The 57,671-nt window shown below is 46.1% G+C and carries 60 protein-coding genes and 2 tRNA genes (2 of these 62 cut by a window edge); 8 read left to right on the plus strand and 54 right to left on the minus strand.

The window, feature by feature from the left end:
* The 3 genes in view from lpdA to C2756_RS06025 are tightly spaced (at most 39 nt apart) and all read right to left on the minus strand, a layout consistent with a single transcriptional unit that may run on beyond the window.
* Positions 1-1,158 carry the 5' portion of a dihydrolipoyl dehydrogenase gene (lpdA, locus tag C2756_RS06015; RefSeq protein WP_215318000.1) on the minus strand. It extends 279 nt beyond the left edge of the window, so the window shows 1,158 of its 1,437 coding nt (coding positions 1-1,158); the start codon lies at positions 1,156-1,158; the stop codon falls past the left edge of the window.
* A 12-nt stretch (positions 1,159-1,170) separates the two neighbouring features.
* A complete protein-coding gene (odhB, locus tag C2756_RS06020; protein ID WP_215318001.1) occupies positions 1,171-2,367 on the minus strand; it encodes a 2-oxoglutarate dehydrogenase complex dihydrolipoyllysine-residue succinyltransferase in 1,197 nt (398 codons plus the stop codon).
* Between the two features lie 39 nt (positions 2,368-2,406).
* Positions 2,407-5,262, minus strand: a complete 2,856-nt coding sequence (locus C2756_RS06025) for a 2-oxoglutarate dehydrogenase E1 component (RefSeq protein ID WP_215318002.1) — start codon at positions 5,260-5,262, stop codon at positions 2,407-2,409.
* A 299-nt stretch (positions 5,263-5,561) separates the two neighbouring features.
* Between C2756_RS06025 and C2756_RS06030 the strand changes: the two genes are divergently transcribed.
* Complete coding sequence (locus C2756_RS06030) at positions 5,562-6,260, plus strand: excisionase family DNA-binding protein (RefSeq protein WP_215318003.1); 699 nt, start codon at positions 5,562-5,564, stop codon at positions 6,258-6,260.
* A 76-nt stretch (positions 6,261-6,336) separates the two neighbouring features.
* Here C2756_RS06030 and C2756_RS06035 read toward each other — a convergent pair whose 3' ends face one another.
* The 16 genes from C2756_RS06035 to C2756_RS06110 all read right to left on the minus strand — a co-directional run bounded on the left by C2756_RS06035 (position 6,337) and on the right by C2756_RS06110 (position 20,408).
* Entirely contained in the window at positions 6,337-6,621 is a 285-nt protein-coding gene (locus tag C2756_RS06035) for an H-NS family nucleoid-associated regulatory protein (protein WP_215294726.1), read from the minus strand.
* A gap of 200 nt (positions 6,622-6,821) precedes the next feature.
* The gene (locus tag C2756_RS06040) at positions 6,822-7,241 is read right to left on the minus strand and encodes a PaaI family thioesterase (protein WP_251371998.1); all 420 of its coding nucleotides are present in this window, start codon (positions 7,239-7,241) and stop codon (positions 6,822-6,824) included.
* A 32-nt stretch (positions 7,242-7,273) separates the two neighbouring features.
* A tRNA-Pro gene (locus C2756_RS06045) sits at positions 7,274-7,350 on the minus strand.
* A gap of 25 nt (positions 7,351-7,375) precedes the next feature.
* A complete protein-coding gene (locus C2756_RS06050) occupies positions 7,376-7,726 on the minus strand; it encodes a MerR family transcriptional regulator (protein ID WP_215294728.1) in 351 nt (116 codons plus the stop codon).
* Positions 7,704-8,027, minus strand: a complete 324-nt coding sequence (locus C2756_RS06055; protein ID WP_215294729.1) for an integration host factor subunit alpha — start codon at positions 8,025-8,027, stop codon at positions 7,704-7,706. The genes C2756_RS06050 and C2756_RS06055 overlap by 23 nt, the downstream gene beginning before the upstream one ends.
* Positions 8,028-8,087: 60 nt before the next feature.
* A complete protein-coding gene (gene pheT, locus C2756_RS06060) occupies positions 8,088-10,544 on the minus strand; it encodes a phenylalanine--tRNA ligase subunit beta (protein WP_215318008.1) in 2,457 nt (818 codons plus the stop codon).
* A gap of 24 nt (positions 10,545-10,568) precedes the next feature.
* A complete protein-coding gene (gene pheS, locus C2756_RS06065; RefSeq protein ID WP_215318013.1) occupies positions 10,569-11,615 on the minus strand; it encodes a phenylalanine--tRNA ligase subunit alpha in 1,047 nt (348 codons plus the stop codon).
* 27 nt (positions 11,616-11,642) lie between these two features.
* Entirely contained in the window at positions 11,643-12,008 is a 366-nt protein-coding gene (rplT, locus tag C2756_RS06070) for a 50S ribosomal protein L20 (RefSeq protein ID WP_215318014.1), read from the minus strand.
* A gap of 25 nt (positions 12,009-12,033) precedes the next feature.
* On the minus strand, positions 12,034-12,231 hold the full coding sequence (rpmI, locus tag C2756_RS06075) for a 50S ribosomal protein L35 (RefSeq protein WP_011902674.1): 198 nt from the start codon (positions 12,229-12,231) through the stop codon (positions 12,034-12,036).
* 138 nt (positions 12,232-12,369) lie between these two features.
* Positions 12,370-12,894, minus strand: a complete 525-nt coding sequence (gene infC, locus C2756_RS06080) for a translation initiation factor IF-3 (RefSeq protein ID WP_191904683.1) — start codon at positions 12,892-12,894, stop codon at positions 12,370-12,372.
* 43 nt (positions 12,895-12,937) lie between these two features.
* A complete protein-coding gene (thrS, locus tag C2756_RS06085; RefSeq protein WP_215318020.1) occupies positions 12,938-14,860 on the minus strand; it encodes a threonine--tRNA ligase in 1,923 nt (640 codons plus the stop codon).
* Positions 14,861-14,960: 100 nt separating this feature from the next.
* Positions 14,961-15,037: transfer RNA gene (locus C2756_RS06090), tRNA-Val, on the minus strand.
* An 18-nt stretch (positions 15,038-15,055) separates the two neighbouring features.
* Positions 15,056-17,092, minus strand: a complete 2,037-nt coding sequence (locus C2756_RS06095; RefSeq protein ID WP_215318026.1) for a bifunctional (p)ppGpp synthetase/guanosine-3',5'-bis(diphosphate) 3'-pyrophosphohydrolase — start codon at positions 17,090-17,092, stop codon at positions 15,056-15,058.
* A 25-nt stretch (positions 17,093-17,117) separates the two neighbouring features.
* Complete coding sequence (locus tag C2756_RS11200; protein WP_215318028.1) at positions 17,118-18,980, minus strand: alpha/beta fold hydrolase; 1,863 nt, start codon at positions 18,978-18,980, stop codon at positions 17,118-17,120.
* Between the two features lie 35 nt (positions 18,981-19,015).
* Positions 19,016-19,666: a CoA transferase subunit B gene (locus C2756_RS06105; RefSeq protein WP_215294741.1), complete on the minus strand. Its 651-nt coding sequence runs from the start codon at positions 19,664-19,666 to the stop codon at positions 19,016-19,018.
* 40 nt (positions 19,667-19,706) lie between these two features.
* On the minus strand, positions 19,707-20,408 hold the full coding sequence (locus C2756_RS06110; protein ID WP_215294743.1) for a CoA transferase subunit A: 702 nt from the start codon (positions 20,406-20,408) through the stop codon (positions 19,707-19,709).
* Positions 20,409-20,565: 157 nt separating this feature from the next.
* Between C2756_RS06110 and C2756_RS06115 the strand changes: the two genes are divergently transcribed.
* The 4 genes from C2756_RS06115 to C2756_RS06130 are packed head-to-tail and all read left to right on the plus strand — an operon-like array spanning position 20,566 to position 24,070.
* Entirely contained in the window at positions 20,566-22,236 is a 1,671-nt protein-coding gene (locus tag C2756_RS06115) for an electron transfer flavoprotein-ubiquinone oxidoreductase (RefSeq protein ID WP_215318030.1), read from the plus strand.
* A gap of 3 nt (positions 22,237-22,239) precedes the next feature.
* Positions 22,240-22,626, plus strand: a complete 387-nt coding sequence (gene gloA / locus C2756_RS06120) for a lactoylglutathione lyase (RefSeq protein WP_215318031.1) — start codon at positions 22,240-22,242, stop codon at positions 22,624-22,626.
* A 2-nt stretch (positions 22,627-22,628) separates the two neighbouring features.
* Positions 22,629-23,801: a GNAT family N-acetyltransferase gene (locus C2756_RS06125; RefSeq protein ID WP_215318032.1), complete on the plus strand. Its 1,173-nt coding sequence runs from the start codon at positions 22,629-22,631 to the stop codon at positions 23,799-23,801.
* Positions 23,798-24,070 carry a DUF1289 domain-containing protein gene (locus tag C2756_RS06130; protein ID WP_215294750.1) on the plus strand — a complete coding sequence of 91 codons (273 nt, stop codon included), beginning with the start codon at positions 23,798-23,800 and terminating at the stop codon, positions 24,068-24,070. The genes C2756_RS06125 and C2756_RS06130 overlap by 4 nt, the downstream gene beginning before the upstream one ends.
* 48 nt (positions 24,071-24,118) lie before the next feature.
* Here the strand turns inward: C2756_RS06130 and C2756_RS06135 are convergent, their stop codons facing one another.
* A complete protein-coding gene (locus C2756_RS06135; protein WP_215318033.1) occupies positions 24,119-25,726 on the minus strand; it encodes an ABC-F family ATPase in 1,608 nt (535 codons plus the stop codon).
* A gap of 110 nt (positions 25,727-25,836) precedes the next feature.
* Positions 25,837-26,547 carry a queuosine precursor transporter gene (locus tag C2756_RS06140; protein ID WP_215294754.1) on the minus strand — a complete coding sequence of 237 codons (711 nt, stop codon included), beginning with the start codon at positions 26,545-26,547 and terminating at the stop codon, positions 25,837-25,839.
* A 95-nt stretch (positions 26,548-26,642) separates the two neighbouring features.
* Here C2756_RS06140 and C2756_RS06145 point away from each other — a divergent pair, with 95 nt between their 5' ends.
* Complete coding sequence (locus C2756_RS06145; RefSeq protein ID WP_215294756.1) at positions 26,643-27,821, plus strand: acyl-CoA dehydrogenase; 1,179 nt, start codon at positions 26,643-26,645, stop codon at positions 27,819-27,821.
* Here C2756_RS06145 and mnmH read toward each other — a convergent pair.
* From mnmH to C2756_RS06230, 17 genes are all read right to left on the minus strand, one after another.
* Positions 27,818-28,894, minus strand: a complete 1,077-nt coding sequence (mnmH, locus tag C2756_RS06150; protein ID WP_215318035.1) for a tRNA 2-selenouridine(34) synthase MnmH — start codon at positions 28,892-28,894, stop codon at positions 27,818-27,820. The genes C2756_RS06145 and mnmH overlap by 4 nt on opposite strands.
* A 9-nt stretch (positions 28,895-28,903) precedes the next feature.
* Positions 28,904-29,323 (minus strand): thioesterase family protein, encoded by a 420-nt coding sequence (locus tag C2756_RS06155; protein ID WP_215318037.1) that lies wholly within the window; start codon positions 29,321-29,323, stop codon positions 28,904-28,906.
* Between the two features lie 20 nt (positions 29,324-29,343).
* A complete protein-coding gene (locus C2756_RS06160; protein WP_215318038.1) occupies positions 29,344-29,688 on the minus strand; it encodes a TIGR01244 family sulfur transferase in 345 nt (114 codons plus the stop codon).
* Between the two features lie 60 nt (positions 29,689-29,748).
* On the minus strand, positions 29,749-30,186 hold the full coding sequence (locus C2756_RS06165; RefSeq protein ID WP_251371999.1) for a DUF6691 family protein: 438 nt from the start codon (positions 30,184-30,186) through the stop codon (positions 29,749-29,751).
* Position 30,187: 1 nt separating this feature from the next.
* Positions 30,188-30,625 carry a YeeE/YedE family protein gene (locus C2756_RS06170; RefSeq protein WP_215318043.1) on the minus strand — a complete coding sequence of 146 codons (438 nt, stop codon included), beginning with the start codon at positions 30,623-30,625 and terminating at the stop codon, positions 30,188-30,190.
* Positions 30,626-30,643: 18 nt separating this feature from the next.
* Complete coding sequence (locus C2756_RS06175; RefSeq protein WP_215318045.1) at positions 30,644-31,765, minus strand: YeeE/YedE family protein; 1,122 nt, start codon at positions 31,763-31,765, stop codon at positions 30,644-30,646.
* Positions 31,766-31,782: 17 nt separating this feature from the next.
* Complete coding sequence (locus tag C2756_RS06180) at positions 31,783-32,100, minus strand: hypothetical protein (RefSeq protein WP_215294770.1); 318 nt, start codon at positions 32,098-32,100, stop codon at positions 31,783-31,785.
* Between the two features lie 58 nt (positions 32,101-32,158).
* A complete protein-coding gene (locus tag C2756_RS06185; protein ID WP_215318046.1) occupies positions 32,159-33,136 on the minus strand; it encodes an MBL fold metallo-hydrolase in 978 nt (325 codons plus the stop codon).
* Positions 33,137-33,141: 5 nt separating this feature from the next.
* Positions 33,142-33,579, minus strand: coding sequence for a DsrE family protein (locus C2756_RS06190; RefSeq protein WP_215318048.1), 438 nt, complete (start codon positions 33,577-33,579; stop codon positions 33,142-33,144).
* A 23-nt stretch (positions 33,580-33,602) separates the two neighbouring features.
* Positions 33,603-35,333, minus strand: coding sequence for a thiosulfohydrolase SoxB (gene soxB / locus C2756_RS06195; protein WP_215318050.1), 1,731 nt, complete (start codon positions 35,331-35,333; stop codon positions 33,603-33,605).
* Positions 35,334-35,389: 56 nt separating this feature from the next.
* A complete protein-coding gene (gene soxX / locus C2756_RS06200; RefSeq protein ID WP_215318052.1) occupies positions 35,390-36,028 on the minus strand; it encodes a sulfur oxidation c-type cytochrome SoxX in 639 nt (212 codons plus the stop codon).
* A 19-nt stretch (positions 36,029-36,047) separates the two neighbouring features.
* Positions 36,048-36,860, minus strand: coding sequence for a sulfur oxidation c-type cytochrome SoxA (gene soxA, locus C2756_RS06205; protein WP_215294779.1), 813 nt, complete (start codon positions 36,858-36,860; stop codon positions 36,048-36,050).
* 44 nt (positions 36,861-36,904) lie between these two features.
* Positions 36,905-37,213 (minus strand): thiosulfate oxidation carrier complex protein SoxZ, encoded by a 309-nt coding sequence (soxZ, locus tag C2756_RS06210; RefSeq protein WP_087909856.1) that lies wholly within the window; start codon positions 37,211-37,213, stop codon positions 36,905-36,907.
* Between the two features lie 68 nt (positions 37,214-37,281).
* A complete protein-coding gene (soxY, locus tag C2756_RS06215; RefSeq protein WP_215294781.1) occupies positions 37,282-37,734 on the minus strand; it encodes a thiosulfate oxidation carrier protein SoxY in 453 nt (150 codons plus the stop codon).
* 67 nt (positions 37,735-37,801) lie between these two features.
* Positions 37,802-38,890 carry a c-type cytochrome gene (locus tag C2756_RS06220; RefSeq protein ID WP_215318054.1) on the minus strand — a complete coding sequence of 363 codons (1,089 nt, stop codon included), beginning with the start codon at positions 38,888-38,890 and terminating at the stop codon, positions 37,802-37,804.
* Entirely contained in the window at positions 38,874-40,229 is a 1,356-nt protein-coding gene (soxC, locus tag C2756_RS06225; protein WP_371817098.1) for a sulfite dehydrogenase, read from the minus strand. The genes C2756_RS06220 and soxC overlap by 17 nt, the downstream gene beginning before the upstream one ends.
* A 62-nt stretch (positions 40,230-40,291) precedes the next feature.
* Positions 40,292-40,627 carry a metalloregulator ArsR/SmtB family transcription factor gene (locus C2756_RS06230; protein ID WP_215318057.1) on the minus strand — a complete coding sequence of 112 codons (336 nt, stop codon included), beginning with the start codon at positions 40,625-40,627 and terminating at the stop codon, positions 40,292-40,294.
* 113 nt (positions 40,628-40,740) lie between these two features.
* Here C2756_RS06230 and modB point away from each other — a divergent pair, with 113 nt between their 5' ends.
* Together modB and C2756_RS06240 are read left to right on the plus strand one after the other, a co-directional pair.
* Positions 40,741-41,388 carry a molybdate ABC transporter permease subunit gene (modB, locus tag C2756_RS06235; RefSeq protein ID WP_371817082.1) on the plus strand — a complete coding sequence of 216 codons (648 nt, stop codon included), beginning with the start codon at positions 40,741-40,743 and terminating at the stop codon, positions 41,386-41,388.
* Positions 41,388-42,494, plus strand: a complete 1,107-nt coding sequence (locus C2756_RS06240; protein ID WP_215318065.1) for an ABC transporter ATP-binding protein — start codon at positions 41,388-41,390, stop codon at positions 42,492-42,494. Before modB ends, C2756_RS06240 begins: the two co-directional genes overlap by 1 nt.
* A 6-nt stretch (positions 42,495-42,500) precedes the next feature.
* Here the strand turns inward: C2756_RS06240 and C2756_RS06245 are convergent, their stop codons facing one another.
* The 16 genes in view from C2756_RS06245 to C2756_RS06320 are tightly spaced (at most 59 nt apart) and all read right to left on the minus strand, a layout consistent with a single transcriptional unit that may run on beyond the window.
* Positions 42,501-43,124 carry a bifunctional 2-polyprenyl-6-hydroxyphenol methylase/3-demethylubiquinol 3-O-methyltransferase UbiG gene (locus tag C2756_RS06245; protein WP_215294793.1) on the minus strand — a complete coding sequence of 208 codons (624 nt, stop codon included), beginning with the start codon at positions 43,122-43,124 and terminating at the stop codon, positions 42,501-42,503.
* 14 nt (positions 43,125-43,138) lie between these two features.
* The gene (locus tag C2756_RS06250; protein ID WP_215318067.1) at positions 43,139-44,347 is read right to left on the minus strand and encodes an O-succinylhomoserine sulfhydrylase; all 1,209 of its coding nucleotides are present in this window, start codon (positions 44,345-44,347) and stop codon (positions 43,139-43,141) included.
* A gap of 59 nt (positions 44,348-44,406) precedes the next feature.
* Entirely contained in the window at positions 44,407-45,945 is a 1,539-nt protein-coding gene (purF, locus tag C2756_RS06255) for an amidophosphoribosyltransferase (RefSeq protein WP_215318072.1), read from the minus strand.
* Between the two features lie 4 nt (positions 45,946-45,949).
* Complete coding sequence (locus C2756_RS06260; protein WP_215318074.1) at positions 45,950-46,516, minus strand: CvpA family protein; 567 nt, start codon at positions 46,514-46,516, stop codon at positions 45,950-45,952.
* Positions 46,516-47,352: an SPOR domain-containing protein gene (locus C2756_RS06265; protein ID WP_215318078.1), complete on the minus strand. Its 837-nt coding sequence runs from the start codon at positions 47,350-47,352 to the stop codon at positions 46,516-46,518. Before C2756_RS06265 ends, C2756_RS06260 begins: the two co-directional genes overlap by 1 nt.
* A gap of 3 nt (positions 47,353-47,355) precedes the next feature.
* Positions 47,356-48,681, minus strand: a complete 1,326-nt coding sequence (gene folC / locus C2756_RS06270) for a bifunctional tetrahydrofolate synthase/dihydrofolate synthase (RefSeq protein ID WP_215318079.1) — start codon at positions 48,679-48,681, stop codon at positions 47,356-47,358.
* A 4-nt stretch (positions 48,682-48,685) separates the two neighbouring features.
* Positions 48,686-49,573: an acetyl-CoA carboxylase, carboxyltransferase subunit beta gene (gene accD, locus C2756_RS06275; RefSeq protein WP_215318081.1), complete on the minus strand. Its 888-nt coding sequence runs from the start codon at positions 49,571-49,573 to the stop codon at positions 48,686-48,688.
* A complete protein-coding gene (gene trpA / locus C2756_RS06280) occupies positions 49,573-50,376 on the minus strand; it encodes a tryptophan synthase subunit alpha (RefSeq protein ID WP_215294805.1) in 804 nt (267 codons plus the stop codon). Before trpA ends, accD begins: the two co-directional genes overlap by 1 nt.
* Before the next feature lie 12 nt (positions 50,377-50,388).
* On the minus strand, positions 50,389-51,582 hold the full coding sequence (trpB, locus tag C2756_RS06285) for a tryptophan synthase subunit beta (protein ID WP_071465577.1): 1,194 nt from the start codon (positions 51,580-51,582) through the stop codon (positions 50,389-50,391).
* Positions 51,583-51,612: 30 nt separating this feature from the next.
* Entirely contained in the window at positions 51,613-52,290 is a 678-nt protein-coding gene (locus C2756_RS06290; protein WP_215318082.1) for a phosphoribosylanthranilate isomerase, read from the minus strand.
* A 26-nt stretch (positions 52,291-52,316) separates the two neighbouring features.
* Positions 52,317-53,144, minus strand: a complete 828-nt coding sequence (truA, locus tag C2756_RS06295) for a tRNA pseudouridine(38-40) synthase TruA (RefSeq protein ID WP_215318090.1) — start codon at positions 53,142-53,144, stop codon at positions 52,317-52,319.
* 9 nt (positions 53,145-53,153) lie between these two features.
* Entirely contained in the window at positions 53,154-54,485 is a 1,332-nt protein-coding gene (locus tag C2756_RS06300; protein ID WP_251372001.1) for a FimV/HubP family polar landmark protein, read from the minus strand.
* Positions 54,486-54,541: 56 nt separating this feature from the next.
* Positions 54,542-55,699 (minus strand): aspartate-semialdehyde dehydrogenase, encoded by a 1,158-nt coding sequence (gene asd, locus C2756_RS06305; protein ID WP_215318092.1) that lies wholly within the window; start codon positions 55,697-55,699, stop codon positions 54,542-54,544.
* Between the two features lie 32 nt (positions 55,700-55,731).
* Positions 55,732-56,805: a 3-isopropylmalate dehydrogenase gene (gene leuB, locus C2756_RS06310; RefSeq protein WP_215318094.1), complete on the minus strand. Its 1,074-nt coding sequence runs from the start codon at positions 56,803-56,805 to the stop codon at positions 55,732-55,734.
* Between the two features lie 22 nt (positions 56,806-56,827).
* On the minus strand, positions 56,828-57,475 hold the full coding sequence (leuD, locus tag C2756_RS06315) for a 3-isopropylmalate dehydratase small subunit (RefSeq protein ID WP_215294819.1): 648 nt from the start codon (positions 57,473-57,475) through the stop codon (positions 56,828-56,830).
* Positions 57,476-57,502: 27 nt separating this feature from the next.
* Positions 57,503-57,671, minus strand: the 3' portion of a protein-coding gene (locus C2756_RS06320; protein WP_215318096.1) for a hypothetical protein. 41 nt of this gene lie beyond the right edge of the window; the window shows 169 of its 210 coding nt (coding positions 42-210); its start codon lies off the right edge, out of view — the gene reads right to left on this strand; its stop codon occupies positions 57,503-57,505.

Genomic DNA, 57,671 nt, shown 5'->3' on the forward strand with positions numbered 1-57,671 from the left:
ATAAGCAATGCCAGCCTCTTTGAGAGCCTGCTCTGTTTTACCAACCCAAGCAATTTCAGGATCTGTGTAAATTACCCACGGAATACAGTTGTAATCAATGTGTGGTTTTTGACCAGCAATGATTTCAGCAGCCAGGACACCTTCGTCTTCTGCTTTATGGGCCAACATGGGGCCACGAACAACATCACCCACAGCGTAAACGCCAGGCACTGCTGTAGCGCAGGTGTGGTCATCAATTGGAATAAAACCGCGCTCGTCTACTTTGAGGCCAATCTTGTCCAAACCTAATTTATCGGTATTCGGTATGCGACCAACAGAAACAATCAAGCGATCGCATTCCAATTTTGCAGCTTTACCAGCGCTATCAGTGTAGTTAACAACAACACCCTTTTTATCGACCTTCACATCACCGATCTTCACACCCATATTGATGTTCAGACCCTGCTTCACAAACAGTTTTTGCGCTTCTTTAGCAATACCGGTATCGCAAGCAGCTAAGAATGAAGGCAATGCTTCTAGCACAGTGACTTCGGAGCCCAACCGGCGCCATACAGAGCCCAGTTCCAAACCAATCACACCGGCACCAATCACACCTAATTTCTTAGGCACAGAATCAAACTTCAATGCACCTTCGTTATCGCAGATCAATACATTGTCTACAGGCAAACCAGGCAGATGACGTGCTTTAGATCCAGTAGCAATGATCACGTTCTTGGCAGAAACCGTTTCTTTATCCTTGCCATCAATTTTCACTTGATAACCGTCGGCACCCTTACCCTCAAAAGAAGCATGGCCCTTGAGCAAGGTGATCTTGTTCTTGCGGAATAAATACTGAATACCGCCAGTCATCTTAGTAACAATCTCATCTTTACGAGAAATCATCTTTTTAGAATCAATACTGACAGAGCCCACTTTGATGCCATGATCAGCAGCATGGTGACTGATCTTCTCAAACTCTTCAGAAGACGCCAGCAAGGCTTTGGAAGGAATACAGCCGACATTCAAACAAGTTCCGCCTAAACGGGGCTCACCCTTAGGATCATCAAAGGCATTTGACTCAGCACAGGCTACTTTAAAACCCAGTTGCGCTGCACGAATTGCGGCGATATAGCCACCCGGGCCACCACCGATTACAAGGACATCAAAAGCTTGGCTCATGATCTTCCCTTCTTATAAATCAAGGAGAAGGTGTGAGGGATCTTCTAAAGCATCCTTCATGGCAACCAAACCAAGCACCGCCTCGCGACCATCAATGATGCGATGGTCATAAGACAGAGCTAAATAGTTAATGGGGCGAACCACCACTTGACCATTCTCAACTACAGCACGATCTTTAGTCGCATGAATACCCAAAATGGCAGATTGGGGAGGGTTGATGATTGGGGTGGAAAGCATAGAACCGAACACGCCACCGTTAGAGATGGAGAAGGTGCCACCAGTCAACTCTTCAATCGACAACTTGCCTTCGCGAGCCTTGGTACCGAACTCTGCAATTTTCTTCTCAATGTCGGCCAGATTCATTTGGTCAACGTCGCGCAAAATAGGCACTACCAAGCCGCGGGGCGAACTCACTGCGATACCAATATCAAAGTAACCGTGGTAAACAATATCGTTGCCATCAACAGAAGCATTTAGCAATGGGAATTTCTTCAAAGCATGCGTAGCTGCCTTTACAAAGAAAGACATAAAGCCTAACTTCACGCCATGAACTTTCTCAAACTGGTCTTTATATTTATTGCGCATGGCAATCACGGGGGCCATATTGACTTCGTTGAAGGTGGTCAAGATGGCATTGTTGGCCTGTGACTCCAGTAAACGCTCAGCAATACGAGCACGCAAGCGACTCATCGGTACGCGCTCTTCTGGACGATCGCCAGTTGGAATAGATACATTCGGCAAGGCAGCAGACTTTGTTCCGCCTACAGTGGCATTCAAAGCATCGCCCTTGGTAATACGACCATCACGACCAGAGCCAGCTACTTGCGCAGCGCTGACATTTTTTTCAGCGAGGATCTTTGCCGCTGAAGGAGCAGCTGCTGCGCCAGCAGATTTAGCAGGTGCAGCAGCTTTCGCAGGAGCGGCGGCAGGTGTAGCTGGAGTTGCAGCAGCAGGAGCAGAGGCCACAGCAGTGCTATCAATCTTTGCAATCAATTGTTCAGCAACAACAGTGCCGCCATCGGCAACAATGATTTCTGTCAAAACACCTGCAGATGGTGATGGCACTTCAAGTACGACTTTATCGGTTTCAATTTCAATCAAGATTTCGTCTTGACCCACTGCGTCGCCGACTTTCTTTTTCCACTGCAATAAAGTTGCTTCAGCAACTGACTCGGAGAGTTGGGGAACTTTAACTTCAAAAATAGCCATGATTAATCCTGTTTATAAGTATATGAGTAATGAAGACGATTATTTCGTAATCACGTAACCTTTTAATTTGGCAAATGCCGTATTGAGAAGAGACTTCTGTTGCTCTTGATGCAGATGAGCATATCCACAAGCCGGCGAAGCAGATGCAGGACGGCCCGCATACGCTAACTTCATACCATCAGACATGTTCTCTAAGATGTTGTGTTGTACGAAGAACCAGGCGCCCTGGTTTTGTGGTTCATCTTGACACCAGACTACCTCTTCCAATTTTGGATATTTCTTCAACTCAGCAGTTAGTGCTTTATGCGGGAATGGATACAACTGCTCCAAGCGAATGATCGCTGCATCAGCAATCTTTCTCTCAGCCCGCTGCTTCACTAAGTCGTAGTAGACCTTACCAGAGCACATAATTAAACGAGTTACTTGTTTAGCGTCAATCGCGTCATCACGCTCACCCAAAACTGTTTGAAATCCACCCTTTGTAAATTCAGATAAAGGTGATGCAGCCTCTTTATTGCGCAGCAATGATTTAGGCGTCATCAAGATCAGCGGTTTGCGGAACTGACGAATCATTTGGCGACGCAATACATGGAAAATCTGTGATGCTGTGGTTGGCTGAATGACCTGCATATTGGTATCAGCACATAACTGCATAAAACGTTCAAGACGCGCAGAAGAATGCTCTGGACCTTGGCCCTCATAACCATGCGGCAACATCATGACCAAGCCATTGGCACGACCCCACTTCACTTCGCCAGAGGCGATGAACTGATCGATCACCACTTGAGCGCCATTAGCAAAGTCACCAAACTGTGCTTCCCAAATCGTCAGCGTATTCGGTTCAGCGGAAGCATACCCATATTCAAATCCAAGCACAGCCTCTTCAGACAGAATGGAATCAATCACGAGAAATGGTGCTTGGTCTTTTGCAATATGGCGCAAGGGAATATAAACACCGGTATCCCACTTCTCACGATTTTGATTATGTAAAACTGCATGGCGATGCGTAAAGGTGCCACGACCACTATCCTCACCAGATAAACGCACTGGATAACCGCTGGCAACAAGGGATGCGAAGGCCATATGCTCACCCATACCCCAGTCGACATTCGTTTCACCGCGACCCATTGCAGCGCGATCATTTAATACCTTTTCAACCAAGGGATGCACTTTAAAACCTTCGCGGGCAGTTGAAACACGTTCTGCCAAGCGCTTCCACTCCGTTAGCGGTATCGCTGTGTCAGCTTCATCGGTCCATTTCTTATTCAAAAATGGTGACCAATCCACTGAGAACTTGCCTTTGTAATTACTCAGGACTGGGTCAGAGGTCTGTTTACCAGCATCCATCGCAGCTCGGTAATCCTTGACCATCTGATCTCCCGTGCCAACAGGTAGCGTTCCTTCTGCCTCTAGCTTATCGCCGTATAGCTTGCGTGTACCAGGATGCGCAGCAATAATTTTATACATCAAGGGCTGAGTCATCGAGGGAGTGTCTTGCTCGTTATGGCCCAGTTTTCTGAAGCAAACAATATCGATTGCCACATCTTTATGAAATTGTGTACGGAATTCGATAGCCAACTGAGTTGCTAATACGACTGCCTCAGGATCATCGCCATTCACATGCAATACCGGCGCATCAATAATTTTCATGATGTCCGTACAGTACAAACTAGAGCGCAAATCTCGCGGATCTGAAGTCGTGAAACCAATTTGGTTATTAATCACAATGTGAACTGTGCCGCCAGTCGAGTAGCCACGCACTTCAGCCATCGCTAAAGTTTCTTGCATCACGCCCTGACCAGCAATGGCAGCATCACCATGCACTAGGACAGGAAGTACTTGCTGCCCTAATACGTCCCCGCGACGATCCATGCGAGCACGAGCTGAACCCTCCACTACAGGATTCACAATCTCTAAGTGAGAGGGATTAAAAGACAAAGAAACGTGCACTGGACCGGTTGGTGTCGAGATGTCACTTGAAAAACCTTGGTGATACTTCACATCACCAGCTGGTAAGGTTTCAGGACCTTTATGCTCAAACTCAGCAAACAAGTCTTTAGGCATTTTTCCTAAAGTATTAATCAAAACATTCAGACGACCGCGATGAGCCATGCCGATCACAATCTCTTGAACACCTTTGGCACCAGCCTCATGAATCAACTCATCCATACAGGCAATAAAACTTTCACCCCCCTCAAGAGAGAAGCGTTTTTGACCAACATACTTCGCCTGAAGATAACGTTCCAAGCCCTCAGCAGCAGTAATGCGATCTAAAATCTGACGCTTTTTATCAACATTAAATGAGGGCTTTGAGCGAATCGATTCCAGCTTCTCTTGCCACCACTTTTTAATCTTTTGATCAGTGATGAACATATATTCAGCGCCAATCGTGCCGCAATAGGTCTCACGCAATGCTTGCAGTAAATCACGCAAGCTCATTTCAGCTCTTCCGAAGAATGTATTGCTGGTATTGAAGACGATATCCATATCGCCATCAGTAAAGCCATAGAAAGCTGGATCAAGTTCAGGAATATCCTGGCGCTCTGTCCGCTTTAAGGGATCAGTGTTGGCCCAGCGGTTACCGACGTTACGATACGCCGCAATTAACTGTTGGACTGCAACCCGTTTACGACCCATTTCTGAGTCAGCTGAATCAGATATTGTTCTGATAGGACCTTGTTTAGCCCGTTCAGCAAATGACGCAACAATCGGTCCGTGCGCAATGTCGGTTCGAGATGAACCATCCACAGCAGGGACTTGTTTCACGTTATCAAAATAATCTCGCCAATGATCAGCAACAGAAGCTGGATCGTGCAAGTAGGATTCGTAGAGTTCTTCTACATAGGGGGCGTTTCCGCCGAAGAGATAGGAATTATCCCTTTGGTCCTGCATCATGATGCTCACCTTTCATCGGGTTTCCCGATTAAAAACTGTGGTTATAACCTTCCGTTACGCGGCTCTACCGTTTCACGAATTGCTCTGTGCATATACAGACACTACAGCAGTAATTTAACACGATTGCCCATTGCTGGATAAAGGACTTTCCCTGATGAAGAGGATTTCGGGGTTTCCCCCCATAAATCAGAAATGAATAAGAACTTTCCTACTCAGCTTTCAATAACTACGGACAGATAGAATTCGAATTGATTTTTATTCTCTAAATCTTCAAGTGAATTAATGAAATTAAGGGGAATATGAAAGCAATTACGCCAGAAATGGAATATCTCAGTACTAGGCAAAGCGCCAAAGTCCTACAGGTCTCTTTAGGAACTGTTCAAAAAATGGTGGAATTAGGCGAATTAATCGCCTGGAAGACCCGTGGCGGCCATCGCCGCATTCTCGCTAGCTCACTTGAGCAGCAACTTCAGAGAAGAAAACGGGCTATGCGGCAGAAAACTACCCAAAACTGCATCGCTATGGGTATTTTTAGGAGAACTGAGAATAGTGAGGAGTTATTGCAATCCATTCAAGATTGGCACCTCAAAGTCCATATGGAGGTGGCGGTAGATAGTTTAGAAGGCTTAATGAAGGCGGTTTCCATAGCACCGGATTTAATCTTCCTGGACGCGCTAATCCCGCCAGTTGAGCAAGTTCATTTAATCCATTATCTTAGTAAAAACAAGGACACACAGCGCATTCCTATACTAGTAGATGAAGGTTTTATTAAGCTTCACCCTGGCGTAGTTGCCTTAGCGGACGAAAACCACGGAAACAGGTCACCACTCTCAGAATCCATTAAAGAAGAGCTTGAAAATGGCTTGATAGACCTAAACCCCCTGATTATTGGCTACCCAGCCACAAATCCTGACCTAGAAGCCTCATTAGCCCAGAGCAGTCGCCATGAGCTGTTGGAACCGCTCTTTCTGGAGGCTTTAGCTAGGAAATGTGCCTAGTAATACAAAAATACAAAAGGCCGCTGAAGCGGCCTTTTTTTAATCATTTCAGTAGCTTACTGACTTACCAAGCCACTTAAATGAGGTAATTACTGCGATCTCTACCCTCAATCCACTTGGGAGCCTTACCGCGTCCTGTCCAAGTTTCACCGGTCGATGGGTTGCGATACTTAGGTGCTACCTTGCCACCAGCACTTTTACCGCCTGATTTGCGACTAAATAAGTCTGAGGCAGTTAGGTGATATTGCTCAATAATGAGCTTCGCTTTTGCAATTCCGTCGGCTTTTTCACGGTTAATTGCTTCTTTAATTTGCTTATCTAATTGCTCGCGTTGAGCTAAAAGTTCTTTATAAGAAGACATCTATTGATTACTCCAATAATAGGTTATTAGAAATATCTTATTGATAATGTATTTCGTGTCCTTATTATATAGATAAACTTCTTAATGGAGAAATATAAATGGATTATGAATATAGACCCATATTTATCAAGGGTTTATAGTAATAATAGTTATTAATTAAACACAATCATTATAAATACTATTATTAATTATGGTGAATATTACCTTCTCAACATAAAAGTCCCGCTAGCCTTCGCGGTGATCTCTCCAGCCTCATTCAGAGCAACAGCCTCACAGTAGTTAATAGACTTGCCGGCTTTCAAAAGGCTGCCTTCAACGATGATTTTTCCTAAGCTAGGCCTTAAGAAACTGGTAGTCATGTCAATGGTAATTGCACCTAACTCATGATTTGAAGCGGTTCGCGCGGCAGCCCCCATCGCAAAATCCAAAAGAGTCATGATGAGGCCGCCTTGAGCAACATGAAAGCTATTGGTATGTTCTGGCTTCACGGTATAGCTAATTCGTACTTTGCCTGCTTCTGCATATTCAGGCACTACACCCAAATGATCCAAAAAGGGTATGTCCAAGCCAAAGTAAATTGTTCTATTGTGATTTTGCGAGCTGGGGTTTGATGGATTCATATTGGAATACATTAAAAGACTAAAAAAATAAATGGTCGGGGCGAGAGGATTTGAACCTCCGACCACATGCACCCCATGCATGTACGCTACCAGGCTGCGCTACGCCCCGACGAAAGACAAAATTGTATCAGTATCTATTTAGACAGAATTTGCAGAACGGCTTGCAATTCATCACGCAAACGGAGTTCTCCGCGCGCTTCTTCAAGGCGATTTCGAGCGCCGCTGATAGTAAAGCCCTCTTCGTACAACAAGGCACGAATTTTACGAATTAATACCACTTCATGGTGCTGATAGTAGCGACGATTACCACGACGCTTCTGCGGGCTCAGCTGAGAGAATTCTTGCTCCCAGTAACGGAGAACATGTGAACGCACGCCGCAGAGGTCAGCTACCTCACCAATAGTAAAGTAGCGCTTGGCTGGAATGGGGGGAAGTTGAGAGCTCGGGAGTGCCGAGCTAGCATCAAACTCGGTTTTCTCGAGCATGCGACTCCACTACATCTTTAAGCTTTTGACTTGCGTGAAAGGTAACTACACGTCTAGCAGCAATTGGAATCATTTGACCTGTCTTTGGATTTCGGCCAGGACGAGCCGATTTATTACGCAACTGAAAATTACCGAAGCCAGAAATCTTTACTTCAGTACCAGCCTCAAGTGATTTACCAATACGATCAAAGAACGCGTCGATCATATCTTTTGCTTCACGTTTGTTTAAGCCCACTTGATCGAAGAGCGCTTCTGAAAGTTCGTTTTTGGTAACGGTATCGCTGGCAAGTAATTCGTTCATTGATAGTCTCTTATGTAACTTTGTATCTTGATATTTCTCTTGATAACTGTAATAGTAAACCTAGCGCAGACGAGCTGTGCATTTTTTTTCTACTGCACCCAATAATGCAGCCATAACAGCATCAATTTGAGGGTCTTGTAATGTTTCCTGGGGGTTGAGTAAAGTCACTCGAAATCCCAAACTCTTTTCATCATCCGCCATACTGCTTGAGCCTGCTTTAGGCTTAAATTCATCAAAGAGTTCAATAGAGCGCACAAAATTCTGTTTTGTTGAAGTCATTGCATCTAGTAAGGACTGAGCAGAAACGCTTTGCTTCACTACTAGCGCTAAATCTCGTTGCACTGCGGGAAATTTACTCAACTCCTCTGGTGCAGGCAACCCAAGTTCACGTATAGACTCTAAATCTAGTTCAAATAACACAGGTGCTTGAGGAAGTTCATACGCCTGCTGTAAACCTGGATGTAACTCACCAATCCAGCCAACCTCAATCGTGTTTTTGCCGATATTAATCAATACTTTTGCACTGCGCCCCGGATGTAAAGCAGGATGTTGGGCTGATTCAGTTACAAAATGTAATGGGTCTAAAACACGCTCTAGGTCGCCCTTGACATCAAAAAAATCAACTGCTCTCGTCATGCTCGCCCACTGCTCTGGAACGGATGACCCATAAGCTAAACCACCAATCTTTTGGGGCTGATGAAAGCCTGCTACTTCGCCAGAGGCTTCTTGAACCTTGAAATCTCGCTTAAATACACGACCCGTCTCGAACAGGCGCACTCGCCCTGCTCCCCGATTTAAATTAGATTTGAGGTTAGCCAGTAAACCACCCCAAAGATTGCTCCGCATCACGCCATACTGATTGGCAATAGGATTGAGAACCTGAATCACATCTTGCTCTTGCGCGCCAGCTAGGCGCTGCTCGCTTTCGAGATCAGTAAAACCAAAATTGACTGCTTCTTGATAACCTTGCAACGCTAAGCGCTGACGTAATAAATGAATGCCACGCTTTGCTTCAGCTTTAGCGCTCATCGTGAGTGAAGCTATCGGTGGCTGATCAGGGATATTTTCAAAGCCGTACATCCGAGCAACTTCTTCAATCAAATCTTCTTCAATTTCAATATCAAAGCGATAGCTAGGAGGCGTAACTTCAAATACATCCCCTTCTTGCTTAAATTCAAAACCAAGCCGCTGGAATACATCTGCAACTACTTCTTTAGTGAGGGGGATGCCAATCACTTTTTCTGCTCGTGCCAAACGCATTTTGACTGGCTTACGTTCTGGTACATTCAGCACTTGATCATCTACAGGGCCAACTTGGCCGCCACAGACTTCCAGAATTAAGGAAGAGAGGTATTCAAGACAATTGACCGTATTTTGCGGGTCTACGCCACGTTCAAAACGATGGGCAGCATCAGTGCTGAAATTGAAGCGACGGGCACGCCCTTGAATGGCTGAAGGCAACCAATATGCTGCCTCTACATAAATGTTTTTGGTTTCATCGCTCACAGCGCAATGATTACCACCCATGATTCCAGCTAAGGCTACTGGACCTTTTTGATCGGCAACCACACCTGCTTCTTGCAGCTTACCTGCAGAGTCGGGGCCAACGAGGGTTACTGTTTGACCGTTGAGGAGTTCAAGTGTTTCGCCAGCTTTAGCCCAGCGCACAGTAATATCACCTTCTAACTTATCGATATCAAATACGTGTGTAGGTTGACCCATCTCTAACATCACGTAGTTAGAGAGATCAACCAATGCAGAAATACTTCTTTGGCCGGCACGTGATAAACGCTGCACAATCCAATCAGGTGTTTTAGCCTGAGGATTGACGCCACGAATCACGCGACCAGCAAAACGTCCGCAGAGCTCTTTGCTCTCTACAGTAACCTTACGCTTGTCACCAATTGATACTACTGGCGCATTCCATTTAGGCGCACAAAGGGGGGCTCCAGTAATCGCAGAGACCTCTCTTGCCATACCCATTAAGGAGAGGCAATCCGCTTTATTTGGGGTTAACTTAATGACGAAGACTTGATCGTCTAAGTCAAGATACTTGCGAATATCTTCACCAATTGGTGCATCCGCTAGCAACTCCAAAATACCTTCGTGATCATCGCCAAGACCAAGCTCACGACCTGAGCACAGCATGCCTTGACTCTCTACCCCACGCAACTTGCCGACTTTAATCATAAAAGGCTTACCACCTGCTTCTGCTGGAGGTAATTCAGCGCCAACTAAAGCGCATGGAATTTTGATGCCAGCGCGCGCATTCGGCGCCCCACAAACAATTTGTAACTCTTGACCCGTACCAGCATCTACCTTACAAACACCTAAACGATCAGCATCGGGATGTTGCTCGGCAGACAAAATCTGGGCAACCACAATCTTCGTAAATGCAGGCGCTACTGAATGCTGTTCTTCAACCTCTAAACCTGCCATGGTCATAGCATGACCCAAAGCATCGCTATCAAGCGCTGGATTCACATACTGTCGGAGCCAAGATTCAGAAAATTGCATATGTTTTTATAAGGATTATTTTTCTTATGCAGGAAATTGCGCTAAAAAACGTAAATCGTTTTCAAAGAAGAGGCGTAAGTCATCTATACCGTAACGCAACATAGTTAAACGCTCTAAACCAGAACCAAAGGCAAAGCCGGTGTAACGCTCTGGATCAATGCCCATATTGCGCAACACATTCGGATGAACCTGCCCTGCACCAGAAATCTCTAACCAACGGCCGGCAAGCTTGCCACTGCCAAAGGCCATATCAATTTCTGCAGAAGGCTCCGTGAATGGGAAATACGAAGGGCGAAAGCGCACTTGTAATTCGTTTGTTTCAAAGAAGGTTCTCAAGAAATCGGTATAGACGCCCTTAAGATCTGCAAATGAAACACTTTCAGCAATCCATAAACCTTCAACCTGATGAAACATAGGTGAGTGGGTTGCATCACTATCCACTCGATAGGTTCTACCAGGGGCAATCACTTTAATCGGTGGCATCACATCAGCGTTGGCATATTTCTTGACATGCTCACTTGCATAGCGCACTTGAATTGGACTGGTATGAGTACGCAATAGCAAAGGCTTCTCATGAGCATCTTTGCCGTCGATATAAAAGGTATCCTGCATTGAACGCGCAGGATGATTTTCTGGGCTGTTGAGTGCTGTGAAATTAAACCAATCAGTTTCAATTTCAGGGCCATCAGCCACATCAAAACCAATGGAGCGAAAGATCTCCTCAACACGCTCCCAAGTCCGCATAACGGGATGTAAGCTACCTACCGCCTGACCGCGCCCTGGTAAGGAGACGTCAATCGATTCAGCGGCTAAACGTTGGAGCAATACGGCATCTGCTAAAGCTTGACGGCGCTCTTGTAATGCAGCCTCTACTTGGGTTTTGATTTGATTAATTTGGGCGCCAGCACTCTTGCGCTCTTCAGGCGACATTCCACCAAGCGCTTTGAGACGCTCGGTGAGAACACCTGATTTACCGAGATACTTGGCTTTCGCGTCCTCAAGAGCCGCCGAATCGGCAGCTCTTGAGAAATCACGTTTAGCATCCTCGACAATTTGGTCGAGAGAAACCATTGCAGCTTAGTTTTTAGAAACTAAGAATTAAGCTGTAGCGCTTACTACGGATTTGATCCGAGTAACCAAAGCAGCGAAAGCCGCTTTGTCAGCAATGGCCATATCAGAAAGCACCTTGCGGTCGAGTTCGATCGCAGCCTTCTTCATACCATTCATGAATACGCTATAGGTCATGTCATGCTCACGAACTGCCGCGTTGATACGAGCAATCCACAAAGCGCGGAATACACGTTTCTTGTTACGACGGTCACGATAAGCATATTGACCAGCACGCATAACCGCTTGCTTAGCAATCCGGAATACGTTTTTACGACGACCGCGGTAACCTGTTGCGGCATCAGTAATTTTCTTATGACGGGCTCTTGCTGTAACCCCACGTTTGACTCTTGGCATTGAATTCTCCTAATCTAGTCAGAGGTTAAGCGTAAGGAAGCATAGAGCGAATTGACTTAACGTCAGCTTTCGCAACTTCTGTGGAACCACGCAAATGACGCTTGTTCTTAGTGGTCTTCTTGGTGAGGATGTGGCGTTTGAAAGCCTGACCTCGTTTGATCGTTCCGCCTGCGCGAACCGTGAAGCGCTTCTTCGCGCTACTCTTGCTCTTCATCTTGGGCATAAAGCACCCCTTCTTCTACTTGTGCAACATAGGTGGTAACCGACGGTTACTCTTCCTGTACCCAGAAGCACTTCTCACTACCAGCACCTTCAGTAATAACTAAGGGTGCCTCGCTACATCAGAACCAGGTAAACCTGGTTACTTAGCCTTACGAATGGGGGCTAATACCATCACCATCTGGCGACCCTCCATTTTTGGAAACTGCTCAACTTGACCAAACTCTTGTAGGTCCAACTTCAAACGTTCCAACATTCTTGCTCCGATTTCTTGATGGGCCATTTCACGACCCCGAAAGCGCAGCGTAATCTTTGTTTTATCGCCATCTTCCAAAAAGCGGATTAAATTGCGTAGCTTCACACCGTAGTCACCATCATCAGTGCCGGGACGGAATTTAACTTCCTTCACCTGAATCACTTTTTGCTTCAGCTTAGCTTCGTGCATCCGCTTCGCTTCTTGGTACTTGAATTTGCCAAAGTCCATAATCCGGACTACAGGTGGTACAGCTGTTGGAGCAATTTCAACCAAATCGGTCTCTTTCTCTTCTGCTGCTGCCAAGGCTTCACTCAACTTAACTACACCGATGGGCTCTCCATCAATTCCAATCAAACGCACTTCAGGAGCAGTAATTTCCCGATTAATGCGCTGCAATTTTTCAGTAGCGATCTTCTTAATTCCTTTAAAAAAACAATAAAAAACCGCTCTACCCCTAGCTAGGCTCGGGTCCGACTTTTTGGGATATATCCTGCTGGAGTCGGGCAACGAAGGCATCAATAGGCATTACACCCAAATCCACTCCGCCACGGGCACGAACGGCCACCGTATTACTTTCAGACTCTTTATCACCAACAACCAGCAAAAATGGGATCTTCTGTAATGCGTGCTCGCGTATTTTATACGTAATCTTCTCGTTCCGCAAATCCGATTCCACTCTAAACCCTTGTTTTTTCAGCAATTGCTGCACTTGTTGTGCATATGCAGCAGAATTTCCGGAGATATTGAGGACTACAGCCTGGGTCGGAGCAAGCCAAACCGGCATGTTTCCAGCGTGGTTTTCGATCAAAATACCGATAAAACGCTCTAAAGAACCCACAATTGCCCTATGGAGCATCACTGGGGTCTTACGGCTATTATCTTCGGCCACATATTCAGCCCCAAGACGGGCTGGCATTGAAAAATCCACCTGAATCGTGCCGCATTGCCAAGTTCGGCCAATTGAGTCTTTGAGGTGATATTCGATCTTTGGACCATAAAAAGCACCCTCGCCTGGCAATTCTTCCCATTCTTGACCTGAAGCCTTCAAGGCGCCACGCAAAGCTTCTTCCGCTTTATCCCAGATCGCATCTTCACCAACTCGCTTGGCAGGACGCAAAGCCAACTTCACCGCTACTTCGGTAAAGCCGAAATCTTGGTACACAACACGCACTGCCTTATCAAAATTAGCCACTTCAGACTGAATCTGATCTTCGGTACAGAAAATATGACCGTCATCTTGCGTAAAACCCCGCACCCGCATCAAACCATGCAAGGCACCAGATGGTTCATTACGATGACATTGCCCAAACTCACCAAAACGTAATGGCAACTCACGATAGCTATGCAAGCCAGAGTTATAAATTTGAACGTGGCCCGGACAGTTCATCGGCTTTAAGGCATAAGCGCGATTCTCTGACTCCGTTGTGAACATATTCTCTTTGTAGTTTTCCCAGTGACCGGATTTTTCCCAAAGGGTGCGGTCTAAGATTTGCGGGGCTTTGACTTCTTGATAGCCCTCGTTCTGATACACGCGACGCATGTATTGCTCAACCTCTTGCCAAATGGACCAGCCTTTTGGGTGCCAGAAAATTAAACCGGGAGCTTCTTCTTGGAAATGGAATAAATCCAGTTGTTTACCGAGGCGACGATGATCACGCTTCTCAGACTCTTCCAACATATGTAAATAGGCATCTTGATCTTCTTTGCGCAACCAAGCAGTACCATAAATACGCTGCAACATCTCATTCTTACTATCGCCACGCCAATAAGCACCAGCAAGCTTCATCAGCTTAAATACCTTCAACTTACCAGTGGATGGTACGTGTGGTCCACGACATAAATCAGTGAACTTGCCCTCAGCATAGAGAGATACATCTTCATTTTGCGGAATGCTGGCAATAATTTCAGCTTTGTAATGCTCGCCTTGATCTTTGAAGAATTTCACCGCTTCATCGCGCGGCAGAACGCTGCGTACTACTGGCTCATCTTTTTTAGCAAGCTCAGTCATTTTCTTTTCAAGTGCCACCAAGTCATCTGGCGTAAATGGACGGTGATAAGAGAAATCGTAATAGAAGCCGCTATCAACTACTGGACCAATCGTCACTTGCGCTTCAGGAAAGAGTTCTTTAACAGCATAGGCCAACAAATGAGCTGTAGAGTGACGAACAATTTCTAATGCCTCTGGACTTTTATCCGTGATGATGGCGAGCTGACTATCTTGATTGATCATAAAGCTGGTATCAACCATCTTGCCATCGACGATGCCACCCAGAGCAGCTTTGGCAAGGCCACTACCAATGCTTTGGGCAACATCCGCTACACGAACGGGAGCATCAAACTCACGTTTTGATCCATCGGGCAGAGTAACTACTGGCATGACAACTCCATCTTATTAACTGAACTTCAGCTTCACTACATCATCTTAAAAAGAAAGCGCGGTAGCTTATGGGCAACCGCGCCTCTGGGTCATTATTCGTTGGTAGGCTCGATTGGACTCGAACCAACGACCCCCACCATGTCAAGGTGGTGCTCTAACCAGCTGAGCTACGAGCCTATACAGCCTGAGAGTTTATCACCGGCGACGCACTTGGGTGACCCCTTTGACCTCTTCTAAGCTATTTTGAACTGCTCTCAAGACTTCAGAATCCTTGACTTCAACGGTTAAAAGGATCTGTGCCAAGCCCTTTTTGGCTGATTTGCGTAAATCAATCACATGAACACCTTGGCGAGTCAGAATCTCAAACAACTCTCTCATGAGCTCAGGTCGATCCAAGCCGCTCACTACTAAATCTGCTGGGAAGACGCGCTTTTGCTCAGAATTCACCACAGGGTCGGCAGCTGATGCAGTCCAAGCCGTCTGAATCACTCTCTCAGACGCTCGATCTAAAAGCCCTCGAAACGTTTTGCAGGAACGTCGATGAATCGACACCCCTCTTCCTTGGGTCACAAATCCTGCAATCAAGTCTGGTGGTACGGGCCTACAGCAACGCGCTAATTGCGTTAATAAAGAATCAACCCCCACCACTAAAACATCACCACTCTGCCCTGTTTTACGACTACTGCTCCGCAGAATAATTTCTGGAGCAGCAGATTTCGGATCAATGGCGATATCAGACTTACTATCGGGAGCTTTTACAATCTGACCGGCCTCTTCATCATCGAGTGCATTAAACCAAGCGCGTACGCGTTGACGCGCTCTTTGAGACCGTATGTAGTGTTTATCTGGACTAATCCAATCGCGCGATGGGCCACCATGCTTGACTGCAATGATTTCAACAGTCTGTCCGTTTTGTAATGCAGTTTCCAGGGGAACCATGGCACCATCAACACGTGCTCCGCGACAACGATGACCTAAATTGGTATGAACCGCGTAAGCAAAATCAATAGGGGTTGAGCCCTTCTCTAAAGAAATAACTTTACCTAAGGGCGTGAGTACATAAATATGATCATCAATCTCGTGATGCTTGAGCTGATCCCAAGCATCTTCTTTCCAAGAGATCAGCTGCCTAGCCCAGGCAATCTGTCTTTCATAGGCTACCTCTGCACTATGGGTACCCAGCTGATGATGGATGCTCGGTTTGTTAGGCTTCGGAAGATTGGGTGGTGTAGCCATACCAACATAAGCGCCCTCTTTGTAACGCCAGTGAGCAGCTAGGCCATACTCTGCCTGCTGATGCATCTCATGGGTGCGCACCTGAATTTCAAATGCAGTGCCGTCTTCATTCATCACTACGGTATGCAGCGATTGATAGCCGTTAGGCTTAGGTCTTGCAATGTAGTCATCAAACTCGCGTGGCACAGGTTGCCAGACGTTATGCACGATGCCTAAAACGGCATAACAGGTTTTGACATCATCTACTAAAACTCTAAATGCCCTGACGTCATACAGATTAGCAAAGTCAAGAGACTTGCCTTGCATCTTTTTCCAAATACTGTAGATGTGTTTTGGCCTGCCCAAGACTTCGCCCTGTATATGGGCAGCCTTTAACTCTTCCCTAATTTCACGCACAATGCGTTCAATAAAGGCCTGTCGTTCTATGCGTTTTGCATCCAGCATCTTGGCAATATCGCGGTAGACCAACGGCGATAGAACGCGGAAGGCCAGATCTTCCATCTCCCACTTCATTTGCCAAATACCCAAACGATTTGCCAAAGATGCATCAATACTGAGAATCTCTTGGGCCCAAGCGCCTGGCATTTCCAGTTGTTCTTGTGTAACCCAACGGAGAGTTTGCAAACGCGAGGCGAGATAAATCAGTACTACACGTAAGTCATCACCAAATGCTAAGAGCATCTTGCGTAACATTTCTTCTTGACCAGAGACACTCAGACCGCCATCTTCGCGAACCAGTTTTGCTTGTGCATGTCGCAAACCGCGATAGCCAATCAGGAGTTTGGCCGACTCCTCACCAATCAGTTTGATGAGGGCCTCTTTACCATGAGTGCGAGCAATATTATTTGCTGCAATTAAAGTGGCTTCGTCTAAATTCAGGGACTGCAGAATTTGTGAAACACCATCTGCATGCGACTCTGCAGGTTCACCAAACCAGGCATCCTGAAATAGAGCCACTTTTTCGGTTTTAGCTAGAGAGGCAGGAGGATTTGCCATAGGCAAAAAAATGAACTAAAAAAGATTAACTGAAAAATTCTTTTGCTAAAGCAATCTGCTCTGGCTTCACAAATGCGGGTGCATGACCAACATTGGGAATTTCAATACTACGTGCATGTGGATTAACTTTACACATTTCGGCAACCGTTGCTGCAGATAGCAAATCAGAATCGCCACCCCGCACAATCAGCATCGGAATATGAATTTGCTTAAAGGCATGCCACATCGCCATCTCGCCAGCCTTCGCCATGATGGGGTTTACAGCAGCAAACGGCACCGAGATATTCGGGTCATAGTGCATGATCCACACGCCATCGCGCTGAATCAACATGGGTCCGTTATAAATCTCCCACTCTTCAGGGCTATGAACGCCAAAAGAAGCGCAGATCTGATTCAAACGAGTCAGCGCATCAGCACGATTAGCAAAAGCAAATGGCTGACCGACATAAGAGCCTAGACGCTTGATTGCTTCAGGCTCAATTTTGGGTCCGACATCATTAATCAACATTCTCCGAATAGGAGACTTCGGCATCGCGGCATAGACCATACCGATCAAGCCGCCCATTGAAGTACCAAACCAATCGACCTGCGATACACCTAATGTTTTAACAAGCTCAGTAATATCAGCAACATATTGTGGAATGGCGTACAGCATCGGATTACTTAATCGATCTGAATCGCCGCGACCAACGACGTCAGGACAAACTACGTAATAGTCTTTGCACATCGCTTGCGCAAGGGTTTTAAAGTCGCTCCCGCGCCGAGTTAGGCCATGAACACAAAGCAATACCTTAGAGTTATTGGGGTCGCCCCATGTGTGATATGCCATACGATGCTGCGCATCACCACTAGAGCACTGCACAAAGAAAGTATCGCCATCATGCAAGACGTTTGTACTCTGGGGTGATTGATGGGATTCAGAAGCATCGTCATGATCATGTAAGTCACCCACCTCTTCTGGTTGCAAGGTGACATGATCGATCCCATGCTTATCTAAGAGCATGGTGTTAATTCTGACCATAATCTCTGGCCACTCGCGAATATTTGCTATCTCAATATGGCCTATCAGCGCAGGAAAGCTAGGTGTCATTTCCCATACGTGTAAATCATGTACAGCCAATACACCAGGAACATTCTTTAAATCTTTACCTACTTCTAAATAATCAATATGCAGTGGCACACCTTCCATTAAGAAGTGATAGGACTCATGCAGAATCGAGATCGTTGACTTGAGGATGAGTAATGAGACCAAGATAGAGAGAATCGCATCAATGGGCATCCAACCGGTGAGCTGAATCACAACACCAGCAATCAGTGCTGCGACGGAACCCAATAAGTCACCCATGACATGGACTAATGCTGCACGCGTGTTCACACTCTTCTTATCGCGTGAGAGGACCCAAGCCACTACGATATTCATGACAAGGCCAATGCCAGCCACAACGGTAACCGTTAGTCCATCCACCTTATGGGGATCATAGAAGCGACTAATGGCTTCAAACACAATCCAAGCCACTAAGGCCAGCATCACAATGCTGTTCACAAATGCTGCTAAAGCTTCTGCTCTACCGAAACCAAAGGAATGTTTTGGGGAGGGCGGCCTGCGAGAAATAATTTGCGCCAAGAGTGCCAAGCCTAAGGCAGCTGCATCGGTCACCATATGACCCGCATCTGAGATCAATGCTAAGGAATTTGCAAAGTAAGCCGCTGCACCTTCAACCCCAGAAAAACCTAAGGTCAGAATTAAGGCAATGAAGAGGAGATTTTGATTGGAGACTTCTTTGCTATGAGAATGCTTAGCATCCCCTTTTTTATGCGCATGCAGAGAAGTGTCTGCCCCAGATAAATTCTGCGGTTTTGAGTGGCTGGAATGATGGGAACCCGACATGGTGAACCCATTATTCCATTAAATGATGACGGTAGTTAGAAACCCGTTGTATCAACAGGGGCACCTGTTTTGGCGATCACTTCCTCTTTTGTAACGCCAGGAGCCAATTCGATTAACTTCAAACCCTGAGGGGTGATGTCAAGAACACAAAGATCTGTGATGATCTGACTAATGACGCCTACACCTGTCAAAGGCAAGGTGCACTTTGGCAAAATTTTAAGCTCTTCAGTGCCATCTTTTTTCTTGGCTACATGCTCCATGAGTACTACGACATGTTTCACGCCAGCAACCAAATCCATGGCACCGCCCATACCCTTCACCATTTTTCCTGGAATCATCCAATTCGCAATATCGCCATGCTCACTCACTTGCATGGCACCTAAAAAAGCGATATTGATTTTGCCGCCACGAATCATGCCAAAGGCATCAGCTGATGAAAAAATCGATGAGCCCGGTAAGGTCGTAATAGTCTGCTTACCCGCATTAATTAAATCAGCATCAATCTGATCTTCTGTTGGAAACGGTCCAATACCTAACAAACCATTTTCAGACTGTAGCCAAACTTCCATACCCTCTGGCACATGGTTAGCCACTAGAGTGGGAATACCAATTCCCAAGTTCACGTAAAAACCATCTTTTAATTGTTTAGCGGCTCTTGCCGCCATCTCATCTCTATTCCAAGGCATATTGATCTTCCTAAATTCTTTTGATTATTCTTTTAGATAACTAGCGAGTCGCTGAAAGTGTGCGCTGTTCTATACGCTTTTCAGGGGTGCTATTGATAACCAAGCGATGCACATAGATGCTTGGAGTATGAATCTCAGCAGGATCCAAGACACCGTTCTCAACAATCTCTTCTACCTCTGCAACCGTGATCTTTCCTGCCATCGCAACTACTGGATTGAAATTACGAGCGGTATGGCGATAGACCAAATTTCCTGAACGGTCCGCTTTCCAAGCCTTCACCAAGGAAATATCAGAAACGATAGAGCGCTCCATAATGTATTTTTCGCCATCAAATTCTTTTACCTCTTTGCCTTCAGCAACTAAGGTGCCAACACCCGTCTTGGTGTAGAAGGCAGGAATGCCGCATCCACCAGCGCGCAATTTTTCGGCCAAAGTTCCTTGTGGCGTGAACTCCAGTTCTAACTCACCAGCTAGAAATTGACGTTCAAATTCTTTGTTTTCACCAACGTAGGATGCAACCATCTTTTTTACTTGACGTGAATTCAGCAGTATTCCAAGACCAAAACCATCCACCCCTGCATTATTCGATACGGCAGTCAAATTTTGGGCCCCGAGATCTTTCACCGCCTGGATCAGAGCCTCCGGGATTCCGCAAAGACCAAAACCACCAACCGCTAGCTTTTGTCCATCCTTCAAGATATCCCGCAGGGCATCTACCGCCGATGGGTAAGTTTTATTCATAACTTTTGTCCTAATATTGCCAAAAAGGGTAAAAAAGTAATCATAACGCCTCGGGCTTTAAGCATTGATAGTCCTGGCACTAAATTGGTTTTTAGCACTTAGAACTAAACTATCTGGGCTGAAATACCCTATTTTTAAGAAATCTCGGAGAAATTGCATGAACCAGGTGGAGCTACTAGAACAATTCGGGGCCAGAGAATCCATGGATTACGACCTGGTTATTGTTGGAGGTGGTCCAGCCGGTCTTTCAGCAGCAATTAAAGCCAAGCAGCTTGCGAATGCTTCTGGCAATGACATCAGCGTTTGTGTTTTAGAAAAAGGCTCTGAAATCGGTGCTCATATTTTGTCTGGCGCTGTCATGGACCCTAAAGCGTTAAACGAACTTTTTCCCAATTGGAAAGAATTAGGGGCGCCACTCACTACGGAAGTCACGCAAGATCAATTTCTATTTTTAAGTGCAGATCACTCATATCAAGTTCCCAACTGGATCTTGCCCGAATGCTTTAAAAATGAGGGTAACTATATTGTGAGCTTGGCTAACGTAACCCGTTGGCTAGGTGAACAAGCTGAGGCACTTGGTGTAGAAATTTTCCCAGGCTTTCCAGCAGCAGATATCTTGTACAACGAACAAGGTGCAGTCAGCGGCGTGATCACTGGCTCGATGGGTTTAGATAAAGAAGGTAAGCCTACCGATCAATTTCAGCTAGGTATGGAATTGCGTGGCAAATACACCCTATTCGCTGAAGGTGCTCGGGGCCACCTTGGTAAACAGTTAATTGCTAAGTTCGCCTTAGATAAAGATTCTGATCCTCAAAGTTATGGCATCGGCATTAAAGAACTCTGGGAGGTTGAGCCTTCCAAGAGCAAGCCTGGATTGGTAGTGCATACCGCTGGTTGGCCATTAGAAAGTGACACCTATGGTGGCTCCTTTCTCTATCACTTAGTTGATAACAAGGTTGCAGTTGGTTTGGTAGTTGGCCTCTCCTATAAGAACCCTTACCTCTCACCCTTTGAAGAATTCCAACGCTATAAATTACATCCGAAGATTCGTGACACGTTTGAAGGTGGTAAACGAATTGCTTATGGTGCACGAGCGCTGACTGCCGGCGGCTTGAATAGTCTTCCTAAAACCGTATTTCCGGGTGGCGCACTGATTGGTTGCGATGCTGGCTTCTTAAATGCCTCACGCATTAAAGGTAGCCACGCTGCAATTAAGACAGGCATGCTGGCTGCAGAAGCTGCAGTTGCAGCACTTCATGACAATCGTTCTGCCGATATTTTGGCAGGCTATCCAGCTGCTTTCCAAAACAGCTGGTTACATACTGAGCTCAATCAAGCGCGCAACTTCAAAGCTTGGATGTCGAAAGGACTCTACCTAGGAACGCTGATGGTTGGTCTTGAGCAAAAAGTGCTGGGTGGCAATATGCCTTGGACTGTGCATCTCAAACATGCTGATCATGAGTGCTTAGAGCCAGCAGCGCAGCACAAGCCAATAGATTATCCAAAACCCGATGGCAAAATCAGCTTTGATCGTCTCTCCTCAGTATTTATTTCTAATACGAACCATGCTGAGAATCAACCGATTCACCTCACCTTAAAAGATGCGACGATTCCAGTCAGCCTCAATCTCAAAACCTATGCGGGTCCAGAGCAACGCTACTGCCCTGCTGGCGTTTATGAATACATTGAAGCAGATGGTCAACCACGCTTACAGATTAATTCACAAAACTGCGTCCACTGCAAAACCTGCGATATTAAAGACCCAAGTCAGAACATTGTTTGGATTACCCCCGAAGGTGGTGGCGGCCCTAACTACGGAGCGATGTAAATCATGATGATGCTACACACGATGTTACGCGTTGGCGACCTCCAGCGCTCAATTGATTTTTACACCAAAGTACTCGGCATGAATTTATTGCGCACTACCGAGCGTCCAGAGCAAAAGTACTCCTTGGCATTTGTGGGCTTTGGTAAAGGCAATGCCGATGGGCAGGCTGAGATTGAGTTGACCTTCAACCATGGGGTTCATTCTTATGACTTGGGTACAGCCTATGGTCATATTGCCATCGGTGTTCCTGACGCCTACGCTACTTGCGACAAGATTAAAGCGGCAGGTGGTAACGTCACCCGTGAAGCTGGACCCGTTGCGGGCGGAGATACCATCATTGCTTTTGTGACAGATCCTGATGGTTACAAAATTGAATTCATTCAACGCTAACAGTGTCAGGCTCTGAACAATACTCTTTAGAAATACTAGATCATCTATCTGATGTATCTGCCGCAGATTGGAATGCCCTCCTCGGTGTCGATGCTGGCCCTTTTCTGAGATATGAATTCTTAAGCGCCCTCGAAGAGACCGGTTGCGTTGGTGACAATACGGGATGGCAAGTAGTCCATCTAGTTTTAATACAAGCTAACAGATTAGTTGGTGCAATGCCGCTCTACTTAAAGCGGCATTCCTATGGTGAGTTTGTCTTCGATTGGTCATGGGCGCAGGCTTACGAGCAACAGGGCCTGAACTATTATCCAAAGGTGCTTTGCGCCATTCCCTTCACCCCTGTACAGGGCTCACGTATCTTATGTAGATCTGACTCAAGTGCTACCGAAATTCAGAAGGTATTGATTGCTGGTCTCAAATCTTTGTTGACAGACAATGATCTTTCATCGGCGCATATTCTATTTCCAATGCCTGATGAGGCAGATCATCTAAAAGAGCAAGGCTTCTTATTACGAGATTCGGTACAGTTTCACTGGCATAACCAAGACTTTCAGAACTTTGAGCAATTTCTATCTGTGCTCACCATGAAACGCCGTAAAAATATTCGTCGTGAACGTGAGCAAGTCGCAAAAGAGGCTATTACGTTTAGGCATGTACCTGGAAAAGATTCAAGCGATCTAGATTGGGAATTCTTTTTTGAGTGCTATCAAAATACCTATTTAGAACACCACTCGAGCCCCTACTTAAGCGAATCATTCTTCAAGCTCTGGGTAAAGCAGATGCCAGAGAACTTGCACCTCATACTGGCTGAGCGCAATGGAATTGCGATAGCTGCGTCATTGCTAGTGGTTGATCAACAATCTTCCAAAGCTTATGGCAGATATTGGGGTGCACTAGAACGCATCCCTTGTTTGCACTTTGAGACTGCTTATTACCAGGCAATTGAATACTGCATTAAAGAAGGGATTCAGATATTTGAGGGGGGTGCACAAGGGGAGCATAAAATGGCACGCGGATTTTTACCCACCACCCTGCAATCTGCCCACTTTATTAAAGACCCAAGATTTGCAAAGGCTATTGGACATTTCCTAGATCGTGAGCACCAAGGCATTGGTGCCTATGTCGATGAGCTTGCCGAGCATAGTCCGCTGAAATCGACTAAAGTAGTTCCATGAATTCTGGAAGCAACGAACCTAAATCTCCCCAAGTGCAAGATGGATCGCACTCCTTATCAACTGGAGATGATGAATCAGATTCACCTTGTATTGGTGTCTGTACGACTCTCTACGATGAGATTTGCCAAGGCTGCGGTCGTACCTTGCATGAGGTGAGTAATTGGGTCTTTTTCTCTGATGCAGAAAAAGCCTCTGTGTGGAAGCGCATCCGCGAGGATGGTACTGCTACCCGCTTTCAGCGACAGGCCAAAGAAAATAAGCCTGCGTAATCTTCGCAGGCTTATTATTTTTTAAATATACATTACTAAGGCGATCACTTAGCCAGTTAACTCCTGGCTACGTAAATATTCTTCATAAGTGCCCGAGTAATCGACGACCGTACCGTCCATCTTCACTTCCAAAATACGGTTAGCCAAAGCAGAAACAAATTCACGGTCGTGAGAAACAAAGATTAAAGTGCCATCAAATTTTTCAAGCGCAATTTGCAAACTTTCAATCGATTCCATATCCATGTGATTGGTTGGTTCATCCATTGCTAGCACGTTATATTTTTGGAGCATGAGTTTGCCCCAAATCATCCTGCCCTTTTCACCACCGGAAAGGACTTTTACTGACTTACCAATATCGTCACCGGAAAATAAGAGGCGTCCCAAAGTGCCACGAATGACTTGATCATCGTCACCAGTGTTGCGCCACTCATTCATCCAATCCATGAGCAGCTCATCTTTAGCAAACATATCCGTATTGTCTTGCGGCATTACGCCGACGTTCGCATTCTCTGCCCACTTCACATCTCCACTATCCGCGCTGATACCATCGAAGCGCTTGCTGAGAATAGTTTTTAGAAGTGTTGTCTTACCTGCTCCGTTTTGACCAATGATGGCAATTTTTTCGCCAGCACGCACACCTAACTTAAAGTTCTTGAAGATCACGCGGTCATAGGCCTTAGTGAGTGCATTGCACTCGACGGCCATGTTATGCAGCTTTTTCTCAGTATCAAAACGAATGAATGGGTTTTGACGTGAGGATGGCTTTACTTCAACAACTTCAATCTTCTCCAACTGACGTTGGCGTGAAGTTGCCTGACGTGCTTTAGAAGCATTTGCTGAGAAGCGGGCTACGAAAGCTGCTAATTCGGCAATTTTTTCTTTAGCTTTCAAGTTATTGCTTAACTGTTGTGTTCGTGCCTGAACCGATGCCAGCATGTAGGAGTCGTAGTTTCCTGGATAGACCTTCAAGGTTCCATAGTCCATATCGGCCATATGCGTACAAACTTCATTAAGGAAGTGGCGATCATGGGAAATGATGATGATCGTGCTTTTGATCTCATTCAAAATATCTTCTAACCAATGAATGGAGTGAATATCCAAGTTATTGGTTGGCTCATCTAAGAGCAAGACATCTGGATCTGAGAACAAAGCTTGAGCAAGCAAGACACGCAATTTCCAACCCGGAGCAACGTTGCTCATGGGGCCATCATGTTGCTCAATCGGAATACCAATACCCAATAACAACTCACCCGCTTTTGCTTCCGCGGTATAGCCACCATACTCAGCGTACTTCCCCTCGAGCTCAGCAGCCTTCATGTAGTCTTCGTCAGTAGCCTCTGGGTTGGCGTAGATGGCATCACGCTCAGCGGCAGCTTTCCACATCTCCTCATGACCCATCATCACTACATCGAGTACCCGCACGTCTTCATAAGCAAACTGATCTTGACGCAATTTACCTAAACGAATGCCGGGGTCTAAGCTCACATTACCGCTAGTTGGCTCTAACTCGCCACCCAGAATTTTCATGAAGGTAGACTTACCGCAACCGTTGGCACCAATGAGGCCATAACGATTACCACCGCCAAACTTCACGGAAATATTTTCAAACAAGGGCTTCGCCCCGAACTGCATGGTGATATTAGATGCGGACAACACGGATGTTTTCTAGCTTTCTGAAATTCAATTCAATAGATACCCCCAGTATTGGGAGCAAAGACCGATATTTTAACGGTTTAGAGCGAAGAAAGCCTTAAATCAAGTGCTGATTAGACTTTGACCCTAAATGGGGTGAAATTCGTGTGGATATCGTAATAATCCTCATTCTCTTTGCGCTTGAGGAAATTGACGATCCAATAGGTGAAAGGTGTCGCCAAAACCTCCCAGGCCGTTTTCAGAGCATATTGAGCTAAGGCTACCTGGATAATTTCGTGGGTTGGCCAGATGCCATAAAAAGCCAACATATAAAAGAATGAAGAATCAACCATCTCCCCCACTGCAGTCGAACCAATCGTGCGCATCCATAAAAAACGCCCTTGAGTCCAAATTTTCATCTTGGCCAATACAAAGCTATTGGCAAAACTGCCGCACCAAAATGAGAACATGGAAGCCAAGGCAATACGCCAAGAGTTACCAAAGACGGTTTCTAAACCATGCTGATAGTTGGCCATGTAAGTGCCGGGTGCCACTGGTAACGCAATCACGATCTGTGCCATGATGGCTGCAAATGCTAAGGCAGCAAATCCCGCCCAAGCAGCTCGACGGTCATAAGCGTAACCATAAACTTCCGTGAGGATGTCACCAAAGAAATAGGCGATCGGGAAAAACAAAATACCGCCGCCAAAGGTCAATTCACCAAAATACGGCAAGTTCACCACTGCCGCTTTACCAGCACCAATAAAGTTCGAGCACAGTAGCACGACCACAAAGGCAGCCAAAATCAGGTCGTAATAGCGATGGTGTCGTCTCGGCGAGTCCATAAGTCAAGAAAAATGGATAATAGAAAGAAGAATATCCGCATTCTTGAACTTACGCAGGAGGCGGTCAGAAAACAATCTATAGGACAACCAGAAACATGAGCAAAGCCAGCTTTAATTGGGAAGACCCCCTCTTACTTGATACCCAGTTAACTGAAGAAGAGCGCATGATCCGTGATGCTGCCGCAGAATACGCTCAAGGGCGTCTCATGCCCCGCATTTTGGATGCCTATCGCAATGAGACTACTGACCCTTCTATCTTTCGTGAGATGGGTGAGCTCGGTCTATTAGGCATCACCATTCCGGAACAATACGGCGGCGCCAATTTAAATTACGTCTCTTACGGATTGATTGCTCGTGAAATCGAGCGGGTCGATTCTGGTTACCGCTCCATGATGAGCGTGCAATCTTCTTTAGTGATGGTGCCTATCAATGAGTTTGGTAGTGAAGCACAAAAGCAAAAGTACTTACCTAAATTAGCCACGGGCGAATGGATTGGCTGCTTTGGCTTAACTGAACCAAACTATGGGTCTGATGCTGGCGGCATGATTACTCGCGCTAAGAAAGTACCCGGTGGATTTTCTTTGACGGGTTCCAAGATGTGGATCTCCAACTCCCCAATCGCTGATGTATTTGTAGTGTGGGCTAAAAATGATGAAGGCGTTATTCGCGGCTACATCTTAGAAAAAGGGATGAAGGGCTTAAGCGCTCCAAAGATCAGTGGCAAGATGGGTCTTCGCGCTTCTGTTACCGGTGAAATTGTGATGGATGAAGTGTTTGTGCCCGCTGAAAATGAATTCCCAGAAGTCACTGGCCTGAAAGGACCCTTCACCTGCTTAAACTCTGCACGTTACGGGATTTCTTGGGGCTCATTAGGTGCAGCTGAATGGTGCTGGCATGCAGCGCGTCAATACACCTTAGATCGCAAGCAGTTTGGCAAACCCTTGGCTGCCAATCAACTGATTCAAAAGAAATTAGCGGATATGCAAACCGAGATTGCACTCGGATTGCAAGGTTGCTTGCGTTTAGGTCGCATGAAAGACGAAGGCATCGCTGCTCCTGAAATTACCTCCATTATGAAACGCAACTCTTGTGGCAAGTCTCTAGAGATTGCTCGTATGGCACGTGATATGCATGGTGGTAACGGCATCTCTGATGAGTATGGCGTGGTGCGTCACATGATGAACTTGGAGGTCGTGAATACCTACGAAGGTACACATGACATTCACGCTCTCATTTTGGGTCGTGCTCAAACCGGCATTCAAGCTTTTAGCTAATTTAGGTTTAGCTTCGCCACGATGGCCTTTGCTGCTTTAGCAAAGGCCTCATCACTGTCATTCTCAAGTTGTACAAAATTCTCAATCTTATATTGAGGAAAGTTGCGCACGATCGAGGATTGATAGGAAGGGTCATAGTGCATGACCAACAACTCTTCAACTAAAGATGGAAACTGCTTTGCGTCAATTGCTTCATTCCATTGGGCAATTTGCACTTTTCCATAATGTGCTGTGAGTAGTGCTAATTTACGCTTGAAATTATCGGTATCACTTAAAAAATGATGGTATTCACGAATCAACCATGACACCCGTGTTTGGGTGCTTGATCTCAATTCAATGCAGGCGCCATTGCGAATCTTTTCCATCAAGGCATCGGGGATGTGAACACCGCCTACCTTTTTACTTTCTGATTCTACGAGCACGGGCTTAGTTGGGTCTAGTGAGCGCAGCGCATTCCAAAGCGCAGTTTCAAAACCTTTTTGTGAAGGCTGCTCGATATTGGGCTCATTGCCTAGAACCGAGCCACGATGAATCGCGAGGTCTTCTAAATCTAGGATCTGAGAATCATACTGCTGCGCTTCTTGAAGCACTCTTGTTTTACCGCTACCCGTCATGCCACAAATCACATGAAAAGAGAATTGCTTTGCTGCAGCCTCTAATCCATCGATCACAGTTCTTCTGAATCCTTGATAACCACCTTCTAGCTGCATCGCTTTCCAGCCGATACGATTGAGGATATGAGTAAACGCCCCGCTACGCTCACCACCGCGCCAGCAATAAATCAATGGTCGCCATTCACGGGGCATTTCCAATAAATAGTCTTCTAGATGATGAGCAATATTGCGAGAAACTAAAGCGGCACCCAGCTTCTTTGCTGCAAAAGGAGAAACTTGCTTATACAAAGTACCAATCTTGGCGCGTTCTTCATTATCTAAAACGGGGTAGTTGACAGCGCCTGGAATGTGATCGAGAGCAAACTCAGCGGGTGATCTGACATCAATAATGAGATCAAAACGATCTAACTCCGTCAGAAATTGATCTAACTTTAAAATATGCGGATTGCTAGGTTGCATATCGCAGCGTTAGCTAATCTTCTGCAAAATGTGTTCAGGCCAAGGCGCTGATTTATTGGTAGTGAGATCTACCCAAACCATCGTAGCACCACCAATCGCAGCCTCTTCTTCAGGCGTAGTGGTCAAAGACATGATGGTATAGACATCCATACTGGTTCTACCGATAGCGCCAATCGATGTTTTGAGGATCAATTCACCTGGGTAAGAGAGTTGTTTATAGAAGTTACAAAAACCATTCATCATCAACATCGACTCACGCCCAGGGGCTACCTGATAACCCATTGAAGTAATCCATTCAACACGCGCTTGCTCCATATACCGAAAGTACACAGTGTTGTTAACATGTCCATAAGTATCCATGTCACCCCAACGAATGGGCATAATCATTTCATGAACAAGCTTTCGCTCCTCTGGGATGGCGATGCGCATTGTGATGCAGTACTGTGGATTTATTTCACTTGCAATGCAAGTTGATATAAATTGGTTGATCGAGCACCTGATCGGCAAAATGCAAGAACTGGACTAGGCATCGTGTTTAACAAACGTGCCATCTCTCTCACTTGCTCAACAGTCATCGCGCTAGGCACCACTGGCAAGTAGGCGTATTGCAAGCCTAATTTTTCTGCTTCAGCTTGAATATCAGCATTCTTTGGCTGATCAGGACCGCCTTCACCGTCAGGGCGATTATTGATGACGCTTTTATAGCCTTGCTGAGCAATTTCAGCAAGATGGCTTGGATCAATTTGACCAAGTGTGCCGAATTGATCGTTATGACAAGTAATAGGAAGACTCATGACACCCTCTTCAATTAAGAATTAACACTATGAATAGGAGTGATTCTAAATCAGGCCGAACTAGACCGCGTGTTTATAGGCGCCAAAGAACCGGTCGCAAAGCGCCATTCCAGCCAACATCGCAAGCACAAATACCAGCGCCTTCAAGTGGCCAGCACCAAGAGCAACGATGGCTGGGCCTGGGCAAAATCCAGCCATCCCCCAGCCTGCCCCAAATATCAGACTGCCAATGATGAGAGGTTTGCTGATGTCTCGTCTTTGGGGGATATGCAAGGCGTCACCAAAAAAGGCTTCTGTTCTTTTGCTGACGACATAAAAGCCGCCGAGACCCACAATCACAGCACCCGCCATGACAAATATTAAGGATGGATCCCACGTTCCTGCTAAATCCAGAAATCCTAAGATTTTCTGTGGATTGCTCATGCCGGAAATAATCAAGCCCATCCCAAAGAGGACGCCAATGAGATATTGACTCAACAAACCGAAGTGCCTTTTCACATCAGCCTCCGATCACATGACGCAGAACAAAAACAATCAAAAAGCCAGCAGTCATAAACGAGACCGTAGCCACTAAAGAACGGGGTGATAAACGCGAGAGTCCACAAATACCATGGCCACTGGTGCAACCAGAGCCATATTGAGTGCCAAAGCCCACCAAAAGACCGGCAATAACTACCGCAAGCCAATCAGCCTCTACCTCAACAATAGGACGTATTTCAAAAAATAATGCTGCCAATAATGGAGCGGTGAGTAATCCTAAAATCAAAGCCATGCGCCATGCGCGATCGCCTGACATGGGATGTAAGAGACCGGAAATAATTCCGCTGATACCTAAAATTCGACCATGAAACAATACATAAAGAGCTGCTGCAACACCCAGAATTATTCCCCCTAACAAAGAAGGAATGGGTGTGAATGAGAGCCAATCAATTTGCATGTATTTTGTCTAGTCTGATTAAGCGCAAGGGTTAGGAGCATGGCGCATTTTGAGATAGCAGAGTGCTAAGTAGGCACCAAAGATAAAACCTGGTAGAGCTAACAGAGAGCCGACTGCAAGGGTAGAGATGCCACTTAAACCCTGACCTACAGTGCAGCCTAAGGCAGTAACACCACCAAACCCCATCAATGCAGCACCCACTAAATGATTGCCAGTATCTTCGGCATCCCGAAAGGATTCAAAGCGAAAAGATTTTGTGGCTAATGAGACAAATGCTGAACCCAAGATCATCCCCACTACTGCAACAATGCCAACCGTCAATACTTTAGAGGTATCGCTATACATCATGAGCCAGTCTAGAGAATATGCGTATGGCGCTACAAAAGATAAGCTCTCCATGCGACCAGAGTTGGTGACTAAGAACACTTCCTCAAGCGTATTGGGATCCTCAGCAACATATCCTAGATTGCCAGATACCCACCAGACTGCACAGATAGCAAGACCTACCGCTACCCCAGCAAATAAATTATTAGCAGTCCAAAATGCTTTGCTAGCAAGCGCATAAGCAATGAATGCAAAGCCGATCATGAAACCCAAAGCCAGATGAAGATGTGAGCGTGCCATTCCCAATGGAGCGCTCAGAAGACTCGGCAAATCTTGTGGCGTATTAAATGCAATGAAGATGGTATCCAAAGTATTGATCCGAATGACACCCAAAAAGCCACGCATCGTCATATAGGCAGTTAAACCTAAGACCATAAAGACGACTACAGACTTCAAATTACCGCCACCAATCCGCACTAGAGTCTTACTACCGCAACCAGACGCTAAGACCATCCCAAAGCCAAACAAAATACTGCCTACTATCGTAGAGAGCCATAAAAACTTATTGCCGGTATAAAAACTCTTCAGAGGATCAACTAGGCCCAGATAAGACATTAAGGCAAAACCAATCATAGCTACACCAATAGCTAAAAACCACTGCCTTAAGCGCTCCCAGCTAGACATGATGAATACATCAGATACTGCACCCATGCTGCAAAAGCCAGTCTTTTGCATCACTGCACCAAGCAAAAAAGTAATAGCAAAAGTCGCCCAAAGGACTGACTTGCTTAATGAATTGATATCGACAACATCCATAGCGACTATATAAAAAGTTAAGGTTTGAATTTATAAAACTGTTGATTGAGATAGGCAACAACATCAGCCTCATCTTCAGGAAAAAGATCTAGGCGAAGCTCGGTATTACAAAGGCCCACCATCTTCTTCAAATTGGCCATCGACTTCACCTTGCCATCGCTGCGCGTATAAATCATGTCGCCATTACTAAAACCGGATTTCTTAGCATGACAGGCATAGCATTTTTGCTGATCAATGGTTTTACCGTTTGCCAAATCGGGCGCAGCAAATACTGGTGCACTCACTAGTGCACTCAGAGCTACTACTGAGAGGGTTTGGATAAAAATCAATTTCATTACAAATCAAGGATTTAGCATTAATTCTCTATTTTAAGGCCCAATAGCCAAAATTGCCCTACTCCGCCTGGATCGACAGATAAACGTTATAGGCATTCATGCGGTTGGCAGCTCTATATAAGGGCATTCCTTCATATTCTGACCAATCCGTCTGTTGATACGCCTCCTCAAAAGGATCCATATTGATAGCGGCCTTAGCCATTGAGTCGCGCAGATACTTCAAATAGTTTTTTGTAAAAGCAATGTCTTCCTTGGGCTTAACCGAAAAGCCGCCATGGCCAGGAATCACAACATTGGGGTTGAGTTTTGCAATCTCATCTAAGGCAATTAACCAACCTTTGCTATCAGCATTGCCCACAAATGGAATACGGCCCCGAAAGACGAGATCGCCAGCAAAGAGGACTTTTTCTGAGGGAACATACACCATCAAATCCTCTGGGGCATGCGCAGGACCGACTCGACTAATCAAAAATTCCACCCCACCAATGTTCAATTTAGATTGTTTATCAATCCAAACATCTGCCGATATCAACTGAGTATTTGTATTCACCCAAGGTGCAAAGTCAATCCTGGAGGCAATCAAACGTTGCTTCGCTGTCTCAGAAGAGAGATAGTTTCTGCCCTCACCTTGGGCATAGATCTTGGCGCCAATCTTTTTAAATTCTTGCAAGCCATAAATATGGTCGGCATGGTAGTGACTCACAATCACTGCCACCACTTTTTGCTTGGTCACTTTCTTAATCTCAGCAATGAGCTTTTGCGCCAAGATCGGCGAGCCCAATGCATCCATCACTACTACACCACCTGGCGTAACCACAAAGCCCGCATTAGAAATAAAGTTCTGATTGGCACTACTACCCATTTCCGCAAAACCCTGCACAAAATAAGTATGGGGAGCCACTTGCACCGGCTTCAGTTGGATGGCATCAACAGGATTAGTTGCTTGTGCATAAGCGACACTACTAAAGACGAGAGATCCTATTAGGATCCCTATCAAATGGCTTACAAACCGAATATAGCTATTGAAGCTATTCATGATCCTTAAGGCTTGATATATGCAAAGCCATCTTTATATTGCAGATCTGCAACCCGCACGACACCGGATGGTGTGAAATCCGCGTCAAGGGTGAATTGATCCTTCTTCAGGTTACGATTTTTCAGAGTAATTTCACAAACTTCAAATTTCACACCGCGGGATTTCAATGCACCAACCAATGGGGCATATTCTGTGCCATTCTTTTTATCTTTAGCACCTTCCATCAACAAGTCAACGCCATTGGCATGTGTCACCACAATAATGCTTGTCTGTGGCGATACATCTAAATGATTGCGAATATTGCGCAAGCCTTTTAAACCTTGAGCTTCAGCATCATCAATGTGATACACCACTTTAGTTGAGCCGGTTGATTGGGCTTGGGCCATTGATGTAAAGCCAATAGAGATCAATGATGCAAAAATCAGGGTAAGAATTTTTTTCATTGCAAAAGCTTTCAAGATTAAATTTAGATCGATGCCATACCGGGGTTATTCGAAACACCCTTAATGACAGGTTCATTGAGCTTCACTGCTTTGACAACTTTCACGTCACGTAAATGACGTTCCATTACATCCCAAATTGGTTCGCCACCAGTATTTTTTGCTTCTTCGCTTACCGGTGCCCAACCAGCAACTTTATAGGTCTTATTGGCTTCGATGGGTTTGCCATGAAGTCGCATATCGGTAATACGCTTACCTGCACTTTGAGCAGGATCAATCGTGTATTGCATGCCGCCAACCCGCACCATATCGCCACCTTGTTGGTAATACGGGTCAGGATTAAATAAATTATCCGCAACATCTTCGAGAATGGTTTTTATAGTCTCACCAGTCATATTAGTGACAGTAGTGTATGGATAAGTAATGGCTGTTTGATCAAGCAAGTTCTCGCGGGTGATCGGCTGGCCTGGTAACAGACTGGTACCCCAACGAAAGCCTGGTGAGAAAGCAATCTCTGCATTCTTCTGCGCCATGAGGCCATCCAAAATCAGCTGGTCAAAGCTACCGTTGAAATTACCGCGACGATATAAAAGACCTTCTGTGGTAGCTAACTTTTCACCTAACTTCGCTTCATATGGAGCTCTCACTTTAGCAATTAACTTATTCATGGCTGGATCAGCAGGAATCATATAGGAGAAGATAGGCAGCAACTTGTAACGGAAATCAACTGGCTTGCCACCCTTCACATCAAAATCTAAGACACCCAAGAATTTGCTATTTGAGCCAGCGTTAGTCACTAGAGTGATGCCGCCAGCATTCTTCACCTTGACTGGAATAGGAACGCCATCATGGGTATGGCCACCTAAAATGGCATCTAAGCCCCGCACTCGGGATGCCATCTTCAGGTCCACATCCATACCATTATGGGATAGAAGAACCACAACCTTGGCACCTTTTGACCTCACTTCATCAATCGTCTTTTGCATATTCTCTTCTTGAATACCAAAAGTCCAATCAGGAGTGAAGTAGCGAGGGTTTGCAATTGGTGTATATGGGAACGCTTGGCCAATGATGGCAACTTGTATTCCATTCTGTACTTTCATGACATAGGGATTAAATACTATATCGCCAAAGTCCGCTGTCTTGATGTTTTGTGCAATGAAAGAAACCTTACCTTTGAAGTCACCATTGACAATTTCCATCACGCGCTTCTCACCTAAGGTCATCTCCCAATGCGGCGTCATCACATCAACACCCAAGGCAAGGGCAGCATCCACCATATCCTGACCATTCGTCCAGAGTGCAGTACCAGAGCCTTGCCAAGTATCCCCACCATCGAGCAGTAGCGCTCCTGGGCGAGTGGCTTTCATTTGTTTAATCAAGCTAGCCATATGAGCAAAGCCACCCATCTTGCCGTAGTTTTGCGCAGCAGCCACATAATCTAAATAGGTGAACGCATAAGCATCACGAGTACCTGGGGCAATACCATTCGCTTTTAAGAAGTATTCACCAACTAAATGTGGAGTCTTGCCTTCTTGAGTGCCAATACCAAGATTCACATTGGGTTCACGGAAATAGATTGGCAACAACTGCGCATGGCAATCTGTGAAATGCAGAAAATGGACATTACCAAATTTAGGTAGATCGTAAAATTTTTGGGCAGCGGTTTGTGCATTCACAAAATTGGATTGCAAACTCATCCCACCAGCAGATGCAATCGCCAAAGCTTGCAAAAAATCACGACGACTTAAAGACATAAAGTTCCCCTTGCAAAAACAGGCCTGTCGGCCTGTTCTTTATTTTTTCTATTGACTTACTGATTGACTGGAGAGGCAGGATCCAGCAGTAAAGCCATCACATCCTGAATTTGCTGCTCATTTAAGAGCTTGAAGTGGGCGAAACGCGGCATATTGCTGCATGCGTTATAGGCCTTAGAGTTATTGATGCGATTCCAGGTATAGGTCACCACTTCAGGTGAGTAGCCACGGAGCTTGCCGTAGTTCCAGAGAGTGGGTCCAATCGTTCCATAAGAAATCTCTTTCTTATCGATCTGGTGACAGTTATAACAACCACCGCCGACTGGGGTATCTGCTTTGTCAGTCCAGGTTGCACCGCGACCGCTCTGTGCAATCGCTTCACCCTTCTTCCAATCGCCAATATATTTACCGTCAGAAGGCTGCTTGATTGAATCCATATTCATCTTCTGAATCTTCTCGCGCATTTTTTCGCCTTGCTTGCTGGTCGAGAAAACAGGATCAGAACAGAACTTTTGGGTTGCATCTTGATCAATACGATCCAAGCCAGCGATACCATCTGCTCTAAAGCCATCCTTCATCATCTTATTGAATTTAAGGTCATTCGCTTGCTGAGCGATTGCAAAGTCTTGCATGCTGAATGCTGCTACTGCAAAAGTAGTAATAGCTAAGAGGGATTTGATGTTCTTCATATTCATATTCTCTGTCTCTTATCCATTAACGCTTCAAACCAGGAGTTTCAACTGTTCCACCATTGGCATTCTTTGCCATATACATCGACAAAGCTACAGTCAAATCAGAGCCATAAATCGGGAATGGGAAACGCTGCTGACGATAGCAATCGTTCAAACGCTGTTGCATGGTCCAAAACTGTCCGCTTGAGACGCGATATGCTGGCCAATAGCCCCAACCCAAAGCAGCACCCTTTTGTGTAGTGATGTTGGGTAGGTCTTGCAAGCGAATCCGCTTACCATCCTCACCGTGACAAGACGCGCAGGAAAAATCCATGGGACCACCCTGGAAATAGAATGCACGCTTACCAAGCTCATACATTTCTTTTTCTTTAGGATGATTCGTGCTCACTTTAATCTTGTCACCCTTAGATAAAGTGACTACGTAAGCCACAATCGCCTCCATATCCTTCTTAGGTCCCTTTTGAAAGGGGGCATCAACTATTTCTTGCAGGTCACGACCCTGTAGCTTTTGCATACACGTCATCAAGCGTGACTCAAGATCTTGAACTTTATTAGTATCTTTGAAGTAGCGTGGCAGTTGTGCTGCTGCACCTTTCACAACTCCAGGCCCTAGACCTAAATCACACTTCTCAAGTGTGGCGTTTTTAGGACCGGCTGGTTTTTTCCATAACTCTTCACCCGCAGCTTCATACAGCTCGGAAGGATTTCCATCTGCAATCATCTCGCGATACTTTGCAATATCATCTGTTGCATTTTGCGCATACGATGAAGATGAAATTGACAAGATTGTTGCCAATACTCCTGAGGCTAAGCCTAAGGTGAATTTACGCTGCATTTATTACCCTTTCAAAACTATAAAGATGGCAAAGATATTTGGCATTAAGAAGCAGTTGCTTCATCGGTGCGCTTGTCACCTTTGCTATCAACCCAACTCACTACAATCTTGTCGCCTTTGGCGCCTTTGTATTTGAAGTTCAAAAATGGATCCTTAGAAACTGCTGGACCAAATTGACCATTCAATACATCTTTACCATTTGCTTTGACATTAATTGTGCTGATGAACCATGCAGGAATCGTTTTACCGGCAGCATCTTTACGCTGACCAGATTCCATATCGTGCTTCATCAAAATTTTTACATCCACAATTCCACCGTTCTCAGCAGCTCTAACGCGCATTGGATCAGCCATGTTTTCCTCTTGTATCTAGTGATTCGTTAATAGTATTGAATGGGGTTTAGAGTAATTAAGCGCGGCAATTAACCGCCGCAACCACCTAATGTGACTTTTACTTCCTTAACGGCCATGCTCCACTTGCCATCCGCTTTTACCAAAGCATAGACATTGGAGGTTTGACCCATTTTGATACGAGTAGTTACAAACGGCTCAGTACCAGCAGGAATGAAGAATTGTGCAGCCAAGGAGCTTGGGTTTTTTTCAACCAAGATAGCCATTTGCTCTGCCTTGAGAGTAGTTGTAATGCCAACGGGAACTACTGCGCCATTTTCTGCAATATCAGGAGCATTCAAAGTGACGGCAGCAGATTTATCTGGGCTACCTGCGCCTAAGATTTTGAATACATCATCTAAGCTCTTGCCTTCAAAAGCGGCTTTATTCCACTCTTGCGCTTGGGCTACGCTGATAAGACCCGCAGAAGCCATCAAGCCAAAAACAGCTGAATATTTCAATAAACTGCGTCGCTGCTGATTCATAAAAACTCCTTAAATAATCTACTCTTAGTATCAAATATAGCGGTATTTCAAAAAACCCTCTGCAAAACTATTGTCCCGTAAGTACCCAGCGCACAAGTATTGCCCTATCTTCATTGGATAACTGTGGCTGTGGCGGCATCGGAATTGCTCCCCACACGCCTGAACCGCCATTTTTGACTTTAGCCATGAGCTTCTCCTGAGCCCCGTTCTGGTCTTTATATTTTGCTGCAATATCGGCAATCGATGGGCCTACTAACTTCGCATTTGACGCATGGCAAGCAGAGCAGTTTTCATTCTTAAATAATGCTGCTGGCCCTTTTGTAGATGCAGCATGGGTATCAGCGGCATGGGCCAAGCCCTCACCCGCAGAACCGGGTAACTTATCCATTGGCGGCTTGGTTGTGTCTGCACCTCGGTATGGACCATAGAGGCGATTTTGCTCTGCAATGTTGCCATGGGCATTTCTGGCAAAGTCAAGGAGCGTAGACCCGATTTGCACAAACTTGATGCAATTGCTCATACATGAAGAACCATTCACATCTGGCTTACCATTGACGCTCCAAAAGCCGTGATTTCTAGTCATGCCATTTCGGTTCGGCATCTTTTTCTGTACTTCAGCGATATTGGCATTACTCAGGACAAAATCATCCGGAACAATTTCACCCAAGCTCAAAATAAATGCAACAAGTGCATAGGTTTCATCCGGCGTTAAAGATCTAGGTGCATTCCAAGGCATGGCGCGATAGATGTAATCCCACAAAGTAGAAACGGTGGGAACTTTCATCAAGGTAGTACGCTGTGGTTGCTTACGATCCGCCAAGGACGCAACTTTGCCAGTTTTGATGTCATCTACTGTCGTTCCGCCAGCGATTGGGGTGAAGATCTCATTAGATTCCCCGAAGACGCCATGACAGCTAGCACATTTAGATTCCCAAATTGCCTGCCCTTGTTCTACAGAGCCAGATCCCTTCGGCAAACCCTTAAAGTCAGGACGAACATCAATATCCCATGCAATCACTTCTGCCGGTGTGGCATTACGGCCGATGCCTAAATACTGAGTAGCGCCTTGTGAACTTTGCGCATAGGCAAGCTGGGAAGAAAATACCGCAAGGGCTAATAGCGCTAGACGAGCAAATAATTTATCCAACTTGGACATTGCTCACCTCGCCATTGGAGTCTAATTTCCAGGACTGAATTGCATTGTTGTGATAAATCGAGCGATTACCACGTAAATCACGCAGTACTTTTATCGAAGGCTGAATATAGCCAGTATCATCCACCGCTCTAGATTGCAAGATTGCGGGCGATCCATCCCAAACCCAGTCGATATTGAAGCGGGTAATGGATTTTGTGAGGACTGGTGTTTCTAGGTGTGCAGTACGCCAGTTATTGCCACCATCAAATGACACATCAACGCGTTTAATTTTTCCTCGTCCTGACCAAGCCATACCGCTGACGTTGTAAAAACCTTTGTCGAGTAACTGCTGACCGCCAGATGGCGTGGTAATCACAGACTTGCATTCCTGAATTGAGGCATATTGGCGATGCATACCATTTGGCATCAATTCAATATAGTGAACCGCTTCATCTTTGGTATTCCAAGGCATGTCCCCTACTTCTAAACGGCGTAACCACTTCACCCAGCTAACACCCTGCACACCCGGAACTACTAGACGCAATGGGAAGCCATTTTCTGGGCGCAACATTTCGCCATTCATGCTCCAGGCTACGATCGTATCTTCCAAACAGCTCTCTAGATTAATCGTGCGAGTCATGCCAGATCCGTCACCTCCCTCAGCAAGCAGGAACTTTCCTTTTTTCAGATCTGCCCCACATTCCTCAAGCAATACCTTGAGTGGCACACCCGTAAATTCGCAACAAGAAAGCATGCCATGGGTATACTGCACTGTTGGCACAGCGACGTTGCCCCACTCTAGGCCGGTATTAGCGCCGCACTCAATAAAGTGGGTACGGGAGACTGATGGCAGTCTCATTAAATCATTCATGGTGAACACGCGCGCATTTTTGACCATGCCATTCACCATCAAGCGATGGGTTTCTGGATTCAGGTTGTACCAACCCTGGTGATGGCGCTCAAAGTGCAAACCATTGGGAGTAATGGTTCCAAACAAACCTTGCAGCGGAGTAAATGCTACTGAGGAAGCTGCTACTCGCGTCAAACCAGGTGACTCACGTCGTATTAAATTAGCTTCATAGATTGAAGGCACACCGTAAGGCATGGTGGCGACATTTTTTCCCAAGGTGGTTTGCCACTCTTGCTTTTCCAAAATGGCAGGATCACCTTCGCCGACTGCAAAAGCCATTGGTGCGGTCAAGCCTGCTGCTGCCCCACCGACAGCCGATAGAAAGCCTTTGCGTAAAAAGCCACGACGGGTTTCATCAATACCATTGGCATTGATATCAGCAATTAAGTCCTGAGAGACAAAGTGTTCTGGCGCTTTGACTAAACGAGCTCGATGGGCAGACTTCTCCACTGCAGAGATATCTTCAGCACGCAGTTCAATTTGCTTGTTTGATATAGCATCTTTTTCTGTCATTAATGAATACCTTCAGCAATCTTGGCACACACTGATTGGCACATATCTACGGTTGCGTTATCTGCTATTGAGTAATAGACGGTTACGCCTTCTTTACGCCGGAGCAAAATGCCTGCTTTGTGTAATGCCAAAAGATGTCTTGAAACATTGGCCTGACTTGAACCGCACAATTCGATCACTTCAGAGACCGATTTTTCCCCGCTACAAACTGCATACATGATCCGCAGGCGAGAAGGCTCTGATAGCACGTTGAAATAAGCGGCTACCTTTAAAAATACCGCCTCCATTTGCTTTGGAGTTAGGTTCTTTGTCGCTTTTTGAGCTCTTGCTTTCATGCGGTCTATTAATATGAATATATGCGTATAAAAGCATATTTAACGCTTATATCCACCCTATTTATATAGTGAGATACCCTTAGAGCGTCTGACGATACAATCCAGCGATGGACATGGAAGCACTCATCCTCTCATTAAAGCTAGCTATTTGGACTTTGGTCCTCATTCTTCCTTTTGGAGTTTGGGTAGCACATCATCTGCAAAGCATGGGCAAGGCCAGGTCATGGATTGAGGCCGCTCTAGCTCTTCCTCTGGTTCTGCCGCCAACCGTTTTAGGCTACTACCTTCTAGTTGGCCTGGGTGGCAAAAGTATCTTGGGTATTCCTTTGGTGTTTTCATTCACTGGAATTTTGATTGCCTCACTGATTGTTAACTTGCCTTTTGCCATTCAACCAATCCAGCGCGCGTTTGAGGCAATTAATCCAGAAATTCGGGAAGCAGCTCAAGTGAGCGGTCTCTCTCAGTGGCAAATCTTTCGCCTCATTGAATTACCTTTAGCTTGGCGCGGCATTACCAGTGCAGCTGTTCTGACTTTTGCCCATACCCTTGGTGAATTCGGTGTCATCCTGATGGTCGGTGGTGCCATTCCAGGAGAAACTAAAACTGTTTCGATTGCCATTTACGACAAAGTCCAAAGTTTTGATACCGTTGGCGCTGGCGCACTCTCATTCATCTTGCTAGCCACTTCGCTAATTGCCATTGCCATTTCATATGGCGTGTTTAGTCGTCACCCCTCGCGTGCTAAAAAGTGGAGAAGCTGATGTTCAAAATTAAGCTCTCTCAGACCACGCCTAACCCTTTGCAACTCAGTCTCGAATGCGTCCCCGGAGAACTCCATGCCTTGGTCGGACCATCAGGTAGCGGCAAGACAACCGCCTTAAGAACTATTGCTGGCCTTAATAATGCTGAAACGGGAAAAATCGAATGTGGCGGCGAAATCTGGTTTGAAGCCAATGAAGTGAAGGGCATTACTACCTCACTCAGCCCTGCCCAACGCTCTTGCGGATTCTTATTCCAGCAGTACGCCCTCTTTCCACATTTATCTGCGCTCGAGAATGTCTGCATACCACTATATAACTCGGTGGCTGATGTTACGGAGCGTAAAGTACAAGCACAACGATGGCTGAACCGCATGGGTATTGGTGATTTAGCCATTCGCATGCCCAATCAACTCTCTGGCGGTCAGCAACAACGGGTGGCATTAGCAAGAGCCTTGGCAAGATCACCCAAGATCTTATTATTGGATGAACCTTTTTCTGCGGTAGATGCGCCAACACGCCAAGGTCTCTATAAAACCTTAGCTGAACTGCGTAAAGATTTAAATATTCCGATTCTGTTGGTGACTCATGATCTTCGCGAAGCCGATTTATTAGCAGATCGTATTACTGTCATCGACCAAGGTGTTGGACTGCAGACTGCTCCACCCCAGGTTCTTTTTGAAAGACCTAGAAATTCTCGCGTTGCAGAGCTAGTAGGCATCAATAATAAGTTTGAAGGCGTATTTACTGAAGGCAAACTGACTTGGAGTGGATGTAATCAGATATTTAATGTGGTTGATAAGGGCAAGATCCCCCCGCACACTCCCGTTGCTTGGGTCATCCCTGCAGATGGCATCAGCCTTGATGCAACACCCAGTAAAACAGCAATTGAAGCCAAAGTGGAGCACATCAGTTCATTAGGTCAGATTGCCGTCATTCAACTACGCACACTCGCAGGGAATCATGTCATTACTTGGGAAGCATCTGCTGCTGAGGTAAAACGCTTATCTTTGGAGGCTGGCAATAAGTCTTATATTGAAATTGATGGGGGCAAGATTCACATCATGCCACTGCGCCCAATCAACGACCCAAGGCGCTTCAGTAATTAGTCATTACTAAATGGGCTTCTGAGCCACCAAACCGAGTATGGCAGACATACCAGTATGTCTTGGACCTTCTGATAATGCTTTTTCGTAAGAATGAAGCTCCAGGATATTAAAGTCTTGAGCTAAATCGCGAATCAGCTCTTCTGTATAGAGATGTTCTATCAATGATGGGCCACCCGTTTTATATTCCAACTGCTTAGGTGTGTAACCCTGCAGAATAAAGAGGCTACCTGGCTTCAGAGTCTCGTAAGTCTTTTGAAAGATCCGCTTACGCATTGCCGGATCAGCAAACTGAATAAAGATTCCGATGACAGCATCATAAGTATTAGCATGCCATATAAAGCTATCAGTATCGGAGAATGAATATTCAACTTCTACCTGATTATCTTTAGCAAACTGTTTTGCTTTAGCTAACGCAATATCCGATGCATCAAAGCCAACCACCTGCATACCTTGCTTTGCCAGCCAGACACCATTGCGACCCTCGCCATCAGCAATACAAAGCACCTTGTCACCAGTCTTGAGATACTGATTTGCCTTTTCAACAAGGTACTCATTCGGCTCTTTTCCAAAGATGAACTCTTCTTTATCAAAGCGCTCATTCCAGAACTGGGTTGCGTCAGCAAAGCTCATAAGAATCGAATGCCTTACTTCTTCAAGCCGCCAACAAGATCGCTTTTAAGATCGTTGATATTCTCAAGGCCTACTGCAATACGTACTAAGCCATCTGTAATTCCTGCAACTTTGCGAGCCTCTGGCGTTACACGGCAATGCGTTGTCGTCGCTGGATGAGTAATCGTGGTACGGGTATCGCCTAAGTTAGCTGTAATAGAGCAAAGCTTGGTTTGATTGATTAGGTTGAAAGCCGCTTTTTTTCCGCCCTTGAGAACAAAGGAGAGAATAGCCCCACCCGTTTTTTGTTGGCGCATTGCCAAAGCATGTTGCGGATGTGATTTAAGGCCTGGATGGTAGACGCGTTCAACACCAGACTGTTTCTCGAGCCATTGCGCTAATGCAAGGGCATTCTCGCTCTGCTGCTTCATACGAAGCTCAAGTGTCTCCAGACCTTTGAGAAACACCCAAGCATTAAAAGCAGACAGTGTTGGTCCTGCGGTTCGAACGTATGGGAATACCTTACCCATAACAAAATCTTTGCTGCCCACAATCGCACCGCCAACCACTCTACCCTGACCATCTAAATACTTGGTTGCTGAATGAATCACGACATCAGCACCTAAAGCCAATGGCTTTTGGAGAGCTGGTGTGCAAAAACAGTTATCTACCGCAAATAAGGCTTTTGCTTTCTTGGCAATCTTAGAAATCGCTTTGATATCGGCAATCTCAGTCAAAGGATTTGATGGGGTCTCAAGATAAAACAGTTTGGTGTTTGGCTGGACAGCAGCTTGCCATGACTTGGTATCTGCCAAATCAACATATGTAGTGGTAATTCCAAAGCGGCCAAGGATGTTAGTGAACAACTGAATCGTTGCACCAAAGACAGAACGTGAGCAAACTACATGATCGCCCGCTTGCAAATGCGCCATCGCCATCGTCAAAATGGCAGACATACCAGAAGCAGTTGCAATGCAAGCTTCACCACCTTCTAAAGCGGCCAAGCGATCTTGGAACATACTGACAGTTGGATTGGTAAAGCGTGAATAGATAAAACCTTGGTCCGCATGGGCAAAGCCATCAGCCGCTAACTCAGCACTATCAAAACAGAAACTGGAAGTCAGAAACATGGCCTCTGAATGCTCTTGATATTCAGCTGTGCGACGAGTACCAGCGCGGACCGCTAAGGTCTCGAGCGCTAGCTTAGAAAAATCAGGTTTTTTGCGGGTAGGTTTGCTCTTCATACTGCTATTTTGACACCGAATTGCAGAATTGCCTCGAGTGAGGCAATTCTTGTCGCTTTTTAGTCTTCGGTAGCCAAATGTAGGTGGAGCTGGGAGCGAGCAAAGTCGCTTGAATCACGCTGACGGTCTGCCTGTGCAGCAGAAGAATTACGCTGCGCTTCCAAGGCATCCAAATACGATTCATTAATGTCGCCAGTAATGTAATGCCCATCAAAACAAGAGGCTTCGAAATTATGGAGATTGGGATTGATATCCCTTACCGCCTGTTTCATATCTTCAACGCTTTGATAGATGAGTTGGTCGGCGCCAATCATCTTGTTAATTTCTTCATCAGTGCGACCATAGGCAACTAACTCGCTACGCGTTGGCATATCAATACCGTAGACGTTCGGGAAGCGCACTGGAGGTGCAGCAGAGGCAAAGATCACTTTCTTAGCGCCAGACTCGCGTGCCATTTGCACAATCTCAAATGAGGTAGTGCCACGGACAATAGAATCATCCACGATCAAGACAGTCTTATCTTTAAACTCAATCCGCATGGCATTGAGTTTCTGACGAACAGACTTTTTACGCACAGCCTGTCCCGGCATGATGAAAGTACGACCGATATAACGATTCTTAAAGAAGCCTTCGCGATAATCCACGCCTAATTTCTTAGCCACTTGCATTGCTGCAGGACGACTAGAATCCGGAATCGGCATAACTACATCAATTTCATCGACATTAGTCTCTTTGCGAATCTTCTCCGCCAAGTAATCACCCATGCGCATACGCACGTTATAGACCGTGACTCCATCGATGGTGGAGTCTGGACGAGCCATGTAGACGTATTCAAAAATACAAGGCGTCAGAACAGCATTCGGTACGCATTGACGCGCATAGAAGTTGCCGTCTAAATCAATATAGATGGCTTCACCAGGATTAACATCCCGCACAAAGGTAAATCCGAGACCTTCCAGTGCAACGGATTCAGAGGCTACCATCCATTCTGGACCTTGCGGTGTATCAATCCGCCCAATACAAAGAGGACGAATACCAAATGGATCGCGGAATGCTAGCAAGCCATAGCCAGCAATCAAAGAGACTACGGCGTATGAACCCTTAACGCGACTTGTTACGCCGGTGACAGCATTAAACATCGCGCCCTCATCCAAGGCAGCACTATTTGTTTCTTTTTGGAGTTCATCTGCTAAGACGTTTAGCAATACTTCGGTATCTGAGCTGGTGTTAATGTGGCGACGATCTCGATAAGCCATCTCTACACGTAAGCTTGGAGCATTGGTGAGGTTGCCGTTGTGAGCCAAAATAATGCCGTAAGGCGCGCTGACATAAAACGGTTGCGCTTCTTCTTCGCTACTTGCTGAACCAGCGGTGGGATAACGTACTTGGCCAATACCAGCATTACCCACTAAGCTGCGCATATTGCGAGTTCTAAACACGTCTCGCACTAAGCCATTGGCTTTATGCATCGTAAACGAATTACCGTTCATCGTCGCAATGCCGGCAGCATCTTGTCCGCGATGCTGCAAGAGCAACAAAGCATCATAGAGAAGTTGGTTGACTGGGGAGTGGGAAACAGTTCCGACGACGCCGCACATATCTCTAATTTCCTATTGTTAATGTAGGAGTAATGGTTGGGGTGATTTTAGGCATTGTATTACTCAATTGCTTTGCCCAATCGGTTGGCAACCAACCTTTAATTAATCCAGTAGCCATATCAACGGTCGGCCTGGTAAGTGCGTTTTTCCATGCCACACTCTGTGGAATAGGAGTCAAGGCTGCCAAGGTGGCAAGTACCACCACAATCAAGCCACCGCGTAATAAACCAAACGCCAAGCCTAAAAAACGGTCCGTCAAACTTAAGCCTGCTGACAAAATAATCTTTTGCACTAAGCCACCGAACAATCCACAGATAATCAAAGTCAATACAAACAGAATGAACCAACTCAAACCAAGGCTGAGCAATTCGTCTAGATGAAAGGTTGAAAGCCATTCAGTAGAAAGATAGTTACTGTAGTGATAAGCCACCCAAGCAGCGACGAACCAAGAAGCAAGCGCCAGAACTTCTTTAAATAATCCGCGTGAGATACCCACTAGGGCAGACACCAAAAGTACCACTAGGGTGAAATAATCCACCGATGTTAGCTTTAAGGTGGATAAGTATTCCATTACTGCTTACCAGTCTCAACAAGTCTTGGTGAAAGACCCATTGCCTTGGTTTTCTTTTCTGCTGCTTCTGCAGAATCTTTATCTGCGAATGGACCGGCTCGCAAAACATAGAGCTTAGTCCCATCACTACTTGTTTTATTAAACACGTAGTTTGGAATCTTTTGATCTTTCAGTTTAGCAACCCAGCCTTTAGTGCGATCTTCAGATGCAAATGCGCCAAGTTGAATGATGAACTTGCCAGAGCCATTGGCCGCACTCGCACCATTAGCACTACTGACATTGTCTTTGGTCGCATCATCCGTCTTTGCTTTAGCACTAGAGGCAGAAACTACCTCTTCTCCTGTTGCCAATCCTAGACCAGCAGCCTTACCAGGAGCAGGCTTTGTTTCTGACTTAGGTTCTGACTTAGGTTCTGACTTAGGTTCTGTCCTTGCTTCAGACTTTACTTCGGGAGCAGCTGCGGATTCTTTAGCAGACTCCACTGGGGCGTCTACTTTTACTCTTTCTTCAGTTCTGGCTTCCGGCTTTGCTTCAATACCAGGAATTGGCAAACTCGTAACGATATTGACTGCAATATCGTTAGGCGCAGACTTTGGCCGACTATCGAGAATGCGAGGTAAACCAACAACGGCAATCAGAACCAATACTGCCGCGCCAATCAATCGATGGCGCGCTCTTTGTTGTTCTGGATCTTCTGTGAGGGCAAGCTCTTCAGCTTCAAGGGCTCGTTGGAAACTACGGGGAGCGGTCCGCTGAGCAGAACGACGCCTTGCTGAACCCAATTCAAGGTCATCAGCCTGAGTTTTTCGCTTAAAAAAGCTCGGTAAACGAATCATGGATCAATGCGCCTGGTTGTTTCGATAAGCCATTACGCCTGCAACAGTATAGAAGGATCCGAAGGTCACAATTCTATCACCCTCACCAGCCTGAGATAGCGCTTTTTGATACGCTGAAGCTGGATTTTCGAAGATTTCGATACCGCCATCAGCCCCATTTTTTGGCTTTACTCCCAGAGCCTCAAGTTGCTGGGCTAAGGTTTTTGCCAACGCTGCCCGAGGGGTTGGCAAATCCGTACAAAACCAGAAATCCACGATGTCCAGCAAAGGCTTTATCACGCCTTCGATATCTTTATCAGCCATAGCGCCAAAAATGGCATAGGTATAGGGGTGATAGCCCATTTTGTCTAAGCCCTGAGCTAGAGTGGCGGCAGCATGGGGGTTATGAGCAACATCCAAGACCACCGTCGGTTGACCTGGTAGAACCTGAAAACGACCCGGTAACTCGACCATGGCAAAACCATTGCGAATATCCTGCGCGCTGACTGGCAAACGTTGATGCAAAGCCATTAAGGCAGCAATCACAGCAGAAGCATTCAAAATCTGATTAGCACCGCGCAGTGCTGGGTAACCAAGCCCACTAAAGCGTTTATTACGGCCGGCCCAACCCCATTGCTGTTTATCACCCTGGAAGTTATAGTCCCGACCCTGCAACCAAAGATCACAACCCAACTTTTCTGCATAGTCAATTAAAGATTGTGGCGGCACGGGGTCACCGCAGACAGCAATGTGGCCAGGGCGAAAGATCCCGGCTTTTTCCAAAGCAATTGCCTCACGCGTATCACCCAAAAAATCCGCATGATCAATATCAATACTTGTCACGATGGCGCAATCTGCATCCACAATATTGACGGCATCTAAACGACCGCCCATACCCACCTCAAGTACCACGGCATCTAAATTTGCTTTAGCAAACAAATGCATGATCGCCAGAGTGGTGAACTCAAAATAGGTCAGCGTTGGTGCATCAACCAGACTCACGCGGGCTTGTTCGATCGCTACAAAGTGTTCTAACAAAAGACCATCTTTCACTTCTTCGCCGTTAAGGCGAGCGCGCTCATTAAAACTGAGTAAATGGGGTGAAGTGTGACAACCCACTCGATAGCCAGAAGCCAGCAGGATACTTTCTAGATAGGCACAGGTAGAACCTTTGCCGTTCGTACCTGCGACAGTAATAACTGGACAATCAAAGTGAAGGTCTAGTGCAGCCTTAACGCGATTAATGCGCTCAAGACCCATATCGATACCAAGGGGATGAGCGGTTTCGAGGTGACTCAGCCAAGCCTCGAGGCTGGTGAAAAGAATTGGGGCTTGGTGTGCTGTGCTCAAGCGCTTAGACAGCTGCGCTACCCGCGATCGCAGGCTCAGGAAGTTTCTGCAAGAGTGCTAAGAGTCGCGCAATCTCACCACGCATTTGACGGCGATCCACAATCATGTCGATGCCCCCTTTTTGCATTAAGAACTCAGAGCGCTGGAAACCTTCTGGCAATTTTTCCCGAACGGTTTGCTCAATCACGCGCGGGCCAGCAAAACCAATCAAGGCTTTTGGCTCCGCCATTACCACATCACCCATAAAAGCAAAACTAGCGGAGATGCCACCCATGGTTGGGTCGGTCAATACGCTGATATAAGGCAAACCTTTTTTAGACAACAAGGTCAACATCGAATTAGTCTTCGCCATCTGAAACAAGGACAGCAAGCTCTCTTGCATACGAGCGCCGCCAGTAGCGGTTACGCAAATGAAGGCACATTTTTTATTGATGGCTTCTTGCACACCGCGTGCAAAACGCTCACCTACCACGGAGCCCATGGAGCCACCCATGTATTGGAACTCAAAACAAGCTGCGACTACTGGAATGGCTTCAATTTTTCCAACCATCACAATCAGAGCTTCCGTTTCGCCAGAAGCGTCATTTGCTTCTTTAATGCGATCTGGATACTTTTTAGAATCTTTAAATTTCAGGGGATCAGTTGGATAGATATCGGCACCGATTTCGTAACGACCTTTTGGATCGAGTAAATTATCTAGACGCTGACGTGCGCCGATACGCATGTGATGACTACATTTTGGACAGACTGAAAGATTGGCTTCGATATCCGTGCTGTAGAGAACCGTTTCGCAGCTAGGGCACTTTACCCACAATCCCTCTGGTACTGATTTGCGATTCGCAGGATCAGTATGTTGAATTTGGGGAGGGAGTAATTTATCTATCCAGCTCATTAGTTTTGACTATCCAATGCGTCTCGAATCTCACGAATGAAGGTTTCCAGTGATTGTACCGCCTGCCCTGGGGGCGCATCCTCCAAAAGACGAATAATCCGACTACCAATGACCACCGCATCAGCGCTAGCAGATACTGCCTTAGCGCTCGCAGCATCGCTAATTCCAAAGCCCACCGCAATGGGAATATCAGTCTCTTCGCGGATTTTAGGAATGATGCTAGCGACATCTTGGGTATTCAGATGTGAGGCCCCAGTTACTCCGCGCATAGATACATAGTAAATGTATCCAGAGGCGATCTTGGCAGCATCTTTAATACGTTCGTGTGATGAAGTTGGTGCCAATAGGAAAATGGGATCGATTCCCGCAACGCGCATACGTGCTGCAAAGTCAACGCACTCTTCTGGCGGGTAATCCACCACCAAGACACCATCCACACCCGCTGCTTTAGCTTCGGTTGCAAAACGTTCTGTACCCATTTGCTCAACAGGATTGGCATAGCCCATGAGTACCACTGGAGTAGTCGCATCTTTTTTACGGAACTCTTTGACCATCTCTAAACAAGAATGCAAAGTGACGCCATGCGTTAATGCACGCTCAGATGATCTTTGAATGACAGGGCCATCAGCCATTGGATCAGAGAATGGCACACCCAATTCAATGACGCTGGAACCACCGCGCACTAATGCGTGCATGAGTTCTACCGTCATTCCAGGATCGGGATCACCAGCCGTAATAAACGGAATCAAGCCTTTTTTACCCGTTGCTTTTAACTCTTTAAAGAGTGCAGTAATTTTTGACATGCTATTTTTTAATTAACCTTCTGATCCTGTTGCTTGTGCAACGGTGTGCATGTCCTTGTCGCCACGGCCTGAGAGATTGACCAAGATGGTTTTATCTTTTGGCAAAGTCTTAGCAAGCTTGCAGGCATAAGCAATCGCATGGGAAGACTCTAGCGCAGGAATGATGCCCTCAATTTGGCAACAGTCATGGAAAGCCTTGAGTGCTTCTTCATCCGTAATAGCCACATAGTCAGCACGACCAGAATCTTTCAACCAAGCATGCTCAGGACCAACACCTGGATAGTCCATGCCAGCAGAAACAGAATGCGTTTCCGAGATCTGACCATTCTCATCCTGAAGCAAGTAAGTGCGATTACCGTGCAATACACCTGGCTTACCAACACACAGTGCTGCTGAATGTAAACCACTACCCAGACCATGGCCTGCAGCCTCTACACCGACTAATTTCACTTCCGGAAAATCAATGTAGGGATAGAAAATACCCATAGCATTTGAGCCGCCGCCAACGCAAGCTAATACAAAGTCTGGTTGACGACCAGTCATCTCTGGCATTTGTACTTTGCACTCTTCACCAATCACGCTTTGGAAATCACGCACCATCATCGGATAAGGATGCGGACCTGCAACGGTACCGATGATGTAAAAAGTGTTATCTACATTGGTCACCCAATCGCGCATCGCTTCATTCAGTGCATCTTTTAAGGTTTTGGTTCCAGACTCAACGGGAACTACCTTGGCACCTAGTAACTTCATCCGAAATACGTTTTGTGCTTGACGCGCTACATCTACAGAACCTTGATACACAGTACAGTCCAGACCAAAGCGCGCGCAAATCGTGGCAGTAGCAACACCGTGTTGCCCTGCTCCTGTCTCGGCGATGATGCGTGGCTTACCCATGCGCTTGGCGAGCATCGCTTGACCAATGACATTATTAATCTTATGGGCACCAGTGTGGTTTAAGTCTTCACGCTTGAGATAGATCTGTGCGCCGCCGAGCATTTCGCTCCAACGCTTCGCATGATAGACCGGTGAAGGCCTACCGACAAAGTGTTTCAGTTCGTAGTGGAACTCTTCAATGAACTCAGGATCATGTTGATATTTTGCATAGGCTTCTTTGAGCTCATCTAATGCATACATCAATGTCTCAGAAACAAACACACCGCCATAAGGACCGAAGTGTCCTCGTGCATCTGGCTTGTCGTACATAGCTACCTCTTTTGATTTATCTACAGCAAATTATTGGGATGATGCTTTCGCATCTGCTGCGCGCACTGCTTTTACAAAATCAGCCATGAGCGCAGGATCTTTGACACCCCTGCTGCTTTCTACGCCACTAGAGACGTCAACTGCGCAAGGATGCAGGCGTGCAATTGCCTCGCCCACGTTGTGCGTGTTCAATCCACCACTTAAAACGACCCGAGGCGCGTTTTCGCTTACCCATGTTTGTGGAATTCCTTGCCAATCAAAAGGAACGCCTCCGCCACCATAACCCTCAACGAGAGCATCCAGCAGAAAAGCGTTTGCATCCCTATATTGTAGGGAAAAATCATCAAAAGCGAACTGGGCTCCTACACGCGCCGCCTTTATCCAAGGCTGGCCTTGTGCCAACTGCACGCATCTTTGCGGGGTCTCATCCCCATGAAACTGCCATAAGGTGATTGCAGCCGCAGCGCGGATAGCGGCAAACTCCTCATCTGAAGCATTGACTACCAATCCAACCGCGTCTACCCCCGCTGGGAGCCTAGAAATCAGTTGGGCGGCAATATTAGGGCTTACGGCTCGGGCACTGGGAGGGTAAAAGACAAATCCAACGGCATCGACTCCAGCCGAAACAGCAGCATCAATATCCGCTGAGGTCTTTAAACCACAGATTTTGACCCGGGTCCGCCCCGGCGAGTGTGTCAATAAGCCCATAGATCAATGATAAGGCTTTCGGGAGCCTATTTCCCGGTGACCCGATCTGGCAACCAAGAGTTTTTTAGCCAAGGGGCAGGAATCTCAAATTCCGGTGGATAAGCAATTTTGCTTAAATACAGGCCATCCGGCATAAAGGTAGGTGCAGCAAGATGGCGGTCCTTTGCAGCTAATAGTTGCGCCATCCATTCTGGCTTTTGCCTACCCCGCCCTATTTGCAAAAAACTACCGACCAGATTACGTACCATGTGATGCAAGAATGCATTACCACGAATCACAAAATACAACCAAGGTTCTGCAGAAATGATGTCAATCGCATACATCGTTTTGACTGGGGTCTTGCTTTGACACTCGGAAGATCTAAATGATGTGAAGTCATGTTCACCAATGAGACATTGGGCTGCTTCTTTCATGGCATCTAGATCGAACCATTGATTCGGTGGCAACATCACATAACCTGCACGCGCATCGATCATGGGTGAACGGCAAGGGCCTGCATGCAATGCATAAATATAGGTTCGCTCAAATGCAGAGAAGCGGGCACTAAATTCTTCGGGGACGACCTTAGCCCAATTCACCACAATAGATCCGGGCAAAAAAGAATTCACCCCCCTCACCCAAGAAAAATCTTCACGCTCAACCTGAGCATCAAAATGAACTACCTGTCCGAGAGCATGAACTCCAGCATCTGTTCTACCGGCAGTAATGGTTTGTACCGGAAAGCCTTTGGCCTCTTCACCAATAAAAGCCGTAATTGCTTTTTCTAGTTCTGCTTGTACGGTATTTTGATTGTGCTGAACTTGCCATCCAGCATAAGGACTACCATCATATTGGAGACCGAGCGCTATACGCATCGCTCACACCTAAGTCTGACGATGTGAAAGTTCTGACAATAAGCCTTGCGCTTCAATCGTAATGGCTGGATCTACCGAGCTGCTAGAACGAATAATGTCCTCTAAAGACTTCTTCGCTGCCGAGAAATCTTCAATCGTGATGTAAGCGCGAGCCAGATTCAGTTTGACACGCAAGGTATCTGTCAAAGGATTGTTGTCTGGCGCAACTTCGGGAGACGGCTCTTTCGGTGGTTTAGAAAGATCAAGATCGATCCCTGAAAATAATGTCTTGGCACGCTCAGGCATTTCAAAATGGGGTGCAGGGGTAGGCTTCTGGGGGTCTAGATCTTTCTCCTCAAATGAAGCCGATTCTGAGCTACGGGCGTTACGCGCCAAAACCCAAAGTAAAAGTCCAGTGAATGCAATTAAACCGATCGCCAAAGCGGCTGGTCCAAAACCACCCAAGCCATAATTATTTTCAGCTGATTTTTTTTCTTTGGATTTTTCCAAGAGGCGCTGTAAGTCAGCAATATTCTTTTGCAGTTCTGCAACACGCGCTTTAGCTTGTTCTAGTTCTTTTTCTTGTGCGACTAAGTCTTCTGTGTAACGACGCTCCTCAGCACTACCTTCTGCACTGGAGCCAATTTTCAAGCGATCTTTTGCAGCATTCTCAGCAGCTTTATTTTTTCCACCCTTACTAGAACCATCTACACCTTTATCGCCTTTACCACCCTTCTCAGAGCGCCACTGCTCATTAGCATCAGCCACGAACTGATTGGCTTCAACAGGACTAATGGAGCGCAAGAGTGCTTGACTTGGTTTATTCAGCTCGGCTCCAGAAATTAATCTATTCACACTACCGCTGGCAAACGCATCAGGATTTGCTTTATATAAAGCCAGCATGGTCTGATCTAAGCTAGCGCCCTCTAGGCGTGGTGCCATGATGGTGGCAATTTCAGAAAGACTTTGACCGGGTTTTACAGTCACCTTCTGCGTATCACCTAAGAGGAAGGTATATGTTTTAGTGAGACTTCCACTTGACCAATTCATCTTCACTAAGACATCTAGGAATGGATCATCAGTGATTGGTACAGGATTTACGGTTTCTACTAAAACCATCAACTGCTCTTGACGATTTCGATAAATCATTACTTGCGGATTCAAATCCAGAATTTTTTGCGAGATCCCCAGTTTTTCGAAGGCCGTCTTACCTGGAAGTTCAACAGTAAGGGATGGCAATGCATCCTTTTCGTCCACTCCACTTCTAATGGGAATTTCAACGCGTAAGGGCTCACCAGGTACTGACTGTAATTTAGGAACGCCCAAATGAATCGCGCTGGCCGCACAGGACCAACTGAGCAAAGTAAAGCAAATTACTTTGAGCAATCTCGATTGGTCAAGACCTAGCATCTATGTAATTACCTCTCCAGTAAGATTCTGAGCATGCGGCGCAAGGGCTCAGCTGCTCCCCATAATAGCTGATCGCCGACGGTAAATGCACCTAAATACTCTGGACCCATCGCCAATTTATGCAAACGTCCGATAGGTACTGTTAAGGTACCGCTAACGGCTGCTGGCGATAAATCACGCTCAGTTATTTCACGATCATTAGGCACGACTTTTACCCACTGACTATCGTTTGCCAAGATCGTTTCAATCTCCTGGAGGGGAACATCTTTCTTCAACTTCACTGTCAAGCCCTGGGAATGGCAGCGCATCGCTCCAACCCGCACACATATCCCATCAACTGGAATGCTGCCAGGAGTCCGGAATGCAGGGCGACCTAAGATCTTATTGAACTCAGCGCCACCCTTCCACTCTTCTTTGGTTTGCCCAAGCTCGAGAGGTACGTCGATCCACGGAATCAAACTTCCAGCTAAAGCAGTATTACGGAAATTCTGTTTCGGAAAATCGGGTGATCGTAAGGTTTCAGTCACCTTACGATCAATATCCAAAATCCAGGAAGATGGATCTGCCAATTCTGCAGCCACGCTGTCACGCAAAGCACCCATTTGCAATAGTAACTCGCGCATATTTTGAGCGCCTGCACCAGAAGCTGCTTGATAAGTCATGGCACTAATCCACTCAACCATGTCAGCCTTCACTAAACCACCCATAGCCATCATCATTAAACTGACTGTGCAGTTACTACCGATCCAATTTTTTCCACCCGCAGCTAATGCCTTATCAATCACGGGACGATTCACTGGATCGAGAATCAATACAGCATCATCTTTCATGCGCAATGCGCTAGCAGCATCAATCCAGTGACCACTCCAACCAGCCGCACGCAGCTTGGGGAAGATCTCATTGGTGTAATCACCACCCTGGCAAGTCAAAATGATGTCACAACGGGACAATGCCTTGATGTCATTGGCATCTTGCAAAGTACTTTCACTCTTGGTGACTTTTTTACCATTGAGCAAGGGAACTTCGCCGCCTACTTGGCTCGTGCTAAAGAAAATCGGCTCGATCAAATCAAAATCTTTCTCGGCGAGCATGCGCTCCATCAGAACACTGCCAACCATTCCGCGCCAGCCAACTAAACCTACCAACGGTGTTTTTGTATTTGCCATGATTTAACTACCTAGTGAAAATATTGACTTATTTATCCAGCGAGTGCCGCAACTACTGCATCACCCATTTGTACAGTAGATACCTTTTGAGTGCCTTCTGTATAAATATCAGCAGTACGTAAGCATTGTGCCAACACTTTTTGTACTGCTTTTTCAATCCGGTCAGCTTCTGCAGGCATACCCAAGGAATAACGCAACATCATGGCTACAGACAAAATCGTTGCCAAAGGATTAGCAATCCCTTGACCAGCAATATCAGGCGCAGAGCCGTGGCTTGGCTCATACAAGCCTTTGTTGTTCTTATCCAATGACGCAGAAGGCAACATGCCAATCGAGCCTGTGAGCATCGCTGCTTCGTCCGACAGAATGTCACCGAACAGATTACCGGTCACGACTACATCAAATGCTTTAGGCGCCTTCACCAATTGCATTGCTGCGTTATCGACATACATGTGGGATAACTCAACATCAGGATAGTCTTTAGAAACCCGAATCATGACTTCGCGCCACAACTGCGAAGTCTCTAATACGTTCGCTTTATCCACGCTGCACACTTTTTTACCGCGCTTGCGTGCCGCTTCAAATGCAACGCGACCAATCCGCTCTACTTCTGGCTCGCTGTAATGCATGGTGTCATAACCTTCACGAGCACCTTTAAATAATGGCAACTCTGAGCTACGAATACCGCGAGGTTGACCAAAGTAAATATCGCCATTGAGTTCACGCACAATCAAAATATCCAAGCCACCAATAATTTCAGGTTTGAGGCTGGATGCTGCTGTGAGTTCTGGATAGCAAATCGCTGGCCTAAAGTTAGCAAACAATTCTAAGTGTTTACGTAATCCTAAGATGGCCTGCTCTGGGCGAAGTTCACGAGCAAGCGTGTCGTATTTCCAATCACCGACTGCGCCAAACAAAATAGCGTCAGCTTTTTTTGCCAACTCTAAAGTCGCTGGCGGCAAAGGATGTCCAGCCACGTCATAGGCAGCGCCACCCACAGGAGCTTCCTCTAGATCAAACTTTGGGCCTAACGCTTGAAGAACGCGAACGGCTTGAGCAACAATTTCCGGGCCGATCCCATCGCCCGGGAGAACTGCAATTTTCATGAAAGGCCTTTAAATCAACGAATTACGGCAATTGTGTCGCAAGCCAAGGCATCTTGAGGATGCGCTCAGCTTCATAAGCCTTGATTTTATCTGCATGACGCAGAGTTAAGCCAATATCGTCCAAACCGTTGAGGAGGCAATACTTCCTAAAGGGGGCTACCTCAAAGCTATAGGCGCTGCCGTCAGGGGCGATAACCTGTTGAGCGTCTAGGTCAATTGTCAGTTGATAACCACTAAAAGCCATCGTCTCGTTAAAGAGGTGATCTACCTGCATTTCGGTCAAAACGATGGGTAAAACACCATTTTTGAAGCAGTTGTTATAGAAAATATCGGCAAAGCTAGGGGCAATCACGGCCCTGAAGCCAAATTGGTCTAAAGCCCATGGCGCATGTTCACGCGAACTACCGCAACCAAAATTCTTACGAGCCAAGAGAATGCCGGCGCCTTTGTAGCGCGGCTGATTGAGCACAAAGTCAGGGTTAATTGGACGAGTACTGCAATCTTGACCAGGTTCGCCATGGTCTAAATAACGCCATTCATCGAATAAGTTCTGACCAAAGCCCGTTTTCTTGATGGACTTTAAAAACTGCTTCGGAATGATGGCATCGGTATCCACGTTCTCACGATTTAGTGGAGCAACTAAACCTTTGTATACCGTAAATTTTTCCATGACTCTGACTCTATCTATATTTTTTGTTTACTTCACAGGGGTAATGACAACGTCCTTACCCTTAGTTTGAGATTGATTCTGCTGAGTAGAATTTGCACCGGATCCGCCCATGGCGCTACCCATGGTTTGCAAATCTTTGCCCATGCCTTCCATGGTATTACTGCAAGCAGAGATGATCACACCTGCAATGCCAACG

The sequence above is a fragment of the Polynucleobacter sp. UB-Siik-W21 genome, assembly GCF_018687415.1.
Lineage (GTDB): Bacteria > Pseudomonadota > Gammaproteobacteria > Burkholderiales > Burkholderiaceae > Polynucleobacter.

Excerpts from the sequence above, each read along its gene's own strand:
- soxX (WP_215318052.1), bottom strand. The coding sequence starts at position 36,028 with ATGAATATGAAGAACATCAAATCCCTCTTAGCTATTACTACTTTTGCA.
- C2756_RS06170 (WP_215318043.1), bottom strand. The coding sequence starts at position 30,625 with ATGCAAATTGATTGGCTCTCATTCACACCCATTCCTTCTTTGTTAGGG.
- C2756_RS06260 (WP_215318074.1), bottom strand. The coding sequence starts at position 46,516 with ATGGAATACTTATCCACCTTAAAGCTAACATCGGTGGATTATTTCACC.
- truA (WP_215318090.1), bottom strand. The coding sequence starts at position 53,144 with ATGCGTATAGCGCTCGGTCTCCAATATGATGGTAGTCCTTATGCTGGA.
- C2756_RS06110 (WP_215294743.1), bottom strand. The coding sequence starts at position 20,408 with ATGAATAAAACTTACCCATCGGCGGTAGATGCCCTGCGGGATATCTTG.
- rpmI (WP_011902674.1), bottom strand. The coding sequence starts at position 12,231 with ATGCCCAAGATGAAGAGCAAGAGTAGCGCGAAGAAGCGCTTCACGGTT.
- modB (WP_371817082.1), top strand. The coding sequence starts at position 40,741 with ATGGAAGCACTCATCCTCTCATTAAAGCTAGCTATTTGGACTTTGGTC.
- C2756_RS06115 (WP_215318030.1), top strand. The coding sequence starts at position 20,566 with ATGAACCAGGTGGAGCTACTAGAACAATTCGGGGCCAGAGAATCCATG.
- soxZ (WP_087909856.1), bottom strand. The coding sequence starts at position 37,213 with ATGGCTGATCCAATGCGCGTTAGAGCTGCTGAGAACGGTGGAATTGTG.
- leuB (WP_215318094.1), bottom strand. The coding sequence starts at position 56,805 with ATGAAAATTGCAGTTCTCCCGGGCGATGGGATCGGCCCGGAAATTGTT.
- C2756_RS06025 (WP_215318002.1), bottom strand. The coding sequence starts at position 5,262 with ATGATGCAGGACCAAAGGGATAATTCCTATCTCTTCGGCGGAAACGCC.
- C2756_RS06220 (WP_215318054.1), bottom strand. The coding sequence starts at position 38,890 with ATGTCCAAGTTGGATAAATTATTTGCTCGTCTAGCGCTATTAGCCCTT.
- C2756_RS06230 (WP_215318057.1), bottom strand. The coding sequence starts at position 40,627 with ATGAAAGCAAGAGCTCAAAAAGCGACAAAGAACCTAACTCCAAAGCAA.
- asd (WP_215318092.1), bottom strand. The coding sequence starts at position 55,699 with ATGGCAAATACAAAAACACCGTTGGTAGGTTTAGTTGGCTGGCGCGGA.
- C2756_RS06175 (WP_215318045.1), bottom strand. The coding sequence starts at position 31,765 with ATGGATGTTGTCGATATCAATTCATTAAGCAAGTCAGTCCTTTGGGCG.
- C2756_RS06130 (WP_215294750.1), top strand. The coding sequence starts at position 23,798 with ATGAATTCTGGAAGCAACGAACCTAAATCTCCCCAAGTGCAAGATGGA.
- C2756_RS06055 (WP_215294729.1), bottom strand. The coding sequence starts at position 8,027 with ATGAACGAATTACTTGCCAGCGATACCGTTACCAAAAACGAACTTTCA.
- C2756_RS06290 (WP_215318082.1), bottom strand. The coding sequence starts at position 52,290 with ATGGGCTTATTGACACACTCGCCGGGGCGGACCCGGGTCAAAATCTGT.
- soxY (WP_215294781.1), bottom strand. The coding sequence starts at position 37,734 with ATGAATCAGCAGCGACGCAGTTTATTGAAATATTCAGCTGTTTTTGGC.
- soxA (WP_215294779.1), bottom strand. The coding sequence starts at position 36,860 with ATGCAGCGTAAATTCACCTTAGGCTTAGCCTCAGGAGTATTGGCAACA.
- C2756_RS06245 (WP_215294793.1), bottom strand. The coding sequence starts at position 43,124 with ATGAGCTTTGCTGACGCAACCCAGTTCTGGAATGAGCGCTTTGATAAA.
- thrS (WP_215318020.1), bottom strand. The coding sequence starts at position 14,860 with ATGCCAGTAGTTACTCTGCCCGATGGATCAAAACGTGAGTTTGATGCT.
- C2756_RS06155 (WP_215318037.1), bottom strand. The coding sequence starts at position 29,323 with ATGCGCATCGCCATCCCAGAGGAGCGAAAGCTTGTTCATGAAATGATT.
- C2756_RS06050 (WP_215294728.1), bottom strand. The coding sequence starts at position 7,726 with ATGCTCGAGAAAACCGAGTTTGATGCTAGCTCGGCACTCCCGAGCTCT.
- C2756_RS06095 (WP_215318026.1), bottom strand. The coding sequence starts at position 17,092 with ATGGCAAATCCTCCTGCCTCTCTAGCTAAAACCGAAAAAGTGGCTCTA.
- soxB (WP_215318050.1), bottom strand. The coding sequence starts at position 35,333 with ATGTCTTTAAGTCGTCGTGATTTTTTGCAAGCTTTGGCGATTGCATCT.
- leuD (WP_215294819.1), bottom strand. The coding sequence starts at position 57,475 with ATGGAAAAATTTACGGTATACAAAGGTTTAGTTGCTCCACTAAATCGT.
- accD (WP_215318081.1), bottom strand. The coding sequence starts at position 49,573 with ATGAGCTGGATAGATAAATTACTCCCTCCCCAAATTCAACATACTGAT.
- C2756_RS06035 (WP_215294726.1), bottom strand. The coding sequence starts at position 6,621 with ATGTCTTCTTATAAAGAACTTTTAGCTCAACGCGAGCAATTAGATAAG.
- gloA (WP_215318031.1), top strand. The coding sequence starts at position 22,240 with ATGATGATGCTACACACGATGTTACGCGTTGGCGACCTCCAGCGCTCA.
- C2756_RS11200 (WP_215318028.1), bottom strand. The coding sequence starts at position 18,980 with ATGTCGGGTTCCCATCATTCCAGCCACTCAAAACCGCAGAATTTATCT.
- C2756_RS06180 (WP_215294770.1), bottom strand. The coding sequence starts at position 32,100 with ATGAAATTGATTTTTATCCAAACCCTCTCAGTAGTAGCTCTGAGTGCA.
- C2756_RS06140 (WP_215294754.1), bottom strand. The coding sequence starts at position 26,547 with ATGGACTCGCCGAGACGACACCATCGCTATTACGACCTGATTTTGGCT.
- C2756_RS06160 (WP_215318038.1), bottom strand. The coding sequence starts at position 29,688 with ATGAGTCTTCCTATTACTTGTCATAACGATCAATTCGGCACACTTGGT.
- mnmH (WP_215318035.1), bottom strand. The coding sequence starts at position 28,894 with ATGCAACCTAGCAATCCGCATATTTTAAAGTTAGATCAATTTCTGACG.
- trpB (WP_071465577.1), bottom strand. The coding sequence starts at position 51,582 with ATGTACGACAAGCCAGATGCACGAGGACACTTCGGTCCTTATGGCGGT.
- C2756_RS06185 (WP_215318046.1), bottom strand. The coding sequence starts at position 33,136 with ATGAATAGCTTCAATAGCTATATTCGGTTTGTAAGCCATTTGATAGGG.
- pheS (WP_215318013.1), bottom strand. The coding sequence starts at position 11,615 with ATGGTTTCTCTCGACCAAATTGTCGAGGATGCTAAACGTGATTTCTCA.
- C2756_RS06190 (WP_215318048.1), bottom strand. The coding sequence starts at position 33,579 with ATGAAAAAAATTCTTACCCTGATTTTTGCATCATTGATCTCTATTGGC.
- C2756_RS06105 (WP_215294741.1), bottom strand. The coding sequence starts at position 19,666 with ATGCCTTGGAATAGAGATGAGATGGCGGCAAGAGCCGCTAAACAATTA.
- C2756_RS06240 (WP_215318065.1), top strand. The coding sequence starts at position 41,388 with ATGTTCAAAATTAAGCTCTCTCAGACCACGCCTAACCCTTTGCAACTC.
- odhB (WP_215318001.1), bottom strand. The coding sequence starts at position 2,367 with ATGGCTATTTTTGAAGTTAAAGTTCCCCAACTCTCCGAGTCAGTTGCT.
- C2756_RS06145 (WP_215294756.1), top strand. The coding sequence starts at position 26,643 with ATGAGCAAAGCCAGCTTTAATTGGGAAGACCCCCTCTTACTTGATACC.
- C2756_RS06265 (WP_215318078.1), bottom strand. The coding sequence starts at position 47,352 with ATGATTCGTTTACCGAGCTTTTTTAAGCGAAAAACTCAGGCTGATGAC.
- rplT (WP_215318014.1), bottom strand. The coding sequence starts at position 12,008 with ATGCCAAGAGTCAAACGTGGGGTTACAGCAAGAGCCCGTCATAAGAAA.
- pheT (WP_215318008.1), bottom strand. The coding sequence starts at position 10,544 with ATGCAATTTTCTGAATCTTGGCTCCGACAGTATGTGAATCCAGCGCTT.
- C2756_RS06030 (WP_215318003.1), top strand. The coding sequence starts at position 5,562 with ATGAAAGCAATTACGCCAGAAATGGAATATCTCAGTACTAGGCAAAGC.
- trpA (WP_215294805.1), bottom strand. The coding sequence starts at position 50,376 with ATGTCAAAAATTACTGCACTCTTTAAAGAGTTAAAAGCAACGGGTAAA.
- purF (WP_215318072.1), bottom strand. The coding sequence starts at position 45,945 with ATGTGCGGCGTCGTCGGAACTGTTTCCCACTCCCCAGTCAACCAACTT.
- C2756_RS06250 (WP_215318067.1), bottom strand. The coding sequence starts at position 44,347 with ATGAAGAGCAAACCTACCCGCAAAAAACCTGATTTTTCTAAGCTAGCG.
- C2756_RS06040 (WP_251371998.1), bottom strand. The coding sequence starts at position 7,241 with ATGAATCCATCAAACCCCAGCTCGCAAAATCACAATAGAACAATTTAC.